Below are 57,671 nucleotides of genomic sequence, written 5' to 3' on the forward strand. Positions count from 1 at the left end.
TGCTACACCCCTGGGTAGACCAGGCGACCGATACCGTCATCGAAATCGAGCCCGCCATCGTCACCGGCATCCGACTCGTCGACAAGGCCACGTAACGCCGCGCCCGGCCGAACCGGCATGCCGAACCTCGACTTGGAGCGGCCAAGGGACTTTGGTCACTCGCGGTGGGACAGGCGGTCCGCTGCGACGACTACTCGATGCTCTATTTCCGTGATCCGGGTCTGAAGTGGAATGGACGGTACCCAGTAGTTCGTTCCACGAGGAGGAATCATGAGCCGACTTCCCGTGCATCGCACGTCTCTGCTGCCGGATCTCAACGATCTCTGGAACGCCTTTACCCCGCCCGGGCTGGCACTGTTCGGTACTCACCTGCTGCGTGTGGAGGACACCGTCGAGGACGGCCACTACATCGTGCGCGCGGAGATCCCCGGCATCGATCCGGCGAAAGATGTCGAGGTGTCCGTACAGGAGCGGCAGCTGACGATCAAGGCGGAACGCTCCGAAAAGCATGTGGAGAAGGGCCGTTCGGAGTTCAACTACGGTTCGTTCTACCGCACGGTGACGCTGCCGCCCGGCGCCGAAGGCGAAGGCATCGAGGCCACCTACGCCAAGGGCATCCTCACGATCAGCATTCCGATGGGCCAGACCAAGGAGAGCGCCAAGCGGATCGAAGTGAAACCGGGCGAGTAGCCGAAGCCGACGAATCCCGGGAGGGCCGGGCGATGATCGCGGGCCTGGTGGCTGGTTTGCTGTACGCGGCACTGGTGGTGCTGGTGTCCTGGTGGCTGGACGTGCTCGGCCGCACCGAATCGTGCGGTTGGCACACCCGATCGCCCGGACGGTCGGTCATCGCCGCTGATGCGCCACCGCAGACTGATGCTCCGCCGCGGTCGCAAGCACCGCCGACAACCGAATGGGCCGATCCGGCCCAGGTGTGGGTCGCCCTGGACGCCGAGAACGTGCTGCTCGCCGCCCTGCTGAGCGGACGGATCGGCCGCGATGAGTACCGCGCCCGCCTATTCGCGCTTGCCCGCGGCTGCGAACCGGCCTCCGAGGGACCCGCGGTGAACGGCGATCCGATATGAAACCGGCCGTATCCCGAATGCAGCACGTTTAGGAGAAAAACTATGAGCCACCCCGCTGATCTGAGCCCGGCGCAACGCCAACTCCGGGCCCGGCGTGCCGTGGACGAACTCGGTCCAGACCGCGACGAGCACACCGTGGTACGTGTGCGCTGCGGTCGAAGTCACCATGTCGCAACCGTTTTCGACACGCCTTTGGGTGCGGTCTACGTGTCGTCGGTCGGCCCACACGCGCACGGTCACCGGGACTTCGTCGACGAGCCACACCACGCGAGCACGCACGGCACCGCCTACACCGACCTGCTCGATGGCGATCCGCTCACCGAGGACACGGTCCCCGCCTACTGCGAGTGCGGCATGCACGAATTGTCCAGAGCTGAGCTGCGACGCGCCGTCGACGCGCATCAGCGCACGATCCAACTGACCTGATCGGTCGATGACCTGTCAGGAGGTGAACGATGGTATTTCTCGATCGAGCCGACGCCGGCCGACAACTCGCGGCGCGCCTGCGACAGTTGCAGGCTGCCGACCCTGTGGTACTCGGTTTGCCGCGCGGCGGCGTTCCGGTCGCATTCGAAGTCGCGCGCACGCTGGGCGCTCCGCTCGATGTGATCGTGGTGCGCAAGCTCGGGGTTCCATATCAGCCGGAGTGGGCGTTCGGCGCCATCGGCGAGGCCGGTGTCCGTGTGCTCAACGAATCCGTCGTCAAGGGGACTGGGCTCACCGACGCGGAGATGTCGGCTGTGGAAAGCCGTGAGCGCGAAGAACTTCTACGTCGGGTCGAACGGTACCGGGATGAAAACGCGCGAATTCCCCTCGCGGGACGGACCGCGATCATCGTCGACGATGGTGTCGCTACCGGCGCCACCGCCCGCGCCGCCTGTCAGGTGGTGCGAGCAGCGGGCGCGGCCCGGATCGTGCTCGCCGTCCCCGTCGGCGCGCGGGACACGCTGGCCGAGCTGTCGAAGGAGGCCGACGAGGTGATCTGCCTCGAGCAGCCGTCCTGGTTCCACGCGGTCGGGCAGTGGTATTACCGCTTCGGTCAGACCTCCGACCGGAAGGTCACCGACCTGCTGCGCCGCGCGGCCCAGAATGCCCCCGGTCCGCTGTCGGCTCCGGCGGACGACCCACCGCTGCGCGACGACGAGGTGCGGGTCATCGCCGGAAAGGTCGAACTCGTCGGACATCTCACCATTCCCGAGCAGCCGATAGGAATGGTTGTCTTCGCACACGGCAGTGGCAGCAGCAGGCACAGTCCCCGCAATCGTTATGTGGCGAGCGTGCTCAACCAGGCGGGACTGGGCACATTTCTGTTCGACCTGCTCACTCTGGAGGAGGAGGTCGACCGGGCCCGGGTCTTCGATATCGATCTGCTGGCGCGACGGCTGGTCGAGGTCACCACATGGCTGACGCGCCAGCAATACGTCGCCGGTTTGCGGATCGGTTACTTCGGGGCCAGCACCGGGGCGGGTGCGGCACTGTCGGCGGCGGCCGATGCGCAGGTCGAGATCGACGCGGTGGTGTCCCGTGGTGGCCGACCAGACCTGGCGGGTGACCGGCTGGCCGATGTCCAGGCACCCACACTGCTGATCGTCGGCGGCCACGACACCGTCGTGCTGGAACTCAATCAGCTTGCGCAAGCGGCGATGTCGTGCGAAGCCGCACTCGCCGTCGTACCCGGCGCCACCCACCTGTTCGCCGAACCAGGCGCCTTGGAGAAAGTCGCCGAACTGGCCCGCGACTGGTTCGTAGCCCAACTGGGCCCCATCGCCGCCGAGCACCGGTCCGGAGCCGAAACGCCGTAGACGCGCGCTATCACGCTGCCAGCGGTCTGGTCGTTGTGCGGTAGCACCCGGGCAGTTTGTCCGGGTTGTCGCAAGCCAACTGAGGCTGCTCCGTCGCGCGCCGCGCACGGTATCGGCCCGCGAATTAGCGCACGGCGCGAGAAAGGTGCGCGGTGCCCGGGTTTGATTCAGAACTCCCTCAACGGGATTGCCCATCTTCGGGTGTTAGACCATACCGCCCATCATGGGGCAGCCGCCCATCAGGCTGCACATCCAGCGACACAGCATCTGCATGAGGTTCATATCTCAGCGATTCCTTTCCTTCGAGCCCGGCGGTCGGTCCGCGGTCATCCGTATTGCAATGGAGTCGATTCTGCGATACCCGTGTTCGTAGCAGTAGGGACCTTTGACGGTCGAAGGGAGGCCATTCGGAGCCGTTCCGGACAACCTCTTCCCGTTTCAGCCGCTGGTGCGAGAGCGGAGAGTCGAGGTTGGTCCGAGAGAAAGGCCGATCCCGTGCACAGTCGGTATCTTCCGTGGTACGCAGTCGTATTGGCCGTGGTGACCGTCGGTCTCGCCATCTCGCTGGTTGCAGCACGCGTATTGCCCGGTGCTGGCTGTACATCCCGACTAGGTGGCAACGATGTCGAACTCCGCTGACCCATTCGCTCCTGCCGTGCAGACCGCGCATGTATGGCTGCGCCGCATTGCCGAGGATCTGGCGACCGAGGACCGCGCCTTCGCCTGTCGAGTAACTCGCGCCTGGCTGCACACCGTGCGCGACCGGCTCGAGATACCTGGTGCCGCGCATCTGAGCGCACAACTGCCCGAACTGCTGCGTGGAATCTTCTTCGAGGGCTGGATACCCACCAAAGTGCCAGTCTCACACCGTGTCTCGGAGTTCATCGAGCAGTTCGCCGCGGAAGCGGGCGTAACCGAGGACGAAGCCGCTGGTCTGGCCTGGCTCGTCACCGACGCACTGCGCGACCTCTGTTCACCCGGCCAGTTGGATCACGTCGCGGCCGTCTTCCCAGCCGACCTGCGCAACCTGCTGTTCGGCGTGAATACCGGCCCCTTCGACGAGGACACGGTCGATGAGATGTGAACGCCGTCGTCCTAGAGCCGAGAAATATTGTGATGCGAGGGATTTCCCTGCAAGGTGGCGCGAAGGATGTCGTACCGTGCCATGGCAGGCCAGCACCGACCCAGCTGCCTGCAAGCGCCGATGAACTTTTTCGTGGAAGCGGCGGGTCTCGGTTGTGTGACTATGCGCCGGCGGCAGTGTGGTTGGGTTGGTTCGTGTGCCGCAGCAGCCATCTGCGCAGTTCGTCGGCAGCCCAGACGATGATCGGATAGGGGGCGGTGAAGGCGAGCATGCCGGGGGTGAGGGCGGCGGTGCCGAGTGCGGTTTGTAGGGGTGGCAGGTAGATGATGGCAGCGGTGAGCGTGAGTTCGAAGACGATGCCCCACAGCAGCAGGGGGTTGGAGAAGACGCCGATCGAGCGGAGGGAGGCGTGCTCGGTGCGGGCGGCGAAGGCGGTGCCGATCTGGCCTGCGACCATGCCGAGGAAGGTCATGGTGGTGGCCTGCTGGTAGGCGTGGTGTAGCGGTTGTCCGGGGCCGGTGGTGTCGCCGGGATGCCATCCTGCCCCCAGGAGCACGTAGAAGAATCCGGCCATTGCCAGTGCCGCGCAGATGACGCCGAGGAACAGCCAGGCGCGGAGCAGCATGGGGGCACGGATAACCGGTTCGGTGCGGGGGCGGGGTGGTTTGCGCATGACGCCGGGTTCGGCGGGTTCGCGGCCGAGCGCGAGGGCGGGCAGGGTTTCAGTGCCGACATCGAAGGCGAGCAGTTGCAGCACGGTCAGCGGCAGCGGGACGGCGCCGCCGGTGAGCGCGAACACCATGAACGGGGTGATCTCGGGAGTGGCGTGGGCGAAGATGTAGAAGATGAATTTGCGGATGTTGTCGTAGACGCGGCGTCCGGCCTGCACGGCGGCGGTGATGGTGGCGAAGTTGTCATCGGTGAGCACCATGGTGGCGGCTTCCCGCGCGACGTCGGTGCCGGCGCGGCCCATGGCAATGCCGATATCGGCGCGCCGCAAGGCCGGGGCGTCGTTGACGCCGTCGCCGGTCATCGCCACGACGTGCCCGGTGTCGCGCAAGGCGTCGGCGATGCGGAGTTTCGCTTCCGGTGAGGAGCGGGCGAAGATCAGCTCGGCGTCGCTGTCGAGAAGCTTGTCGAGGTCGACCTCGCTCATCCGGTCCAGTTGTGCACCGGTCACGACGACGGGCTGACCGCGGGTAATGCCGACCTGTGCGGCCACAGCGGATGCGGTGAGGCCGTGGTCGCCGGTGATGACGATGATGCGGATGCCGGCGGAGTGGCAGGCGGCGACAGCATCGGTGACCTCCCGACGCGGCGGGTCAACCATGGCCACCAGCCCGAGCAGGGTCATATCCCGCTCGGCTTGCTCGCTGCTCTGTGGCAATGGTGTGGCGGGGTCGATGCCGCGTTCGGCGACGGCCAGCACGCGCAAGCCTCGGCGGGCCAGACCGTCGACTTGTTGAGCCAGCATGCGCCGGCGCCCCGGGGTGAGCGGTTGCAGGTCGGCATAGGGCCCGAGTTCAGTGGTACACAATGGCAGCATCGTTTCCGGGGCGCCTTTGGCGTGCACCCACAGACGGCCGGTGTCGTCCTGGTCGAGGGTGGACATGCGTTTGCGGCCCGGATCGAAGTGGAACTGCCGGCGCCGCCGCCGCTGCCGCAGATCCGGATCCAGCTGGATACCGAGTGCTGCGGCGGCGTCGAGCATCGCGATCTCGGTGGGGTCACCGGCAGCGGTTTGCCCGGCAGCGGCGCTGCGCGCGTTGTTGCAGGCGCTCATCGCAGCGGCCAGGCGAGCGACGGTCACATCCGCGGACGACAGCATGGTCGCGGTCAGGTCGTGGGCTCCGGTCGCAGTGCGGGCCAGGGTGGCTCGGATCCTGTTCTCGGTGAGCGTGCCGGTCTTGTCGGTGCAGATCACGTCGGTGGAGCCGAGGGTCTCCACCGCGCTGAGCCGTTTCATGACCGCGCCGCGACCCGCCAGGTCACGCACCCCGATCGCCAGCGCCAACGTGATTACCGGCAACAACCCCTCGGGCACGTTACCGACCAGCAAGCCGACAGCGAAGACGACCGCGTTGAGGAACGACAGCCCCGCCGCCAGGGTCGCGACCGGGATGAACGCCGCGCCGAGCAGCACCGACACCCCTGCGATCAGCCAGGCCACTCGCCGCACTTGGTGCTCGAGGGGGCTCTCCTCACGTTCTACCCGTTCCGATAGGGCCGCGATGCGGCCAAGCTCGGTGTGCATGCCGGTGGCGTAGACGGCCGCGCGGGCTTCGCCCTCGGTACAGGTAGTGCCGCTGAACACCAGATCCCGCGCCTGCAGCAACGGGACATGAGTGTCGACCAGCTCAGCCGCGCGGAACACCGGTATCGATTCCCCGGTCAGCGCCGACACATCCACCTCGATACCGCCGTCGAGCAGGCGTGCATCCGCCGAGATCCGGTCGCCTTCGCTGATGACAAGCACGTCGCCGGGCACCAACTGCGTGGCCTCGATGTCGCCGACGGCCCCGTCCCGCACTACCGTCGCCCGCATCGGCAAATACGCGGCGAGCGCCTCTACCGCCTTCTCGGCCTGTTGTTCCTGCACGAACGCGAACGCGGCGTTGATCACGATCACCGCCACGATCGCGATCGCCACCGGCACGATGCCCACCGCCCACGCCAACCCGGCCGCCGCCCACAGCAACAGCGCCAGGGGATGGGTGAACTGCCGCAACAGCTCCCGCGGCCATCTCCGGCCACCCCGCCGTTGCAGCCGGTTCGGTCCGACGTGGATCAACCGCCGTTCGGCTTCACGAGCAGTCAACCCCGACCGGGAACTACGCAGATCACGCAACAGCAGATCCACCCGTTCGGTCGGATCCAACCGAATACCCGGCTCGACCTCGACACCGCCGTTGGTGGCGCCGCCGTCGTCGCCAACATCGTCCGACATCGACCACCCCACTATCGTCGCTACCAGCTCCCGCCACCCAGTCTGCGCGAGCACATGATCTGTCTGCGATAGCCGCTTGCCCTCGGATCCAGGGACCACCGGCCCTCACCACGGTCCCACCGACAGCATGAGGTGTAGATCAGCCAGAACGACCCTGGTCGGGCATCCTGGCTATCGTCATCACGCCCGTCACGGTGTTCGTCACCGGCCCAACCGAGACAGCGGTACTCATATCCACCGTCCGTTCTCGGTCGATCACCGCATCGGCGTGCGGCGACCGACGGTGCGGCTACTGGGCGGCCTGCGTGATTGGCGCGCCCGAATATGGTTGCGCCGCAGGCTCTTTCACGCGGCTTCGTATTGTTGACCAGTACGACCAGCAACAATGCGCAGACCGGCACGGGTCTGCTTCGGTCGTTCTAACGCGTGGCGCAGCAACTCGCGCAACGGTTGGTTGCGGTGCGGTCCCTGCATACGACCCGCCGGGGGTGATCCGGTCATGACAGGCACCTATCGCGGCAGCCGCCGATCGGGCTGTGGTGGGCGTTCGTCACGAGTCCTGTCCGACCGGGCGGCTCATTCCGCGCCATTCCCGTTCCAACGCCGCGCAGTGGCACACCCGCAGTAACCGGCCGGTTCCGTAGCCCAAAAGGATTGCGCCACTCCAGATTGCGCCGAGCACCGTCATACCGATGCCGATGCCACTGTCGGCGGCGTTGATAGTGCGCACCGGCGGGGTGGTCACCTTGCCACTGCCGTCCAGCCACACTCGTACCAAATCGCCCGGCGTGGACTTGTCGGGTACCTCGGTGGTCGTCGTACCGGTGCGGCCATTCTGATCCCAACGCACGGTCGCGTCAAATCGTTCGGTGGTCGTTCCGTAGGCGTCGACGGTGACGATCGGTTCGGGCTTCGTCGTGATCGTCGCGGGCACAGCGACTTTCGCCGCGTTCTCGACCCGGATCCGGCTCGCGGCAGCGGTGTAGCCCGCGGTACCCGCCGCACCCGCGACCGGCACCGCGACGAGCATGACAATGATCGCGAACAGCCACACCAGTACCTCGACTCGGTCGGATACCCGCATCAGCGAACTGGTGCGCCACGGTCGTCGCCGCCACAAGCGCGTCGGCAAGGACGGATACTCCGACATCTCGATCACCTCCTACCCTGTGTCGTGGTGTCGAGCTCGGACGTCGATTCCGCTGAGATGGCCGGATGCGGGAGCTCACGCCGCAGTGCCGTGAAGCGGGCCGCGGCGCGCTGCTCCCGCTCGCGCAGCTGCGCACTGCTCAGCACATAGGCGTCGGGACCGGGGAAGGTCAGTGCTCGATGCCCGGTATCGGACCAATGCACCAAATAGGGCGGCGAACCATCGCGTGAATGCACCTCCTCGATGAGGCCGCGCCGAGTCGGGCCGCGATTGGCACCGCCCTCGACGATCAGCCAGTCTCCTGGTTGTGCGTGCATGACCGGACCACCGAACATATGTCAATCATCACGCCGTCGCACGAGGCGGCGACAGGACCGAATGGCACCGACTCCACAGCCGTTGGCCCCTGAGAATCGCGACAGCTGGTGCGGCTGCTCCGCGGCGGACCACCACCCCGGCGACCGGCCGAGGTCTCCAACCTGGCGTGTTCGGGGGTTCCGGTAGTAGTCGCCGAAAATCCAATGAAGTTCTCGTAGCGCCTGGTCAGCTGCGGTGCGGCGAGGCTACGGGGTTGGCTTGTCGAGTGCCGGTAGATGGTGGGTCGGGTGACGCCGAACTCGGCGGCGATCTGGCCGACGGTGTAGCGGCGCTTGCCGTGTTCGTCGAGTTCGTCGTACATCTGCCGGGCCAGTTCGACCTGCCGTGGTCCGAGTTTGGGTTTCTGGCCGCCGGTGCGTCCGCGGGCGCGGGTGTCGATGCCCTGATCGAGGACCACCAGGTCCACACCGCGGTCCTGCAAGGTCTTGGACAGCTCGATCAGGTGCTCGAGAGAGCGGCCGAGCCGGTCGAGTTTGGTCACCACCAGTTGGTCTTCTGGTCGGTTGGCGACCAGTAGCGCCTTGCTGAGCTCGGGGCGGGAGGCGAGTTTGCCGGAGGCCTTGTCGAGGAAGATCTGTTGGCATCCGGCGGCGGTGAGTGCGCCGTGTTGGGCTTCGGGGCGTTGGTCGCGGGTGGAGACGCGTCCGTAGCCGATTCGCATGGCCCGGAAGTGTATTGCGAACCCCCGACAGGTTGACGTTGCCGCGTACACGGCAACCTTTACAAACCTGGCCTGCGGAAACCTGCTGCGGCCGAGTATGTCTCGTGAATGAACGTTTTTGATCCACCCCACAATGCGGTGTGTACGACATTTGCGGTGTACAGCAGGATCCGACGACACCGTTGTCCTGCGGTCTGATCGGTATCTGAAACTGGAGTCGACTCTGGGTACTGTGGCGGTGTGCCGCGAGAGACATTGACCAAGGAGCAGGTCGTGCGGGCCGCAGTGGAGGTGCTCGATGCCGAGGGAGTGGCCGGGCTGAACGTGCGACGTCTCGGCACCCAGCTGGGCGTGGCATCGACGGCCATGTACTACTACGTCAAGAACAAGAACGAGCTGGTTACATTGGCCGCGGACTTGGTGTGGCACGAGATCGAGTTGACGGATCCTGCGACCACCGATTGGCGTTCGGCGGCAGCGACCTTGGCGCGCGAGGTGCACGAGATGATCGGCCGCCATTTCTGGTTGCTGGCGGCCATGAGCACCCATGTGATCTACGGGCCGGGCAAAGCGCGTTTCGACGAATGCGGTTTGGAGGTATTCGAGGGCGCGGGTTTCGTCGGTGCCGACGCGGACCGCGCCGCAGCGACCCTGCTGATGTTTGTGATCGGCGCGGCGCAGGGCTCGGCCGCCGAGCGGGCGTGGGAGGCGCGGGTGCGGCGCGACGGTGGCGACGCAGGTTCGCGCCAACCCGATGCGCTCGCCTACGTCACCGAAGCCGCTGCGCAGTTCCCCCGGCTACGGGCCCGTCTCGACTCGTCGGCACCGGACGCGGTCGAAACCCTGCCCGGCAGCACCGGTTTCGAATTCGGCCTGCTCACCGTGCTCGATGGACTGCAATCCCGTCTGGCCGCCGCTCAGGAGAAGTAACCGGCAGCGGCAGGTAGCGTGAGCGCGCCGATCACGAACAATGAACCCGCTGTCGCGAGCAGCCACCGCAGCACCGTCGCCGGTCGATACCAGGACGGCAACGCGGCGGCCGCGGCTCGCAGCACGGCACGAATATCGAGGCCCCGCGCTCGCGGATCGTCGAGCTTGGCGAACGCGGACACGGTCTTCGGAATGGCGAACACCTGGATCGTGGTCACGTAACCGACGCCGAGGAACACCAGCGGCTGCACCACCCAGGTCGATACCCGCCCGATCTCGCTACCGGTCAGATTGAGTGCAGCCAGCACCGTGAGCACGGCGGCGATCGCATAGCCCACGACGAACCCCCACCGGCCTTCTTCCAACCGGACCCCGTGCTCGCCGAGCACCTGCGGGTCTACACCTTGCCGCGCCGCCTCGGCGTCCACGGCCCGCTGAGCGCGAGGCCCAGCGGGCCGGTAGGCGACAAGCATGACCACGAACATCCCGGCCAACAGCAACTGCAACAGGCCGGCGAGAGCCACGGGGATCGGCACAGCGTCTCCTCACATAGATTTGAACTAAGATAAAATCCAGCCTAACTGGGTTTTTATCTTTGTTCAACACAAACATCCACCCACCAGCAATCGGAGATCGCCCTCCTCCGTCGGCACTGACCGTCCAGTAGTCGGCATCCTGGATGTTCGAGGATGACGCCAACCCAGATGTAGGCGTGATCAGAAGAGGGTGTCGCGGACTCGCAACGGCCGGTAACCGGTCGGTCCGAGTTGGGCGAGTTCGGCGTCGATGTCGACCTCGATCGCGCCGAAAAGTTGATGTTCTCGCTGTGCGCGGGCGAGACGTGCGCGAGTACCTCGTCGTCGATGCGCCGCCCTTCACGGCGCATCTGTTCCACCGCCAGCCCGTAATATTCTGTGGTCCAGGCGATCACGGCGTTGGTGGCCAAGGTCAAACACCATGCCTGTTCGGTTTGGGACTCCAGATGCCGGGCGCGGATCATGCCTTCGTGGGCGTAAAGGAGGTCGCGGCGCAGGGCGTGCAGGGACTCACCCTTGTTGAGCTGGCGCGAGATCTTGCGCCGATAGTCTGGATCCGACAGGTACTTCGCGGCATAGATCGTTATGCGCAGCGCTCCGCATTCTTTCAGCGCCGCGGCCAAGGCGTTCTGCCGCCCGGACGCGGACAGCTTGCCGACCAGCAGCGACGCGGTGGCGTGCCCGAACTTCAGCGATCCGGCCAGCCGGAGCAGGTCGTCGTAGTGCTCGGCGATCAGATCCAGATTCAGCTTCCGTGTCAGCAGTGGCCCGGGTGTGAGGGAATCGGGATTCTGCATCGGCAGCGCGGCGCCGGCCGGTACAAGGTGATACGGCCCAGGTCTCGGATACGCGGGGAGAGCTGCATCCCGAGTAGATCGAATAGCCCGAAGTTGACCAGCGTGACGCCGTGGGTGTCGGTCGCATGTTCGGTGATCGGCAGATCGGTTGCGTTGCCGAGGATTTCGTCGAGCACGTAGTGGGCTTCGCGCCTGGTGGCGACGATGACCTTGGTGCCGTAGGTGGCGTGCTGGTCGGTGACGTGGGTGTAGGTGCTGAGCCCTTCGTTGGCGAAGTAGCGGCTCAGGGCCCTGGCGGTGATCGACTTGCCGCGAGTGGGGAACCTTTGACCATCGCTGGAGGACAGCGTTCCCGCCCCGAAAATCGCTGTGAGCGGCAGGCTTTGGTGGTAGCCGATGAGCGCCGTATTCGCCGCGCGCAGCGTCTCCTCCCGCACATACCACTCGGAGGTCCAGGCGAGGATGTCGTAGGAGATCCCGGAGGCCTCGGCCATCCTGGTCAGACCGAGGTTGGTGGAGTAGGCCAGAAGGACCGCGATCAGGTTGCGTTTCAGCTCGGGACCGCTGGATTGCTTGCCGGAGGCGTGGGTGAAGCAGTCCAGGTAGCCGGTGCGCTTATCCAACTCGATCAGCAGCGACACGATCGGCGCGAACGGCAGCATCTCGGTCAGTTCCGCCTTGAGCGCCTTCGCCTCCTCCGGGACGTCTTCGGCGGTCAACGGTGAGATCACCAGATCGCCGTCCTCGTCGAGATGGACAGGGCCGTCGCCCTCGGCCAGGACTTTCTCCAGCTCACCCAGAGCCTCGTACAGTTCGTCGGTGGCACTGGCCAGCGCGTGGGCCGGATCGGCGGATTTGCCGACCAGGCGGCAGAATTCGGCGCGTTGGGGCTCCCACTGCTCGGGCGTGAGCAGGTAGGCGGCCGGGTCGGCGTAGCGGCGCGAGCCTGGCACGTACACATCGCCGCTGCGCAAGCCGTCCCGCAGGCCGAGGAGTACGCACAGCTCCCAATAGTGCCGGTAGGCGGTCGCGCTGCCCGACTTTCGGGCTTCGTCGAGGTAGCCGCGCCATTTGGTGGGTACGAACCCGGTCGGTGCATCGTCGAAGACCTTCCGGCCGCCGGTGGCGTTGAGCTCGCGCAGCATATTGACCGCGATCAGCAGCTCGGTGGCCGCGGTGCCGCCGGCGAACCGCACCGTTGACAACACCGCCGGGGTGGACTGCCGCAGCATCCCGAACTTCGTTGTATTTTCGGCGACTACTACCGGAACCCCGTTCGGCGAGGCGGTCGCGCACCTTCTGGTCGACCGGCCGCGCAGGTTCGCAAGATAACTCAAATATTGCTCGGCCGTCGGACAGCGCCGAGTTATCGCCATAGCGCTTGGTCGACCCCGCGGTTCGGATGGTCGGTGACATGCCGGCTGTTCCGTCGGGATATCGCCTACAGCGGTCGCACCACGTCATCCAGCGGGCGTCGCGGGGTGAGTGGCACCGCTGGGGCGCTTGTCGCGGCCCAGCCGATTCGAACGATAAGTTGTGGAAAACCGCTGTCGGAGAGGACATCCGCGCGCACCAAGTCGCGAGTGCCCGGCAGTTCGAGCGGCTCGGTGAGCGGGCACGTGGCCAACCCGAATGTGGTGGCGGCCAACAGCACCGCACTGGTGGCCTCGCCCGCGCGCAACCGGGACAGCGGATCGTCGGCGGCGGTGTGCACCAACAGGAGCACGCCACGTTCATCGAGATCGCGGAGCACCGCTTCGGTCAGCTCGGGACTACGGAACTCGCGGGTCAGTGGATCCGTTGCGGTGACAGCGCTACCGGCGGGTACGCCCTCCGGAGTGACATGCCGCCCGCTCCACAGCGCGAGTTCGGTCTGATATCTGGCGTCCTCGCGATGCAGGCGGGCGGCCTCCCGAAAGGCCTGTACCAGCCGCGTCCGAGTGGCGCCGCCCGCGATCTCATGGACCAGCGCACCCTCGGCGGCCCCCGCCTCGATGATGTGCGCGGTATGCGTCGGCGGGACCTCCCATGAGGTGACGTGCCGCCGATCGGTGCGGCGATGGGTAATCGCTCTGGCCACCGCGATGACGTCGGCGGTCGGCGTGGTCGCGGTGAATTCGATGGACGCGAGGTGTTGCGGCTCGGCCGGATTCGGGAGCCGGTGCACCACCGTGTGCCAACCGAACGACCGTGCTGCGGCGCGGAAGTGATGCAGCGCCGCTCCACAGCTGAGCAGCAGATCTCGCCGATCCGGGTCGGCCAGCGGCAACTGCCGAGTCTCGTCGGCGTACAGGTGCATCGTGCGGTCGCCGACGCGCCATTGCCATGGCTGGGTGTTGTGAACCGATGGTGCGCGCACGGCCAGTGTCAGCGCAGATCGCAGGGTATCGGGATCGGGATGCGCTTGCGCCATTGCCTCTTCCTTATCTCGTGGCTATGACTTCTTGGCTTACAGATACGTGGTCACGATGACCATCAACGCCATGACTATGGCGACAGCTCCTTCGATCGACAGGTGGTGATCCCACTTTCTGTCGCGTACCTGGTCGCCGAATAGGGGAATTTGGTCCCGCGACCAGGTCTTTCGACCTTATGATCGGTGCCTATCGCCTTTTAGTGGTGGCGATTTTCAGATATCGATGTCGCCCCAGCAGTGACGCGACTTTCCCAAGGAGCAAGAACGCGCCCGGCTCAATCGGAAACCAGATGGATGCGGCGGGTCGGTTCGGGGAACCGGACGATGACGGTGCGCCGGCCCGCGGCGACGACAGACAGTCACTCGCCGGGACTTCCGGCCCTTGATCAGGGGGATGGATCGCCCCAGGCTGAACTGGTGAGAGCAAGCGGACAGCCTGCGCCAGTGATCGATGCACGCCTACACGACGCGGTGATCTTCGATATGGACGGGGTGGTCACCGACACCGCGTCGATACATGCCGCCGCGTGGACCGAACTGTTCGACGCGTTTCTCGCCGAACGCGTCGCCGGGCCGGGCCAGGACCGCTCACCGTTCACCGAGGCGGATTACCAGCGTTTCGTGGACGGTAAACCCCACTACAGCGGTGTGGCAGATTTCCTTGCGGCGCGCGGAATTTCGCTGCCCTGGGGCGACCCGTCCGATCCGGAGAACGCTGCCACCGTCTGCGGTCTCGGCAATAGTAAGGATCATCTGTTCCAGGATCGGCTGGCCCGCAGAGGAGTCCTGGTTTTCGAGTCGACGGTCGCGCTGGTGCGTGAGTTGCGTGACGCAGGGTTCGCTACGGCGATCTTCTCGGCCAGCTCTCATTGTGCCCAAGTGCTCGAGGCGGCCGGTATCGGCGATCTGTTCGCGGTGCGCATCGACGGGATCGTCGCCGAGGATCTGCGGCTGGCCGGAAAGCCCGACCCGGCGATGCTGGTCGAGGCCGCGCGGCGGCTGGGTACGGATCCGAGCCGGACCGTCGTCGTCGAAGACGCCGAAGCCGGAGTCACCGCCGGCCGGCGGGGCGGGTTCGCGCTGGTCATCGGCATCGACCGGACCGGGCACGCCGACCAGTTGCGTTTCCATGGCGCCGATGTGGTGGTCACCGATCTGGCCGAGGTCCGCGTGCGTGCAGGATTCCGGTGTATGTCGGAGGTTCCGGGTGCGCTGGAGTCCTGGCCCCGGATCTCCGCTCTGCTCGATACCGAGAACGCGGCCGTACTGATGGATTTCGACGGTACGGTCGCCGAGATCGTTTCGGACCCGGATACCGCCACCCTGGTCGACGGAGCAGCGGCGGCGATTACCGAACTCGTCGGTCTATGCCCGGTCGCGATCATCAGCGGTCGCGACCTGACTGATCTGCGGAATCGGGTGGGGCTGGCGGGCGTCTGGTACGCGGGAAGCCACGGCTTCGAGCTGGTCGCTCCGGACGGCAGCTATCACGTACATGATGCGGCACCGGCCGCCGAACAGGCGATTGCCGCCGCGGCCGAAGAACTCGGCCGCCGGCTCGGCGATATTCCCGGAGTTCGGGTGGAGCACAAGCGATTCGCCGTCGCGATGCACTATCGCAACGCCACTCCCGACGTCGTCGGCCGGGCGATCGGTGCGGTGCACGCGGTCGCGCAGCAGGGCGGACTGCGAGTGACCAACGGCCGCAAGGTCACCGAGTTACGCCCGGATGTGGACTGGGACAAAGGCCAGGCCCTGAACTGGATCCTGGATCATCTGCCCGGCCCGGAACTGCCGATCTATTTCGGCGACGATCTCACCGATGAGGATGCCTTCGATGCCGTCGCATCGCACGGCATCGGAATCGTGGTGCGTCACACCGAGGACGGGGACCGGCGCACGGCGGCGCGATTTGCGGTAGACAGTCCCGGTCGCGTCCGCGACATCCTCGACCGGATGGCGGGGCCCCTCAGCCGCGAATCCGATTCGGAGGCGGCCGATGCCTGGACACTCGTCTTCGACGGGTACGACCCGCACACCGAGAAACTGCGCGAAGCACTGTGCACGGTGGGCAACGGCTACTTCGCCACTCGCGGCGCCGCACCCGAATCGCGGGCAGGCGAGTACCACTATCCCGGCACCTACGTCGCCGGAATCTACGACCGTCGCAGCGACAAGCTCTCGGGGCGCATGGTGGACAACGAGAGCCTGGTGAACCTGCCGAACTGGCTGCCGGTGTCGTTCCGGATCGAGGACGGTGAATGGTTCGATGTCGACACCGCCGAATTGCTGGCCTACCGACAGGAACTCGATCTGCGCCGAGCGGTGCTCACCCGCCGGTTCCGATTCCGCGACACCGCGGGCCGGATCACGGAGGTCACACAGCGGCGGTTCGCCGCCATGCACCGGCCGCACGTATGCGCTCTGGAGACGACGATCGTCGCCGAGAACTGGTCGGGACTTCTGTTGATCCGCTCGGCGCTCGACAGCAATGTACGGAACTCGTTGGTGGAACGCTATCGAGCCCTGTCCGGTGACCATCTCACTCCCTTGCGCGCTACGAAACTGTCTACGGATTCGGTATTGCTAGCCGTACAGACCAGTCGATCCCGGATTCCGGTGGCGTTGGCGGCCCGCAGCAGAATTCTCCGGGACGGGAAAGCGACCACCGGCACAGGACAACTCGTCGACCAGGACGGCATGATCGGACACGACATCGACGTTCCGATGACCGCCGGGGCAGCGGTGACCCTGGAGAAAGTCGTCACCGTCTTCACCGGGCGCGACCACGCGACCTCCATTCCGGAGGAGGAGGCCGTCCGCTGGCTGAGCTGCCAGCCCGGGTTCACGGATCTGTTGGAGGGGCACGTAGCGGCGTGGGAACACCTGTGGGACAGGTTGCGTATCGATCTCGAAGACCGCGAGAACGCGGTGCGCATACTGCGTCTGCACGTGCTGCATCTGTTGCAGACGCTGTCACCCAACACGGCCGACCTCGACGTGGGTGTCCCGGCGCGAGGTCTGCATGGGGAGGCCTATCGCGGACATGTGTTCTGGGATGAGTTGTTCGTATTCCCGGTGTTGAATCTGCGCTTTCCTGCCCTGACTCGATCGCTGTTGCGGTACCGCTACCGGCGTCTGGCGGAAGCACGCCGCGCCGCAAGTGAAAACGGTTGTGCAGGTGCGATGTTCCCGTGGCAGTCCGGCAGCGACGGTCGCGAGGAAAGCCAGCAGATGCATCTCAACCCCCGGTCCGGACGTTGGAACCCCGATCCAAGTTATCGGGCGAGGCACATCGGCATCGCGATCGCGTACAACGTTTGGCATTACTATCAGGCGACCGGCGACCGCGAATTCCTCACCGAATACGGCACCGAAATGCTGGTGGAGATCGCCCGGTTCTGGGCGAGCACAGCTACCTACGACGCCGACCGCGACCGCTACCGGATTCGTGGCGTGATCGGCCCGGACGAATTCCATTCCGGCTATCCGGCAACTCCGCACGAAGGCATCGATGACAATGCCTACACCAACGTCATGGCGGTCTGGGTGATTCTGCGGGCGCTCGACGCGCTGGAGCTGCTCGCGCCGCGCGATCGTGCCGAACTGATGGAGACCCTTGGTGTCGCACCGTCGGAGCCGGCGCACTGGGCGGCGGTCAGCCGCCGCATGTATGTGCCGTTCCACGACGGCGTCATCAGCCAATTCGAAGGCTACGGCCAACTGGCCGAACTGGATTGGGAGCGCTACCGGGAGCGCTACGCTGACATCCAGCGGCTGGACCGGATCCTCGATGCCGAGGGCGACGACATCAACCGGTATCAGGCGGCGAAGCAGGCCGACGTGCTGATGCTGTTCTATCTGCTGTCCTCGGACGAACTCCGGGAACTGCTGGAACGGCTGGGATACGACCTGCCGGGGGAGATGATCCCGCGGACCATCGACTATTACCTTGCCCGCACCTCACACGGGTCGACCTTGAGCAGTGTCGTACACAGCTGGGTCCTGGCCCGCGCCAACCGTGACCGCGCCATGGAGTTCTTCGACAGTGTCCTGGAGTCCGATATCGGGGACATCCAGGGCGGAACGACCGCGGAAGGTATCCACTTGGGTGCGATGGCGGGCAGCATCGATCTGGTGCAGCGCTGTTTGACGGGGCTGGAGACCCGCGGCGGGCGGTTGATATTCACGCCGCACTGGCCGCAATCCCTGGGTTCGCTCGAGTTCCCGATCAGCTACCGTGGTCACCGGCTGACCATCCGGATCAGCGGTGAGGGCGTGGAAGTGCGGTCCGAGCCGGGCGAACTGCCGCCGATCGAGATCGAATGCCGAGGCTATGTCGAGCAACTCGCGCCCGGCTGGACCTTTCAGGTGGAGCGGAAGTCGGCACGGCCTCGCATCTACAACAGCGATAGCCGATAGCCCTGGAAGCGCACGAATGCCGGCTGCGGATGCGCATCCGGAGGGCATGCCTGGTGTTCGACAACCGCCATATCGGAGACAACGATGGCACCCCTGACCACCTGCTCTCGACACGTCGCCAGTGCGCCGACACGCCGTCGAGGAGCCTCACCTGTCGGAGTCTGTATCTGATCGAAACCGGCAGCCTTCCTTATCGGGCCGAGTGACCCGGCCGGGATCGGAGGGCAATACGTTCCGGATCTTCGCGCCCGACCCATAGGGGTGCTTCGGGGTGTCTACCGGACAGAGGTACGGAAATAAGATCGGAACACGGGCGTCATGACGCTGGAGAGGGGCGGATCCTGCTGCGGGTACAGCGTATCGCCGATCAAACCGTCAGCACTGAACTCGCTGTCGAGCCAGCGATAAGATCCCTGCATATAGCCATTCCCCGTGCGCGCCGTTTCCGGCTCACCCATAGGCAGAAACAGGGATTTCGTGGCGTAAAATTCAGCGACTCCTGAACACGTGGACACTCCGAGGCCAACAGGGGCTGTCAGCGGCCAAAAGCCCACCCCCGTTAACCGCGAGCATACCTCTGATCGAGGAATCGCCTCGGCGAGCTGGGGGCGTTGGATCTCCGCAGGATTCGACGCCTACCTGATGCTAGAGTATTAGAAACAGGTAGCGCAGTTGTTTGCGATTTCGAGACCGGCCATGGAGCGATGGAACTGTCAGTAGCCTAACTCGACCACCCACGGTGCACGTTAGCTCAATCGTTGCTGTCTATCGACACGAACCGCCACTCCACACTCGCATAACCTTAAATACCACGTTATCGTCATATCCATGGCACAACAAGAGCCTGCGGCACATTTGCCGTCAACCGTCGGGTGGTACCCGACCCTGGCAACTTCAGCCCCTGGGCCCTGCCCTACGAGCGACCCGAAGATGGACAGATGACTGAGGAGTCCGACCGACCAGAACGCCACGCATGCATCGACGAAATCAGGTGTCGATCGCCATGACTGCGTCTCAGAACATGCTATCTGATTGTCGTCACCATGTTGCAAAATTCGAACAAACTGATATCTGCAACTTTACGGCAAAATAACTGAGCTCTTGATATGAGAGAGGTCAGCGGAGGTCGATATGGACCAATCGAAGAGTGGCATCGATCGCAGTCCGTACTGGTCGAAATCGTCGCAAACCGGCTCATTCGGTCTTTCCGAAAACCCGGATTCAGGTAACGGTTCCGGTGTGCGCTACACCCGTAGTGGATCCGTGCGACTGCCGTCATACGACATTCTTCCATTGACTGCAGCCCAGCGGGGAATCTGGTTTGCCCAGCATCTCGCGGAATCGTCGCCGATATCTGTGGCCCAGTATGTCGAGATCGTCGGCGAGTTGGACATGGAATTGCTTGTCGAGGCTTGTAAAACTGCCGGCCGCGAGTTCGGATCCGGAAATATGCGCCTGATCGAGGTCGACGGAGAGCCATGTCAGTTCGTCGACGAGGAATGTCAAGCTCAGGTTTCGATCATGGACTTGCGCCGGCACATCGACCCGGTTGCGACTGCGCACCGAATTATGGTTCAGGATTATTCCGCTCCACTGGACCTGCTGAACGACGACCTCATGACAAGCGTTGTTTTCCAGGTCGGCGAGGACCATTTTCTGTGGTATCAGCGCGCGCACCATATCGCGCTCGACGGATTTGCCGCGGTAACCATGCTGCACCGGATAACCGAGTTGTACAACGCTTGGATGAAATTCGAGGAAGCGGCGCCGTGCGCGGCACAGGACCTGGGGGCCGTCGTCGAGCAGGATCTGGCGTACCGAGGTTCGGCGCGTTTCGACAACGACCGCAGATACTGGCTGGAGCATCTGGCAGGCGCACCTCCCGTCGTCAGCCTGGCCGGTCGCTTTGGCAAGCCCACCATTCATCCGGCGCTGGTCAGCGCAGAGTTGCCAGACGCCACCGCCCGGCTGCTGGAAAGCGTCGCGCTCGCGCACGGCCCGAGCGTGACTCCGACCATCGTCGCGGCGTTCGCCGCTTATCTCGCGCGGATGACCGGAAGCGATGAAGTATTGCTGAGCCTGCCGGTTTCGGGTCGGCACTCTGCCGTGCTGCGCCGTTCCGGGGGGATGGTGGCAAATGTGGTCCCATTGCGACTGTGGGTCGCCGGCCGGAGCGTCGGTGAACTGATCGCCGCCACGCAAAGCGAATTGACGAGTGCCCTTCGTCGGCAACGCTACCGCCAAGAGGACATATTTCATGATATGGGGATTGCGCGCGACGAGGCCGCATCCTTCGGGCCGGCCGTTAACCTCATGATGATCGATAACGAGGTTGTTCTCGGCAATACGACAGGCCGCTTGAATGTCCTCACCTCCGGCCCTACCTCCGACCTTTTCATCAATATCTACCCAGGTGCGGGCAAGGACAGTACACATATCGACTTCCAGGGGAATCCGAATTCCTACAGCTCTGACGAGCTCGCTGGCCACCACCGACGGTTCCGCATATTTCTGCACGAATTCCTCGCCGGCGGAGACGAATGTCCGGTCAGCAGACTGCCGCTGCTCGAAGTACAGGAACGGTCTGCGCTCTTGCCGGTAAGGGGGCCCAGCGGGGTCGAAACACGGCTACTTCCGGAGATTCTGACCGACAGCGCGCGCCGAAATCCCAGTGCGTGCGCGATCGCCGCGGCCGGGCAGACGATGACGTACGGCGAACTGGATACCAGATCCTCCCAGCTGGCCCGACAGCTGATAGCTCTGGGTTGTGGGCCGGAAACGGCGGTGGCGATCATGCTGCGACGCTCGGTCGAATCGGTCGTGGCGACGTGGGCGGTCGCGAAGTGCGGGGCCGCGTTTGTCCAATTGGCCCCCGAGTACCCGTCGAAGCGGATAGAACATATCGTCGCCGACAGCGGTGCAACTGTGGCGATCACGGTCGACGCCCTGTGCGGGCAGCTCCCGCAGCCCATACGCCATATTGTTCTCGACGACCCCGCGACCTCGAGGGACTTCGACGCTGCGGGCGGGCCGATTTCCGATGATGACCGTATCCGCCCAGTACGGCCGTCCAACGTTGCCTACGTGACCTATACCTCGGGATCCACCGGAGCGCCGAAAGGTGTCCAGGTCACCCACACCGGCCTCGCGAATCTGGTTGCCGACCGTGCCGCCACGTACGGCATCGACGCGAACTCCCGCGTGTCCTATGCCCTCTCGCCCAGTTTCGACGCCTCCCTGGAACAGTTTCTGACCTGCTTCGCGAACGGATCCACGCTGGTGATCGTGCCGCCCGAGGTGACCGGAGGTGAACCGCTCACACAACTGCTGGCCGACGAGCACGTGACCCACCTGACGCTGACGCCCACGATGCTGGCAACCGTGGACCCGCATCCGGCAACCGACCTACGAGTGGTCGTGGTCGGTGGCGATGTATGTCCGCCGCATGTCATCGAGCGGTGGACACCGTACTTGTCCATGTACAACGAATACGGTCCCACCGAAACCACGGTGACCGCCGTCGGCGCTATGCTGAGCCCCGGCCGCGCTCACACCGTCGGTGGCCCCATCAGTGGCTTCTCGGCGATGGTGCTGGACCGAACGCTGCAACCGGTGCCCAAGGGCACCGCGGGCGAGTTGTATCTCGCCGGGCCGGGCTTGGCCCGTGGCTACAGCCATCGGTTCGTCGAAACCGCCGCACGGTTCGTCGCCGATCCGTACGGCGGCGCCGGCGAGCGGATGTACCGCACCGGCGATATCGCGCGCTGGACCGGCGACAACGCCGAGGTGACGCTGGAGTTGATGGGGCGCAGCGACTTCCAGGTCAAGATCCGCGGATACCGGATCGAACCGGGTGAAATCGACGCCGCGCTCACCACACATGAGGACGTGGATCTTTCCGTCACGGTGCCGGTGCGAAACAACGTCGGCACGACCGTGCTGGCGTCCTATGTCGTCCCGGTCGACGGCCACCGGGTCGATCCGCTCGAACTGCAGGGCTTCGCTCGCGATTCGCTACCGCCGCACATGGTTCCGGCGGTGATCCTCTCGATGGACAGCCTCCCGGTGAACGCCTTCGGCAAGCTCGATCGCAGCGCTTTGCCGAAGCCCGAATTCGGGACCGCGCCGGTCGGGCGGGCGCCGGCCACAGCCCGAGAAAAGGCGGTCGCAAGGCTGTTCACCGAAGTGCTCGGCGTGCCTCGAGTCGGGGCGGACGACAGCTTCTTCGCCCTCGGCGGCGACAGTATTCTGTCGATCCGGCTGGTGGCGCGAGCCAAGGCCGAGGGCCTGAGTTTCTCCACCCAGGATGTGTTCGTGCACAAGACCGTCGCGGGCCTAGCGGCAACGGCGACGGAAGCCGGCGATACCCCCGAGTTGGCCGAGTTGCCCGGTGGCGGGGTAGGGCCAATGCCGTTGTCACCGATCATGCACGCAATGCTTGATCGGGGTCATTACGACCGATTCGCCCAAGCCGCGCTCGTGCAGCTGCCCGAGCGGGTCGATCGAGCGGGTCTCGTCCGCGCATTGGGATCCTTGCTGGACCGTCACGATATGCTGCGCGCGGTACTGCGCGACGGCGATTCGGTTGATCGGTACGTCGAGGTGCTCGATCGGGGAGCGGTCGATCCGGATGCCGTGCTCGTCGAGGTCCGGCTCGATCGACGTGACGCCGCCGAAGTCGACCGGCACCTGCACAATGCCTCGGATCGATTGGACCCGGGCAACGGTGTGCTCGTTCAGGCCGTCTGGCTGCGGGATCGCAACGACTCGGCACCCGACCTGATGTGGCTGGTGATCCACCACCTCGCCGTCGACGCGGTGTCGTGGCGCATCATCCTCGCCGACCTCGCGCAGGCCTGGTCGCAGGTTTCCGACGGCGGCGAGCCGCATTTCGGCCCGGTCACCACCTCGTTCCGGCGGTGGGTGCATGGCTTGGTCGAGCAGGCGCCGGGTCGACGGTCGGCGGAGCTCGACCTGTGGAAAGACGTACTCGAGCGCGGCGATCAGCTACTCGGAGCCCGCCGTCTGGATCCGGATCGTGACGTCGGGGCCACGGCGGGCCGAGTACATCAGCGCATCCCGGCAGCCGTTACCGAGGCGGTTCTCACCACCATTCCGGACCGCTTCCATTGCGGCGCCAACGATCCGCTGCTGGCGGCCCTGGTACTGGCACTCGGCGAGTGGCGGCGCAGGCACGGTACGGCGGCGGCCGCCGGAGAGTTGATCGCATTGGAGGGACACGGCCGCGAGGAGCGGACCGTACCCGGCGCCGATCTCAGCGCCACCGTTGGCTGGTTCACCAGCCGCTTCCCGGTCCGGATCGAATGCAAGAATGTCGACCTCGATGATGCGCTGGCCGGCGGTATGGCTGCGGGACTGGCGCTAAAGCAGGTAAAGGAGCAGCTGCGCGCGGTGCCCGGCAACGGCATCGGCTATCAGATGCTGCGTCATCTCGATTCCCGGGGCAGCGCCGAGCTCGCAAACCTGCCCGAACCGCAGATCAGTTTCAACTACCTCGGTCGGGTGGGTGTCGGTGAACGCTCGGGCCCCTGGGCGCCCACCACCGAATTCACCGCACTGACCGCGACGAGCGATCCGGGGATGGCACTGTCGGCGGTGCTCGATATCAATGCGATCGCCGAGGAAGGTCGCAACGGGCTTGAACTCGACGTGACCTGGGAGTTCGCCTCGCAGGTGTTGGGCGATGCGGAGGTCGACGAACTCGCTGGTCTGTGGGCTCGAGCCCTGGAGGCGCTTGCTGAGCACGTCCGATCCGAAACCGCATACGGTTTCACTCCATCCGACTTCCCACTCATCGCGGTATCGCAGGACGATGTCGACCACTGGCTGCGGGAGTACCCGTCGATGACCGATGTGTGGCCGCTCACCGCCCTGCAGTCCGGGCTGCTGTTTCACACGGTCTACGACCGGGACGGCGTCGACGGCTACATCGTGCAGGCGGCGCTGACGTTTGCCGGGCGGGTGGATGGGGATCGGATGCGCCGGGCCGCGCAGGTGCTCATCGATCGCCACGACAGCCTGCGGACCGCGTTCGTCGAGCGTGCCGATGGGCCACGTCAGATCGTATTGCGCGACACCAGGGTCGATTGGGGCGAGTCGAATATCACCGACATCAGCGATGTCGGTGAGCAGGCAGCAGCACTTCGGCGACTCGCGATGGTGGCTGCGGCTCCGTTCGACCCGGCCCGCCCGCCGCTGCTGCGGTTCCACCTCGTGCGCACCGGCGTCGATAAGTTCCAGCTGCTGGTCACCAACCACCACCTCATGCTGGACGGCTGGTCGATGCCCGTGCTGATCCACGAGTTGCTCTCGTTGTACATATCCGATTGCGATACCGCCGCGCTCGCGCCCCCTCGTTCGTACCGAGAGTATCTGCAGTGGCTACAGGCTCAGGATCGCGACGCCGCCACCGCCGCGTGGCGGGAGATGCTCGCCGGAATCGACGCTCCGACGCGGGTCACGACTGGGTCGGATCTAACCGTCACCGCGGACGCCGGTGAAGTCGGCCTGAACCTGGACGCCGCGACCACCGCGGCGATCCTCGATCTGGGCCGCTCGCACGGCGTCACTGCCAACACGGCCCTGCAGGTGGCGTGGGCATTGCTGGTGGCCGTCCTGACCGGACGGTCAGATGTGGTGTTCGGCAATACGATGTCGCAGCGCCCGCCGCAGCTTCCGGATGTCGAGCGCATGGTCGGACTCCTGGTCAACACGCTGCCCGTCCGCGTCCGGCTCGAACCCAACGAAACCGTCGGCGACCTGCTCGTCCGCGTGCAATCAGAACAGGCAGCAATGCTCGATCACCAGCACATCGGCTTGGCGGAGTTGCAACGGGCCACCGGTATCACCGATATGTTCGACACCGCGACGGTGCTCGAATCGTATCCGCTCGACCGGGAACTGTTGGCACGCAACCTCTCCGACGCCGGATTGCGGCTCGTCGAGATCGACGCACACGATGCCACGCCGTATCCGCTGAGTTTGCAAGTGACCCCGCCGCGGTCGAGTCGCGACGGACGACCGGACGCCGAGGAGACCGACACCTATACGGTGACGCTGAAATTCGCCACCGACCGATTCGATTCCGACGATGCCCGCACGCTGCTCGAACGATTCGAGCTGCTGCTCACGCAGATCGTCATCGATCCCGCCCGGAAGGTCGCCGCGATCTCCTCGTGCTGGGATTCCGAACGCGCGGAACTGCTTTCGGTCGGTCGCGCGAAGCCAGCCGCGGGGCTCGTGCTGCGCGACATCCTATGGGGGACCGCACGGCGGTATCCGGATGCCGTGGCTGTCCGCTCCGGTGATATCGCGTTGACCTATCGTGAACTGGAGCGGCGCGCCGACGGGTTCGCTCGCCTGCTGGCCGGCCACGGTGCTCGCGCCGAATCGATCGTCGCGTTGGCCGTGCCCCGTTCGGCCGAACTGGTCGTTGCGATCTGGGCGGTGGCGAAAACAGGTGCCGCCTTCCTGCCGTTGGATCCCGGCAATCCGGCCACGCGGATCGGGGAGTTGTTATCCGACTCGCGGACCAGTCTGGGCGTGACGACCAGCGCTGTCGCACCGCAGCTTCCGGATACCGTCGACTGGTTGATGCTGGACACTTCGGCTTCGGACGATCGCGCGGATCTATCTCATCCGTCCGGTGTCCCGGCCGGGGCCGACCGGCTGTCGGCCGACAATGCGGCATACGTGATATATACGTCCGGATCGACCGGCAAACCGAAGGCGGTCCACCTCAGCCATCGAGGTCTGGCCGATTTTGTCGCGGCGCAAGTCGATGCCTTCGGTGTGGGTACGGATTCGGCGGTGTTGCAGGTGGCGTCGCCGGGATTCGACGCCTATTTGGCGGAGTTGCTGCTGGCGCACCGCAGTGGCGCCTGTCTCGTGGTGGCGCCACCAGAGGTGTACGCCGGGACCGACCTCGAGGAATTGCTTCGGTCACAGCAGGTTTCGCACGCGATCATCACCCCGTCCGTGCTGAACACCATGGATCCGTCCCGGACGCCGTCGTTGACATCGGTCGCGGTGGTCGGCGAAGCGACCGGGCCGGACACCGTGAACCGCTGGGGCACTGGGCGACGGCTGATGAATCATTACGGACCGACCGAGTGCACGATCTGGGCGACGGCGTCGGATGCGCTCGACCCCGGCGAGCCGGTGACAATCGGCGGCCCGATCCTGGGCGCGTCCGCGGTGGTCCTCGACACGTGGCTGCGACCGGTGCCGGTCGGGGTCGCGGGCGAACTCTATATCGGTGGGCCCGGACTTGCCCGCGGGTACGTCGATCAACCGGGTGTGACCGCGTCGCGCTTCGTCGCGGATCCGCGATCCACCCGCGGCGAGCGGATCTATCGCACCGGTGATTCCGTGCGCTGGGTGCGTGGACGCACCGGACCGGCACTGGAATATCTGGGCCGCTGCGATCAGCAGGTCAAGATTCACGGCCTGCGGATCGAGCCGGGGGAGATAGATGCCCAGGTGGCCAGGCACCCGGACGTAGCGAGCGTCGCCACCGTTGCGGTGACCGGACCTGCCGGGGAACCGGTTCTGGTCTCCTATGTCGTCCCCGCGCCGGGCGCCGCCCTGGATGTGGCGGCACTCGACGACGAACTCGCGGGCAGGCTACCTCGCTATATGAACCCCGCGGCGATCGTGCAGCTCGACGAGATGCCGCGCACGCCTGCGGGAAAGATCGATCGGAAAGCATTGCAGCAGCGCGCCTTCGATTCCGACACCGCCGCGGGCGGTAGGCCGCCGTCTACGCATGCAGAGCAGGTCATGGCGAAACTCTTCGCCGATGTGCTCCATCTCGACACGGTGTCCGCCGATAGCAACTTCTTCGCGCTCGGCGGGGACAGCATCGTTTCGATGCGGCTGGTGGCGCTGGCGAGATCCGCTGGGCTCACACTCACGCCACGAGATGTCTTCGAAGGCAAGACAGTTGCCGCGCTCGCCGCCATGGCGGGCGACGATGCGGCTGCCGTGACGATCGAGGAACCCCGTCGACTCCCGATGGCGGATCGGACCTCGGGTTTTCCGCTCGTCGCGCTCACCCAACCCGATATCGATCGGCTCGAGCGGCAGTACCGCGGGCTATCGGATGTATGGCCGTTGTCGCCCACGCAATCCGGGATGCACTTCCACTCCACGTTCGACCCGGATGCCGGGGACAACTACACCGTCCAGACGATAATCGGGTTTTCCGGCGCGGTCGACGCCGAGCGCCTGCGACGTGCCGCTCAGGCCGTGGTCGACCGGCACGATATTCTGCGGGCTGCCTTTGTGGAGACGGCGGCCGGGCCGTGCCAGATCGTGCTGGACCGCGCCGAGATCGGGTTCCGCGAGATCGATCTCGCCGGTGGTGGCGATGCGGAATCCCCGGCCGACCCGGAATCTATTGCCGCAGCGGACGCGGCGGCGGGATTCGACCTGTCGGCTCCTCCGCTGCTGCGCTTGACGCTGATCCGCCTCGATGCGAAGTCCTTCCGGCTGCTCGTCACGAATCACCATATGGTCCTGGATGGCTGGTCGATGCCGCTGCTGATGCGAGAACTGCTCGACTACTACGGATCTCCCGCACATATCAACTCCGCCGGACCCGCGCCCGCCTACCGCGACTATCTGGCTTGGCTGCGTCAGCAGGACAGCACCGCCTCCAAAGCGGCATGGGCGCAAGCCTTTTCGGATGTCGACGCACCCACCCGGGTGTCCCGCGACGCCGGTGCCGCGAGCGGCGTATCCGTCGCTGAGGTCGAGGACGAGCTGACGGCGGATCGTTTCGGAGACCTCCGTCGAGCGGCGGCGGAGGCGGCCGTCACCATCAATACGGTCGTCGCCGCGGCCTGGGCCCTGAATCTACGTGTACTGACCGGTGAGACCGATGTGATCTTCGGTTCCTCGGTGTCGGGCCGGCCCCCGGAGTTGCCGCTGGTCGATCAGACGCTCGGCATGTTTCTGAACACGATTCCGGTGCGAGTCCCGCTCGAACCAACAATGACAGTCCACGAGTTGCTGACCGGCATTCAGGCATGGCACGCCCGCATGCTGGATCATCACCATATCGGCCTGCCCGAGATTCACCGCAGCGTCGGACTGCCCGAACTCTTCGACACCGCCATCGCCTTCCAGTCGTTCCCCATCGACCGGACGGCACTGCAGCAACTCGTCGATTCGGCGGGCCTGCAGGTGAACGAACTCAGCGGTATGGACGCGACGCCGTACCCGTTGAGCCTGGTCGTGGAACCGAGGCAGTCCGAGCACGGCGAGGCACAGGGACTGCGGATCACCCTCCGATTCCACGACCGTGCCTTCGACACCGCGTCGGCGCGCCGCATTCTCGACCGCTTCGTCGAGTTGCTGTGCCGGATCGCCGCACACGCTGACGTGCGGCTGGGCGAGCTGCCGCTCGACGAGGAACCAGGGCCGTCGTGGCCCGTTTCGATTGCGGAACCGGCGATCCCGGAGACGTTGGATCGGATACTCGCCGCTTCCGCTGCCGCCGAACCCGCCGCGATCGCCGTGCGGTGCGACACGGCCGCCATGACCTACCGGCAGCTCGACGAGCGATCCGCACGTCTGGCCCGGGTCCTGCTGCGGCACGGCGCGCGGCGGGGACAGATCGTCGCCTCCCTGCTTCCACGCTCCCTGGCGGCGACGATCACCCTGTGGGCCGTGGCGAAGACCGGTGCCGCGTTCCTGCCGATCGATCCGACCCTGCCGGCAGAGCGGATCGGATTCCTGCTGTCCGACTCGAAAGCCGTGCTCGGGCTGACCAACACGTCTGCCAGGAAGCGGCTTCCCGACGGCGTCGACTGGCTGATCCTCGACGAGGAGCAGACGCTCGGTGCCATGGACTCGGTTCCCGCCACGCCGATCACCGATGCCGAACGCGGCGGGCCGATTCGGCGGGATCAGACCGTGTACGTGAGCTACACATCGGGGTCGACCGGTACGCCCAAGGGCGTACTCGTCAGCCATCGCGGCCTAGCCGACATTGTCGCTGCACAGCGGCGAATACTCGGTGTCGACCCGATGTCGGTGGTACTGCAGGTCGCCTCGCCCAGCTTCGACGCCTCGGTATTCGAGTTGTTGCTGGCGCACGGCTCGGGCGGCCGATTGGTCGTCTCGCCAGCCGATGTCTATGCCGGCCCCGAGCTGGCGGGTCTGATCGGGCGCGAACATATTTCGCATGCCGTAGTGACTCCCTCGGCCCTGGCGACAGTCCCGTCCGACGGTCTCGACGGACTGCGCGTGCTGGCCATAGCCGGTGAGCCGGTCAGGCCGGAACTGGTCGATCGGTGGGCGCCGCAACGCACCGTTGTCAATCTGTATGGGCCGAGCGAAAGCACGATCTGGGCTACCGCCAGCGATGCGCTGGTGCCCGGTGCCGCGGTCACGATCGGCGGGCCGGTCGGTCCCGTCGCGGCCGTGGTCCTGGATACCTGGTTACGACCCGTGCCACACGGTGTCGCGGGCGAACTTTACCTGTTCGGCACCGGCCTGGCCGAGGGGTACGTCGCCAGGACGGGGTTGACCGCGGCACGGTTCGTCGCATGCCCGTTCGGGGAACCGGGTCAGCGCATGTACCGCACCGGTGACGTGGTACGCCGCAGTGCCGATGGCGCGATGGAGTTCTTGGGGCGCAACGATTTTCAGGTGAAGGTGCGCGGCACCAGGATCGAGCTGGGGGAAATCGACGCGGTACTGGGTGCGCGTGCGGATGTGGCATATGCGGTGACCATCCCGCGCAGCGATGACGGGCGACCAGTGCTGCTGGTGTCCTATGTCGTGCCTGCAACCGGGGCGGAGGTATCGGGCGTGGAGTTGCGTGCGGCGCTGGCCGAGGCGTTGCCCCGGTTCATGGTGCCGTCCGTGGTGATCGTGCTGGATGAGGTGCCGCTGACCGCCAACGGGAAGCTGGATCGTGAGCGGTTGCCCGAGCCGGTTGCCGTCGCGCGCGAATTCCGAGCGCCGGCACCAGGGGTGGAAGAGTTGGTCGCGCGAACATTCGAGCAGGTGCTCGACGTGGACCAGGTGGGCGTCGACGACGACTTCTTCACCCTTGGCGGCGATTCGCTCAGCGCCTCGCTGGTGGCGGCGCGCATCGGCGCGGCCCTGGACGTGCGCGTGCCGGTGCGGTCGGTGTTCGAGGCGCCGACTGTCGGCGGATTGGCCGCGCGCGCCGCGTCACTCGGCGGTGGAGGTCGGTTGCCCCTGCTGTCCGGAATACACCCCGACCCGGTGCCGCTGTCGCTGGCACAGCAGCGGATGTGGCTGCTGAACCGGTTCGAGCCCGAATCTGCGGCCTACAACATTCCGGTGATGCTGCGGTTGTCGGGACGGCTGGACACCGAAGCGCTTACGGCCGCTCTCGCGGATGTGGTCGCACGTCACGAAGTATTGCGGACGATATATCCGGAAATCTCCGGGGAGCCGCGCCAGGTCGTTCTCGACGAGCCCGCGGTGCTGGTGGAACGGGTGCACGTATCGGCGGAGTCGGTCTCAGATGTGGTGGGCGAGTTCGTGCGGCGCGGATTCGATGTGACCGCACGAGTGCCGATGCGAGTGGGATTGTTCGAGCTCGACGCCGAGTCCGACGGTGACACCAGAGAATTCCTGCTGGCGTTGGTGGTCCATCACATCGCAGGCGATGGTCAGTCGATGGGGCCACTGGCTCGTGACGTCATGGTGGCGTATACCGCGCGGCTGGCCGGGCACGCGCCGGAATGGGAACCGCTCGCCGTGCAATACGTGGACTTCGCGTGGTGGCAACGGCAAATGCTGGGGGCCGCGGATGATCCGGCGTCGTTGATGTCGGCGCAGCTGGAGTTCTGGCGCTCGACGCTCGCGGGCGCACCGGACCGGCTGGAACTACCGGCGGACCGACCACGCCGGGCCGTCGCATCCCTGTCGGGATCCCGGGTACCGGTGCAGATCGGTGCGCGGTTGCACGAGCGGCTGCTCACGCTGGCACGGTCGCGGGGGGCGTCGCTGTTCATGGTGATGCATGCAGCGCTGGCAACGGTACTGGGGCGGCTCAGTGGCAGCGACGACGTTGTGATCGGCACCCCGGTCGCGGGGCGAGGCGAACCCGGTCTGGACGATCTGGTGGGGATGTTCGTGAACACCCTCGCCTTGCGGACCCGGGTGGATACCGGCGAGCCCTTCGCCGAGTTGCTGATGCGCACCCGGGAGACGGACCTGCTGGCATTTGACCACGCGGACGTGCCGTTCGAGCGGGTCGTGGAGGAGTTGAACCCGGAGCGATCGGCGGCGCGGCATCCATTGTTCCAGGTGGCCCTGGCATTCCAGAACGTATCGACGGTCGATGTGGCGCTGCCCGACGTCCGGGTTGCCCGAGCGGATGTGGATACCGGGGCGAGCCAGTTCGACCTGCAACTGGTGCTGGCCGATTCACCCGGAAATGCCGGTGTGGCGCAAGGCATCTCGGGAATGATGACCTATGCGCGGGATCTGTTCGACGAGGCGACCGCGGCCGCGATCGTCCGGCGGCTGGTGCGGGTGTTGGAAGCCGTCGCAGACGATCCGTCCGTAGTGATCGGGGATATCGACTGGCTAGAAGCCGACGAGCGCTCGGCGCTCACGTCGCGAGTGGGGGCACACGCCGTAGCGGCGCTGGAGCCATCCGGACTGCTACCGGAGGTGTTCGCCTCGGCCGTCCGGGACAACGGCGACGGTATCGCTGTCGTTTCGGGGGATGCCACCTTGTCGTATGCGCAGCTGGACGAACAGTCCAGTCGGCTGGCGAGGTTACTGATCGGCCGCGGCGCTGGACCGGAGCATCCGGTGCTGGTGGCGGCCGCGCGGTCGACGGAGTCCGTCGTCGCGTGGTGGGCGGTGGTCAAGACGGGTGCGGCATACATACCCATGGACCCTGGCTATCCTGCGGGCCGGATCGCGCAGATGGTGTCGGATTCCGGTGCGACGCTGGGGGTTACGGTGTCGTCGGTGCGTGCCCAGATGCCCGATTCGGTGGACTGGATCATGCTCGACGACCCGGCCACCACCGCGCGGATCGCGGCGTCGGCGAGCGGCCCGATCGGCGATGACGAGCGGACGCGGCCGCTGCGGGCCTCGGATGTCGCCTACGTGGTCTTCACCTCCGGATCCACCGGGGTGCCGAAGGGCGTCGCCATCACCCATTTCGGCATTGCCGACTTCGTCTCGGGGTGGCGCGCCGATCGCGAGCTCCGGCACACGTCCAGGGTGTTGCATTTCGCATCGCCGTCGTTCGACGCCGCACTGATGGAAATCCTGATCGCGGTCAGCGGGGCCGGAGCACTGGTCGTGGCTCCGACAGGGATCTACGGCGGCGGTGAGCTGGCCGAACTCCTGCGTGTGCAGCGGGTCACGCACGCCTTCATCACCCCGGCCGCGCTCGCGTCGGTGGATCCGGCCGGGTTGGACGACCTGCGGCTGGTGATGTCCGGTGGTGACGTGGTCCCGGCGGATCTGGTGAGCCGATGGGCGGGCACCGACCTCGCCGGCGCCCGGAAGTTCCAGGTGCTGTACGGGCCGACCGAGGCCACGATAGTCGCCACGGCGACGGGTGCGCTGCGACCGGATGACCGGCCGACGATCGGTGCCCCGTGGCCGGGAACACAGGCGCTGGTGCTGGATACCCGGTTGCGGCCGGTGCCGGTCGGGGTGGCCGGAGAGCTGTATCTCGCGGGCCCCGCGCTGGCACGCGGGTACCTGAACAGGGCGGCGACGAGTGCGGCGCAATTCGTGGCGCATCCGTTCGGTGAGCCGGGACGTCGCATGTACCGCACCGGTGATGTAGTGCGCTGGAATACCGATGGCGCCTTGGAGTTCCTGGGGCGCAACGATTTCCAGGTCAAGATCCGCGGTTACCGGGTCGAGCTGGGCGAGATCGACGCGGTGCTGCGGACACAGGCGAATGTGACATACACGGTCACCGTGGCGCGACAGGACGGCACCGGTCCCGTGACGCTGGTGTCCTATGTGGTGCCCGACACCGGGGCGAGTCTGTCGGGCGAACAGTTGCGGGCGGCGTTGGCCGAAGTGCTGCCGTCGTACCTGGTGCCCGCCGCGGTGATGATCCTCGACAAGATCCCCCTCTCGCCGAACGGAAAGCTCGACCGCGCGGCCCTTCCCGCTCCCATCGTCCAGGCCAAGCGATTCCGGGCCCCGGCGTCACCGGTGGAGGAAATAGTGGCCGGCGTATTCGCCGACATCCTCGGCATCGACGGTCCGGTTGGCGCCGATGACGACTTCTTCGAACTGGGTGGCAACAGCCTGGTGGCCACCCGCGTAGCCGCGCGGATCGGTGCCGCGCTCGACGCGACCATCCCGGCGTCGATGATTTTCGAGGCGCCGACGGTCGCGAGGTTGGCCGCGCGCGCCGAATCGCGGGCCGACACCGGTCGGGTGGCGCTGACCGCACAGCCGCGGCCGCAGCGAATTCCGCTGTCGTACGCACAGCAGCGGATGTGGTTCCTGAACCGGCTCGTGCCCGGCTCGGCTGCCTACAGCATTCCGATCGTGCTGCGGCTGTCGGGACCACTGAATCTCGACGCGCTGCGCGCGGCCGTCGGGGATGTGCTGAACCGGCACGAGGTACTGCGGACCGTATACCCGTATGCCGAGGGCGAGCCGGTGCAGATTGTCCTGCCCGCCGCCGAGGCGATCACGCCGATTACCGTGACCTCGGTCGCGGAACCGGAACTGGCCGAATCGCTGTCGGCGTTCATCTCGACAGTGTTCGATGTGACGGTCGAGGCCCCGGTGCGGATACGGTTGTTCGAGCTCGGGCAGAACGAGCGGGTCCTAGCGGTGGTAGCGCACCACATTTGCTGCGACGGGGCGTCACTGGGCCCGCTGGCACGGGACATGATGACCGCGTACACAGCACACACACACGGGGAGATACCGAGCTGGCCGCCGCTGCCGGTGCAGTACGCCGACTACGCGATCTGGCAGCGGACGGTGTTGGGGAGCGAAGACGATCCCGAATCGCTCCTACGCGCCCAGATCGACTACTGGACACTCGAATTGGCGGAGCTTCCGGTTTTGCTGGAGCTGCCGACCGACCGACCGCGTCCGCCCATGCAGACCTACGCGGGCGCGAGCGTACCGATCACTGTCGGCGCCGATCTGCACGCGGGATTGCAGCAGATCGCGCGAGCACACAACACGACGCTGTTCATGGTCTTCCACGCCGCGTTGGCGGCCACGCTGGCCCGGCTGGCCGATACGGACGACATCGCGATCGGCACTCCGTATGCCGGACGCGGCGAGCCCGAACTCGACGATCTGGTCGGAATGTTCGTCAACACCCTGGTGCTGCGCACCCGGTTGACCCCGGGGATGACGTTCACCCAGCTGCTCGAGCATGTGCGCGGGACCGATCTGGCCGCCTTCGGACACGCCGATGTTCCGTTCGAGCGGCTGGTGCAGGAGCTGAACCCGGTGCGGTCGCATGCCCACCATCCACTGTTCCAGGTGATGCTGGCATTCCAGAACCTCGCCAGAGCCGAGTTCGAACTTCCGGGGCTGTCGGCGTCGGCCATGACGGCCGACATCGACACCGCACTGTTCGATCTGCAGATCACGGTGTCGGATTCCTACGACTGCACCGACGGCACCCCCGCCGGCATCAGCGGTGCGGTGACCTACGCGACCGACCTCTTCGACTCGACGACCGTCACCGCGATCGTCGATCGCCTGCTGCGATTGCTCGGCGCACTGGCGGCCGATCCCGCACAACCAGTGCACGATGTGGATCTGCTCGGCGCAGAGGAACGGGAAGCCGTTCTGGCGCAGTGGAATTCGACCGATGTCAGGCTCCCTTCGGATGAAACGCTCGCCTCGGTCTTCACCAACTCGGTGCAGGCGCACGCGGACCGGCCCGCGGTCATGTTCGGCGAACAGTCACTGACCTATGCGGAATTCGCGTCGCGCGTCTACCGGTTGGCGCGGTGGTTGATCTCCCAGGGAGTTGGGCCGGAGTCGGTGGTGGCGCTGCGGATGCGGCGTTCCCTGGACCAGGTCACCGCCATGTACGCGGTGCATGCCGCCGGCGGTGGGTACGTGCCGGTCGATCCGGATCTTCCGGCAGAACGCATCGCGTACATGCTGTCGATCGCCGCACCGGTGCTGGAGCTGTCGTCCCTCGATGGGCTGGAGCTGTCCGGATTCGATGACACGCCGGTCACCGACACCGATCGGCTCGCACCGCTGCGACCGCACAACATCGCATACCTGCTCTTTACTTCGGGGTCGACCGGTCGGCCGAAAGGTGTTGCGGTACCGCATTGTTCGGTGATAAACCAGGTGCGGTGGGTCAACGCGACCTACGCACTGACGCCGAATGACGTGGTGTTGCAGAAGTCCCCGGCCACGTTCGACATGTCGGTGTGGGAGCTGTTTGCGACGCTGGCGATGGGGGCGCGGCTGGTGATCACGCGAGCCGACGGGCATCTCGACCCGGCGTATCTCGCCGAAACCATTGCAACCCAGCGGGTCACGATCTCCGCGTTCGTGCCGTCGATGCTGGCGGTATTTGCGGACGCGGTGCCTGCGGAGTCCCTGGAGTCGGTGCATACGTTCCTGGTGGGCGGTGAGGCATTCGGTTCCGAAGTGGTGGCCGCGGTGCGGCGAATAGTGCCCGGGGTCGAGTTGCACAATCTGTACGGGCCGACCGAGTTCACCGTGTGCGCGGCCGCGCATCGGGTGACCGAAGCCGACAGCGGGAGCATGCCGATGGGCACACCGGTATGGAACGCGCGGGCATACGTACTCGACAACCGGTTACATCCGGTACCGCCCGGCGTTGCCGGGGAGCTGTACTTGGCGGGCACCCAGCTCGCACGCGGCTATCAGGCACGTCCGGGCCTCACCGCGGAACGGTTCGTGCCCGACCCGTACGGTGACGGCGGGCGCCTGTACCGCACCGGCGACTTGGTGCGCTGGCACCGTGCCGGCGAATTGGAATACCTGGGCCGCACCGATTTCCAGGTGAAGCTGCGCGGCCTACGTATCGAACTCGGTGAAATCGAGGCAGTACTCGCCGAGCACCCCAGCGTCGCCCGGGCGATCGCTGTGGTGCGCTCCACCGGTGCGGTGGACCACTTCGTCGGCTATCTGGTGCCCGCCGCGGGGGCCACGGTCGACACCGCGGCGGTCTTGGCGCACGCGGCAACCGAACTGCCCGACTACATGGTGCCCACCACGGTGATGGTGCTCGACACGGTGCCCCTCACCGCGTCGGGGAAGCTGGACCGCACGCGGCTACCGGAGCCGGTGCTCGCGGTAGCGGAGTTCAGGGAGCCCTCGTCGTGGCTGGAAGGGGAGATCGCGCGGACCTTCGGAAGCGTACTGGGCGTGGATCGGGTGGGCGTCGAAGACGACTTCTACGCGTTGGGTGGCAACTCGCTGAAGTCGGTGCAAGTAGTGAGCGAGTTGCGCAAAGAACTCGACTACGAGGTCCCGATCAGCTGGATGTTATCGCATCCCTGTCCGGCCGACCTGGCGAAGCGAATCGAATCCGGAATGCGCTCCGGTTTCACGGTCGACCGGACCGATATCGGCTTCGATGTGTTGCTACCGATCCGGACCGGTGGTGAGCGACCACCACTGTTCTGTATCCACCCGGCCTTGGGCCTGTCGTGGAGCTACCGCACATTCGACCGGTACCTGTCCAAGGGCCGACCGATCTATGGCATTCAGGCGCCACAAATCGGCGGCGAGGTCCCCGGTCCGACGTCGATCGAAGAAATGGCCGAACGCTACTTCGACGAGATTCGCACGGTTCAGCCACACGGCCCCTACCATCTCCTCGGCTGGTCGCTGGGTGGTGCGCTCGCCCATGCCATTGCCGTCGAGATGCGCGCCGCCGGTGAACAAGTCGCCCTATTGGCGCTGTTGGACGCCGAGGTGGATGGTGTCGACGAGTCGATGGTCTCCGCCGTCTCGACCGGAGAACTGCTCAGCAACCTCGGTCCGGTCATGGGCGTCGATTTCGTGCGCCCCGATGCGACCGCCGACGAGGCCGCCGACCTGATCGAACAGCACCTGGGGGACGGCCTCGGTATCGACGCCGCAAGGATCGAGCGCCTGACCGACGCCTACAACTTGGGGATCCGGGCGGCCAGTGTGTGGCGGCCCGCGGTGTTGGACAGCGACATGTTGTACTTCACCGCAACACGGGAAAGGCGATCCGATGCAGTGGGTCACAAGGGATGGGCGTCGGTGGTCCGCGGGCAGATTACGAATTTCGACATCGATGCGACCCACCTCGCAATGACCGAACCGAGTGCGGTTGCCCAGGTCGCTCGGATTCTCAATACACGATTGGATCGATGACCGCGTTTATGTCGGCGGGGTGATGGGCGCGCGGAATCCATCCAGCGAGAGGGGAGGGGTGGTGCCCACTATCGTCCCGAGCGACGCCCCGAGCGCCCCACCGAGCAGGGCGGCAGGTCCGGCAACGACGGCGACGCCGACCGCTGCGCCGAGGAGCGGGCCGATAACCAAGCCGGTCGGCATGAATGGGATACCGACGACGAACCCGGCGGCCGCGCCGACCATTCCGGCGGCTATCGCGACGGGCGCGGACACTCCCGCGCCGATACCTGCGCCGATTACCGCACCGACACCCGCATCGACGGCGGTGGCGGAGCATATCTGCGGATCTACGGGGACTTGCTCGCAGAACGCCTGGATCGGCCGCTGATCCGCGGCCGCAGGTGCGTCCACCGTTCGGACTCTGGTCCAACGGTCGGCGGCGAGCCGATTCATAGGGCCGACAGCTCGATCGCCACGGCGGATGTCGACCAAGGGCCCGATGTCCCCCGGCGGTGCGATGTAGGCCAGCGACTGGCCGAGTGCGGCGAACATGGCAGGTGCCTGCGCGGTGTCATCCGGGGATGCGCCTGTTACTCCAGTTCCAAGGACAAGCGCAATTGGCAACATGCTAGCAATCAATATCGGACGTGATCGCCACCGACCGGCTTCCGGCATTCCGCACCTCCTGGACGTCTACCTCTTAGCGCTTATCGACCTCGAGTATTTGTCGCACGTTGCGGCGCGGCTAGTCTAAGCGGCCGACACGGCCAGATCGGGGAGGACCGTCCAATCTTCTCGTGTGTCTCTGGCAAATCCGTGGCTGCACCCAGACGGCGCGCGATACGTCCTGCTACCTCGATGCGCCGGACCGCTATCACCCCTGCTTGCCAGTCATTAACCGGTGGGTCTGTGAGTGACCTACCCGCCGAGCTTTTCTCATGGCCGGCGTCGCGAGTGTTGAGAAGAGTCCCTGGGCGGCGCTAATCGCCCCAGACGGGTGGGCGCTTCGCCAGGAAGGCCGCCATCCCTTCGCGGGCGCCGGGAAGTTGGGCGGCGGCGGCCATGACTTCCAGGGCGAGGGCGTAGGCATCTGCTTCCGGTCGGTCGAGTTGGCGGTAGAGAGTGTGTTTGCCGAGTGCCTTGCTGGCCCGGCTACCCCGGGTAGCGCGGGCGAGCAACTCGTTCACCGCGGTGTCCAGTTCTTCGTCTGGCACTGCGCGGTTGATCAGGCCCCATTGTTCGGCGGTGCGGGCATCGATCGGATCTCCGGTGAGGGCGAGTTCCATCAGCCGTTTACGGCCGACAGCGCGGGCCACCGGCACCGCGGGTGTGTGGCAGAACCAGCCGCCCTTGCCGCCGGGGAGTGCGAAGCCGGCCGATTCGCCGGCGACGGCTAGATCACAGGAGGCCACCAGCTGGCAGCCCGCGGCCGTGGCCAGACCGTGCACGCGGGCGATCACCACCTGGGGCACCGACTGGATGGTCGACATGAGCTCGGTGCACAGTGTGAGCAGTTCCCGGACGCCGAGCAGATCGCGCGCGGCAACGTCGGCGAAATCATGTCCGGCGGAGAACACCGGACCGTGCGCCCCGAGCACTATCCCCGTGGCGTCGGTCTCGCCTGCGGCCCGGAACGAGGCGAGCAGTTCGGCCAAATGCTCGCCCGACAGCGCATTGCGCCGCTCCGGCCGGTTCATGGTGATGCGCACCGTGTCGCCATCCCGCGCAACCAACACATGCTGATACTCCAAGGCGGTCATACCTCCACCGTAGATCTCTACCGGCACCGACACGACACCTCCGAGGTGATCGCGACCCCTGATCGCTCTCAGCCGCTGCCGCACCGCCGAATCCATCGACAGGTGCCCGCGCCGTGAAGCCTCATGGCGGCTGGTACCGGTCGAATCAGCGCGGGAGTTTGCGCTGTCCAGTCATACCTGTGTTACGTCATTGCCTGCGAAGCCATTTCGAGGAATTCATGCCTGAAGTGCAGACCCGCCTGTCCGGGACGACCGACATGCGACCATGTCCAGCTGGAAGACCGGCCCTCGAAAGAGCCTGTGCTGCGCGGCGCCAAGTCCCGAGCTACGCCCCGACGGGCTGGGCGGGATCACGAAATCCTCATTGTTGCGCGGGGAGCGAACGGTGCCGGCGCAGTCCAGGCGGCGGCTCTGTCCACCTATTCGGTATCGTCGTCTCGGTCGAGATCGAGGTCGCGCGCTCGTAGCCGATGCAGGCGGTCCATCGATCCTTCAGGCGAGGATGAAGGTGTGACGCCGCACAGTGCGGGTACAACCGAGGTGGCGATGGCGGACCGCATCCGGGTTGTGCGAGTGGGTGAGTGATCATGAAGACGAGATCGCCGGAGATGGTGAAATGCCGGGGATGTCGGTGCTGGTGGCCATTGAGCGCGCACAATGTGTGCCATTGTTCCCAGTGCCATCAGACGTTCACGGGTGACAAGGCCGCGACTCTGCATTTGGTTGTGGATTACCGCCATAAACCGCACGTCATCTGTCGAACACCGCAGAGCGTCGGCCTTGTCGATGCCGACCGCGATTACCCGTGCTGGGGCTTGCCGCGGAATTGAGTCCATCCGGCGGTGGGGTGGCTTTCAGCGGGATTTCCTTGACGGAGTAGGGATTTGGTGTGCAGGTGGCAGGGCTGCTTGATAGCCGATCTCGCCGCAACCAGTACCCACGCCGGTCGGGAACCTGAGCGGCTCTCCAGACCTTCCTGTGGAATAGGCCACGCGATGGCAGGCGAAAGCCATTCATCTGCAATGGCTTTCAATGCTATAGCATTCGATGAATGCAGGTCGCGACCGTTCCGTTCCGATCTGCGTGCGCGTTCCGGTGCGGCGGGTGCTATTGGACGGTACGCGCAGACGACAAGCCCTGATTCCCGGATTTCGTCGAACCCGATCCCAGCTACCAGGGCGTGGTGTACGCGGCCTCGAGCGCGCTCTACCTTCGCGCTCGAAGCCCGGGTGTAGCTACCGCACGACCTCGGTTCGTCGATCTCACCGCTCAACACGTTCCTGATCGGCGAGGGGTTGGAGACGCTGAGCCTGCGTATCGAACGGCACGTGCAGAACGCAAAGACGGTCGACGACGGGTTTTGCAGACCGCCGATGACCGTCTTACGAGAACCCGGATCGATCGAGGAACGGTATCGGTTGTGCGACGGATCGGTGGAGATACTGGTCGTCCGTGTCTCGGCCGGCGCGTAGCTGTCGCATGCTGACGGACAGAGGTCGGTCCAGCTACCCGGGAGAAGGGAGATACACGGTGGCATTCGGACGTCGTCGGCTGCTGATCGGCTTCGCCGGTGCGGGTGGCCTCGCTCTGACCGGATGCGGGTGGGCGCGAGAACCCGCGCCAGGCAAACCTGCCACAATCCGATTCGACCCCCCACCCGGCACCCACAATGTCGATGCGCGCAGCCCTGGCACGATCACTGTCACCGACGGGACGCTGCAGTCGGTCGAATGGATCGATGAAACGGGCAGATCACTGCCGGGCGCATCGGCACCCGATCATCGAACCTGGACCAGTGCCGAACCACTCGGCTACGGACACAGCTACATCGCGAAAGCCGTGGCTCACGGCGAAACCGGCGATGTCACCGCGACGACAACTTGCGCCACGGTGCGACCGCAACAGCTCATCGACGTCTCCCTGCGCTCTGCCAATCTCGTCGAGCTGGCCGAAAACGACACCTACGGAGTAGGTTTCGTGCTCGTCGCCCATTTCGACGAACCCGTCGATCGGGCAGCCGTGGAACGCCACCTGAAGGTCACCACCGAGCCGGCCGTCACCGGTGCCTGGTACTGGCTCGACGATCAGAACGCACACTGGCGGCCCGAGAACTATCACGCACCGGGCACCAGGATCACGATCGCGGCTGAACTCTTCGGCCTCTCGCTCGGCGAAGGCCGCTACGGCCTGCGCGACCGCCAGGTGTCGGTGAACATCGGGCCCGCGCACATCGCGATCGCCGACGACAACACCAAACAGATCGAGGTCTTCGACAACGGAAACCTGGTGCGTACCATGCCCACGTCGATGGGCATGGGCGGCACCGCATCCGTCGGTGGCAGAGTTATGTCGTTCTGGACCCGCCCAGGCATCTACACCGTGCTGGACCGAAAAGACCCGGTGATCATGGACTCCGCCAGCTACGGCCTGCCCACCGACTCCGGGCTCGGCTACCGCACGAGCATCAACCATGCGGTCCGCATCAGCCACGACGGAATCTTCGTGCACGAATTGGCCGCAACCATGTGGGCCCAAGGCAACACCAACGTCTCACACGGCTGCCTGAACATCTCCCCCAACGATGCCGGATGGTTCTACGACTTCGTTATCCCCGGCGACGTAGTCGAGGTCCGCAACACCGGCGGCGACCCCCTCGACATCTGGCAGAACGGCGATTGGAGCATCCCCTGGTCCGACTGGCTTCGCGGCGGCGCCCACACATGACACAACGGGGTAAGGGGCTGACCTGATTCACCACTCCGGACCATGCCGTTACGGTATCGGTGGCCATGCCCGCATCAGCGTGCGAAAGGGTTGCGACTAATCATGATGCGGTGGTCATCGCGACCCGGTGACGAACACGAGCGGCCCGCCGGCTTCCGGCCTCAGGCCGTTGTCGGCACGTAGGGGATATTCAGGGAGCCATCGAGATCAACGATCCCGCGCTGGCCGAGCAGTGGATGCGGAACAAGCTGGCGCACAAGCAGAAGGTCATGGGCTTCGGCCACCGGGTCTACAAGAACGGCGACTCCCGGGTGCCGACCATGAAGCAGGCCTTCCTCGACATCGCTGGCGCGCCCGATGGTCAGAAGTGGGTGCGCATGTACGAGATTCTCGAGCGCACCATGAACGAAGCCACCGGTATCGAACCCAACCTCGATTTCCCCGCCGGCCCGGCCTATTACCTGCTCGGTTTCGATATCGAGGTGTTCACGCCGATCTTCGTGATGAGCCGCATCACCGGCTGGACCGCCCACATCATCGAACAGAGCGAATCCAATGCGCTGATCCGGCCGCTGAGCGAATACGTCGGCGTCCCACAACGTTCCGTCGTCGGCTGAGGCCGCCGGCACGACATTCCCCCGGACGGCCCGCCCTCACTGGTGCGGGCCGTCCTTCCGAGGAGTAACGCACACGCCACAATCCGCGGCTGGCGTAGGCCGGCACCCTGCGCTGCACACCGCCCGGCTCGGTGAAACCCACATCCGCGATCGCCGACTCCGGCATGCGGAAGGATTCACCGTCCCCAGCGTGATCTCGACGACCTCGTGCTGAGCAACAGACACCCGGTTCATCGCTGTCCTCGATCCGTGGGGGAAAGCCGTTCCTCGCGCAGAAGGACGGTGTCGCAACGGATCTGCGTGTCGGCCCCGCCGCCGTAGTGTTCGGCGACAGCGGCGAACGCCGTTTTGGGTTCCCAGGGCATGTCCGGGTAGGTGTCACCGTGGCGGCCTTCCAGGACCTTGACGATGCCGAGGCTGGCGAGGTCGAGGTCGTCTCGCGGGTCGCCGTCGGGGCGGTGTGGGTGGCTGTGCAGCGCGAACAGGAATACGAAGGCGCTGTCGACGCCTTCGTTGTCGAAGATCTCCAGCAGCTCGGCGAGGTATGCGGCCTGACCGGCCTCGTCCCGGACGTAGTCCCCGTTCAGCCGGATCGGGTCACCGGTAACGGTGTCGTATTCGACGATCTCGTTGCTGCGCGGCGCCACATCGGCCGCGCCGCGCCAGGTGGCCGTGCCGAACCCGGTGATTGCCAGCGGCTTTCCCTGTGCGACCAGTTCGCGCACGCCCGCACGGAACTGATCGGCCACCTCAGCGGAGCGGATCAGCTCGACCGACACGAAGTCGAACGGTGTCCAGTCGATCCGCTCGAACGGTATGGCGCAGTAGGTGAGCTTGCCGCGGAAATGCTCACGGATCACGGCCACGGCCTCGGTGAGAAACTCGTCGAGCCGAGCGCTCACCTCGCCGACCCGGTCGTTGCGGCGGTCGGGGTCGGCGAACAGGAACTCGACGCGATCCCAGACGCCGTCGCCAGGCAGGAATCCCCGGTTCATCAGCGTCAGTTCGACGCCAGTGACGAACACGATCTCGGCTCCGGCGCTGCGCAGCCGCTCGGCGCGCTGTGCGCACTCGGCGAACAGCGACAGGATCTCCGCGGCCTCGAGTTCCAGCGGATACGGCGAGAACCAGACCTCGAGCCCGAGCTCGACGGCGCATTGAGCGGCCAGCTCGAGGCGCTGCAGGTCACCCCCGGTGATCTGGACGGCATTGCAGTGCAGATCGTCACGGATGATGGCCAGCTCCCGCTCGACCACCGCGGGGTCGAAGTCCGCCGGCGACATCCTGCCGTTCCGGACGAACCCGGTGTCATAGGTCATTCCCTTGCCTCGCATGTGCGTGATCCCGTCTGTCGATCGGATGTGGTCCGTCGACAGACTAGATAACAAACTTGCGTGCACGCAATATTGCGCGAACGCAGAGTGTGGCACAATGGGGCCGTGACGACGAGACCGGTGGGGTTGCGTGAGCGCAAGAAGGAGGCCACCCGGATAGCGCTGCGGGAAGCGGCACTGCGGCTGGCCCTGGAACAGGGACCCGACAACGTGCGGGTCGAGGACATCGCCGAGGCGGCCGGTGTCTCGCCGAGGACCTACAACAACTATTTCTCCAGCCGCGAACAGGCGATCGTCGCCGCCGTCACCGCGGATCGGGACGCACGAGTCGCGGCCATCGTCGCAGCGCGGCCGACCGAAGCTCGGCTCGCCGATGCCGTCACCGAGGCGATCGTGGCGCAATACAGCGACCCAGGTGAACATCATCGCGACACCCTGCTGCTGATCACCACCCGCCCGGCACTGCGCGCGGCGTTCCTGGGCGCCACCGGCACGATCACACCATCGCTCGCCGACGCGATCGCCGGCCACCTCCGCGATACCCGCGGCCCCACCGCCCGAGTGCTCGCCGCCAGTGTGGCCGCCGCAGTCCGCGTCGCGCTCGAACAATGGCTACAGCCGACCACTGGCATCCCCGCCGCCTCGGGCCTCCTCATCACCTCCGGCTCATTGCCGGACCTTCTCCGCGCCGCTCTCGCCCCACTCGAACCAGCATTCGACGCGGCCGAGAAGAGACCACAGTGACAACACAGACATCAGTGCGCAGGATCTTCTACCCCGGATAGTGGATTACCCGGGGTAAGAACGGTGACGGCCCAGCGGCGACCCGGCCGCGCCGTGCACGAAGCGACCCCGTTATCCGGGGCAAGTGAGGTGGGCCGATGGCGGCACCCGTGACCCGGATCGATGCTCGCCTGGCGGGACGGCATCCATGTCGCGTCGCTGGTCATCGCTGCACTCCATCATTGCAATGGTCGGGCATCCCGGCCGACGCCGTCGAGCTGATCCCCGTTATCGAAGACCCGGACGTCCCGAAGCTGCGCCCGATCGTGCACGGGCTGGTCACCGGCATCGACCTTCCATGATCCGGGACCACATCGGTATCGACGGACACTACGCCTTCCACCTGCCCGATCTGGGCGGAAATCATCGGCCGCTGCGTGACCCCGACAGCGCCGACGACGACTGACCCATCGGGCCAACCGTCCGGGCGGCCGCAGGATCGTCATGGCCTTCCCGCCGTCGATCGTGCTGGTTTACCGGTCGACGTCATCGACCGTGCTCTGTGCGACCGGCTTGTCATTCGTAATCCGCACGTCGTCCTCGACGGACACCCGGTAGTGCGCCCTATTCTGGTGCCTGGAAGCCGCCGATCTTCTGCTCGAGCAGTTCGGCCAGCCGCAGCGGGGTGCGGTCCTCGAACATCGGACCGATGAGCTGCACTCCCACCGGCAGGCCCTCGGGGGACCGGCCCGCGGGTATGGCGGTGGCAGGCAGGCCGGGCATGGTGGCCACACCGGCCCAGACGAGCTGGTCGAAGTACGGGTACTCGACGCCGTCGATGTCGATGTGCCGGTCCTCCAGACCTCCGTTGTGGTCGTGCGGGTAGGCGGGAGTGGGCGTGATGGGGCACGCCACGGCATCGAACTCGGCGAAGAGCTCCCGCCAGCCGTGGCGGTGGCGTTCGCGACGGTTGTTCGCCTCGACCCAGTCGCGGTGGCTGAGCACCATGCCGCGCAGCCGCGCCGCATCGAGACTCCGGTCGTCCGCACCCAGGGCGGCGGCGCGGGTCTGCAGTTGTTCGTACACGTCGACGGAAAGGCTCGTGGCGGCGTTCGACAGCATCAGCAGCATGTAGAGCGTCGCCGCTTCGGTCGGATCGGGCAGCAGCCGACTGCGCCGTTCGACGCGGGCGCCCTCGTCGACGAGCGCCTCGGCGACCCGGTTCACGCCCGCCCGCACCGCCGATCCGGTCGGAATGAGTGGATGGTCCTCGATGATCAGGACACGGAAGTCCGACAGCCGCTCGTGGCGCGCGGGCGGCAGTGCGAGGTCGTAGGCGACGCCGTGGGTCAGCGGGTCCGGTCCGGCCATCACGTCGAGCAGCAGCGTGAGATCGCGGGCGGTGCGCGCCATCGGGCCGACGACGGCGAGGTCGAGGTCGATCGGCAAGGCCGGCGCGGGCGGCGCGACCATGCCGCGGGTCGGCACCAGCCCGAGTGTCGGCTTGTGCGCGTAGACACCGCAGAAATGCGCGGGGGTGCGCAGCGAACCGGCGAGGTCGGAGCCGATGGACAGCGCGCCGAATCCGGCCGCCAGGGCCGCCGCCGAACCGCCGGACGACCCACCCGACGTGCGGCCGTGATCCCACGGATTGTTGGTGGTGCCGTAGATCTCGTTGAAGCTCTGGATATCTCGCAGCATCAACGGCACATTGGTCTTACCGAGCAGCACCGCGCCGGCCGCCTTCAACCGCGACACCTGTACCGCGTCCTCGGCCGGCACATAGTTCCTCTGCAGTGGCATGCCCCAGGTCGTGGGCAGCCCGGCCATGTTGTAGGACTCCTTGACCGTCACCGGAATGCCGAGCAGCGGCCGATCCTCGCCGCGGGCGCGCGCCTGGTCGGCGCGGCGCGCATCGGCCCGCGCGCGGTCGAAATCCGGTACACAGATCGCGTTGATCACCTTGTCGTCCCGCTCGATACGCGCGATCGCCTCATCGGTCAGTTCCACCGATGTCACTTCACCAACATGCAAGGCAGCCGCGAGTTCTTCCGCCGACCGAAAATTCCAATCCATGAAATCGAGGCTATTGGCCTGCCGGAGAGGACATAAAGTGCCGCTTCGCGCAACGGAAAGTCGAACGGACCACGTGCACCGGTGAAGTCACACGCTCGTTCTGCCATCGCAGGTCGTCCCACCCCAGGTCACAGCGTCGGCAGCGGGCCAACTTCATGAGCACAGGGCATAAGAATGCCGCGCCGTGCAACGGGATAGATGTCTCAATACTCATCCACGTTCCTCCCTCGGCCACAGACTGTTCGCCCGACCATTGGCTACCGCGCGGCGGGATCTGTGTCGGCCTGGAAGTTCAGGAGACCTTCATCGGACACCCGCGCATACTTCGCGAGGCTGCGAACCGACGTATGCCCAGACAGCTTCATCAGCACCGGCGTGGACGCGCCCTTTTGCGCAGCGTGGGTCAACCGCGAGTGCCGCAGCTGGTGCAAGGTATAGGGGCCTTCGTCGTAATGGCTGGTGTGAGCCTCGAACAACTCGACCGCGCGCCGGTATAACAGCCGCGCGCGTTCGGTCGACGGGTCGACACCATTCTTCGCCACCGACGGGCGGGTCTTGCGGTCGGTAAGGAACACCGGCCCGGACTTTCAGCGGCGTGCCCTCGCTCCGGCTACTGGGTCCATCATGAGTTGCGACGGTGCGGACACGTGATGTCGAACTCAATGCATGGCGTCGCCGCGATGTGGGCGTTCGAGTGTGTTCCGCGCGCGTTCCAGTACCTGTCGTGGTTCGAAGTGGTCGGCCTCCCACGAGTCGGTGCCGATGCCCACCTTGCCGCGCCAGGCCCGCACGATCTTGGCGTGCACCGGCCATCGCACGAATCGGCGCATGTCCTCTTCCGATTCCCACACCGTGATGGATCCACCGCGCCGCGCGGTGGGCCTGCCCCACAGCCACAGGCCCACCGCACCCTGCATGACTGGCCAGGTGTTCCCCAGCTCGTACCCGATCTCGTAGATGCTGCGGACTTCCTCGTCGGACCGGGCCAGGAAGTCGGTCACGCTGACGAATACACGCCCGGAAACGTCCTGGCGCGGACCGGGTTTCCACGGCATGAGCACGATGCCCTCCGCGAACGGCTGTTCGGGAATCTCAATAGTACGCACATGAATATCGTACGCATGCGCGTACTATCATGGGAAGAGTGTGATTCGAACTCAGCCGATCCGCGCAGAAGAGTGGGATCAAGGCAGCGGCAGATCCGTCGCGGGATGCCGGTTCGGTCGGCCCGGGGACTGATGATTGCCCTGACGGGTCCGATTTGGTGACCGGCCCCAGTCCTCAGACGGTCAATGGTTCGGGATGAGGGTGTACTTCGTGGAGAGAAATTCGTGGATGCCCTCGAAGCCGCCTTCACGACCGACGCCCGACTGTTTGACACCGCCGAATGGCGCTGCGGCGTTGGAGACGATGCCGGAGTTGAGGCCCATCATGCCCGTTTCGAGTTGGTCGATCATGCGGTGGCCGCGGGCGAGATCGCGGGTGTAGACATAGGAGACGAGGCCGTATTCGGTGTTGTTCGCGAGGTGGACCGCCGCTTCCTCGGTGGAGAACGTGGCGATCGCGAGGACCGGGCCGAAGATCTCCTCCCGGAGAATGTCGCTGCCGTCGGCGACCTCGGTGAGGACCGTCGGCTGATAGAAGCTGCCGGGCCCGTCGACCTTCGCGCCACCAGTCAGAACCACCGCGCCGCGCGCCGTCGCATCCGCCACGAGTTCGGCCGCCTTGTCCACCGCGTCGTCGTCGATGAGGGGGCCGATGGTCACCTCTTCCTCCGTGCCGCGGCCGATCTTCATCTCCTCGACCCGCTCGGTGATCCGTTTGGCGAACTCGTCGGCGACATCCTCATGCACGATGAACCGGTTCGCGGCCGTGCACGCCTGGCCGATGTTACGGAATTTCGCCGTGAGCGCGCCCTCGACGGCCTTGTCGAGATCGGCGTCCTCGAACACCACGAAGGGCGCGTTGCCGCCGAGCTCCATCGACACACGCAAGACGTTGTCGGCGGCCTGGGCGATCAGCTGGCGGCCGACCTCGGTGGACCCGGTGAACGACAGCTTCCGCAGCCGGGGATCGGCGATGATCGGTGCCGAGACACGGCGCGACGACGCGGAGGTGACGACGTTGACGACACCGGCGGGCAAGCCTGCCTCCACGAGCAATTGTGTGAAGAACAGCGTGGTCAGCGGCGTCAGCTGCGGGGGCTTGATCACCACCGTGCACCCGGCGGCCAGCGCGGGGGCGATCTTGCGGGTCGCCATGGCGAACGGGAAGTTCCACGGCGTGATGAAGAACGACGGTCCCACCGGCCGCTGGGAGACGATCATCTGTCCCGTGCCTTCGGGATTGAGCCCGTATCTGCCGTGGATGCGCACGGCCTCCTCGCTGAACCAGCGCAGGAACTCGCCACCGTAGGCGACTTCGCCGCGCGCCTCGGCGATGGGCTTGCCCATCTCCACTGTCATCAGCAAGGCGAGGTCGTCACTGTGCTGTTGCACGAGTTCCCAAGCGGCACGCAGGATGTCGCTGCGGGTGCGGGGCGCGGTGGCCGCCCACGAATCCTGTGCGGCGACGGCGGCGTCCAGCGCGCGGATCGCGTCATCGGCGGTGGCGTCGGCCACCTCGCGCACAACCCGGCCGGTAGCGGGGTCGCGTACCGGGAAGGTGCCGCCGCCGGCGGCATCGATCCACTCGCCCCCGATGAACAATTGGTGGGGGGCGGAAGAAAGCAGTACGGTCTCGCGTTCGGTCATGACGTCACTCCTGAGGCGATTGTCTCGGACACGGCTCGCGGTACGCCACTGCGCGCGGACGCTGCCGTGCGGGTCCTTTCAGTACGAGGCACGGGGAACCTTATCCGTGCTCGCGATGTAGGTCTCGGCCAGCTTCTCGGAGGCGCGTGCGAGCAGCGCCACGTCGGCTCCGACGAGGATGAAGCGGGCTCCCGCTTCGGCATAGTCGCGTGCGGCGACCGGATCGAAAGCGTTGACCCCGATGGGTTTTCCGGCCGCGGCTATGCCGGCGAAGGCCCGCTTCACCGCGGCGACGACATCCGGATGCGTCTGCTGCCCGAGCAGGCCCATCGAGGCGGCTAGGTCACTCGGGCCGACGAAAACACCGTCGACGCCGGGGGTTTCGGCGATCGCACGGGCGTTCGCCACGCCCTCGACGGTCTCGATCTGCACGAACACGGAGATGTGAGCGGCGTCGTTCTGCAGGTATCCGTCCACGCGGTTCCATCGCGCCGATCGCGCGAGCGCGCTGCCCACGCCGCGTACCCCCACGGGCGGGTACCGGGTCATCGCGGCGACTGCTTTCGCCTCCTCCGGGGTCGAGATCATCGGCACGAGGATGTTCTGCGCGCCGAGGTCGAGCACCTGCTTGACGATCACCGTGTCGCCCGCTGGGACGCGCACGACCGGCGTCGACGCATAGCCGGAGACGGCGTAGAGCTGTGCCAGCGTCGACTCCAGGCCGTTGGGCGCATGCTCCATGTCGATGAGCAGCCAGTCGAGACCCGCGCCGGCCATGATCTCCGCGGCGACCGGCGAACCCGAGCAGATCCATCCGCCGTAGAGCGTCCGGTCGGAGCGGGTCAGCTGGTCCCGGAACGTCGGATTCAGACGAAGCGACATGAGACCGTTCCCAACGATCCGTAGTCGGCGAGCACGGTATCGCCGCGTTCGACCCACATCGGGCGGGTGAAGGAGCCGGCAAGGACGATCTCTCCGGCCTCCAGCCGGTCACCGTGCTGGGCGAGCTTGTTCGCCAGCCATGCCACACCGGTGGCGGGGTGGTTCAGCACTGCCGCAGCGACGCCCGACTCCTCGATCGTCTCGTTGCGGTACAGCAGTGCCGATACCCAGCGCAGGTCGACGGTCCCCGCGGGCGGCACTGGGTTGCCGCCGTACACCAGACCGCCGAACGCCGCGTTATCGCTGATGGTGTCGACGATCGTGCGGCCGGCCAGCTCGATTCGCGAAGACAGGATCTCCAGTGCCGGGACGACGTACTCAGTGGCGCGCAGCACGTCGAAGACGGTTACATCGGGGCCGGCCAGCGGCGCGGCGAGCACGAACGCGAGCTCGACCTCGATGCGGACGTTGGAGAATTGTCCATGGTCGATGACTGCGCCGTTGTCGAAGACCGCGTCGGCGAAGATTGCACCGTAGTCGGGTTCGGTGATGCCGGTCGCTGCCTGCATCACCTTGCTCGTCAGCCCGATCTTGCGACCCACCGGCCGGCGCCCGGCGGCGATGCCGCGGCGGCGCCACTCGTTCTGCACGGCATAGGAATCCTCGATCGTCATGCCCGGGTGCCGGGCGGTCAGCAGCGGGACCATAGTGCGATCGCGCTCCGCGGCGGCGAGTTCGTCCGCGATCGTGATGATGGTGTCGGCATCCAGCGCCATCCGATGTCCTTTCCTGGTCGGGAGGCTTCTCGCGCGCTAGAGCTGGTGGCCCAGCTTGTACTCGCCCTTCTTCCAGTCGGGCAGGTCGTCGTGGCCGCGTTCGCGGGTGTAGGAGAAGCCGTCGGCGCCGATGGTGACCTCGAGTTCGCTCGATTCGACGCGCGGCAGCACCGGCTGGGGGTTGCCGTCGAGGTCGAGCACGAGCGAGGCTTCGGTGTACCACGACGGCACCACGGGAGTGCCCCACCAGTCGCGCCGCTGGTTGTCATGCACGTCCCAGGTCACCACCGGGTTGTCCGGGTCGCCCGTGTAGTAGTCCTGAGTGTAGATCTCGATGCGGTGGCCGTCCGGATCACGCAGGTACAGGTAGAAAGCGTTCGAGACGCCGTGGCGGCCGGGGCCGCGCTCGATGCGGTCGGACAGGCGAAGGGCGCCGAGCTTGTCGCAGATCGCCAGGATGTTGTGCTTCTCGTGCGTGGCGAACGCGACGTGGTGCAGGCGCGGGCCGTCGCCGCCGGTGGCTGCGGTGTCGTGCACGGTCGGCTTGCGGCGCATCCACGCGGCGTAGGTGGTGCCGGCCTCGTCCTGGATGTCCTCGGTGACGCGGAAGCCGAGGTCCTGATAGTGCTTGACGGCGCGCGGCACGTCCGGGGTGACCTGGTTGAAATGGTCGAGCCGGACCAGCGCGCCGGGGGTGTAGAGGTCGTAGCGCCAGGCGAGCCGTTCGACGTGCTCGGTGTCGTGGAAGAACTCGTACGGGAAGCCGAGCGGGTCGACGACCCGGACGGAATCGCCGATGCCCTTGGTGAAGCCCTCCTTGCGCCGCTCCACCTGGCAGCCGATCTCCGTGTAGAAGGCCTCGGCACGATCGAGGTCCTCCGGAGTGCGCACCCGGTAGGACAGCGCGGCGAGCGCCGCGACCGGGCCGCGGCGGATCACCAGATTGTGGTGGATGAACTCCTCTAGCGTGCGCAGGTAGATCGCGTTGTCGTCTTCCTCGGTGACGACCAGGCCGAGCACGTCCACGTAGAACTCGCGGGAGGCGGCCAGATCGGTCACGACGAGTTCGGCGTAGGCGACGCGGATGATGTCCGGCGGCGGCGAGGACGGGGTCGGTACCGGATCGGCTGCCACGATGGGCGCTTCCTGGGTGACGAAGAAGCCGGAGGAGGTGGGAATACGTTCGGTCATGTTTATTGCCTTGCTGCGCTGAGGGATCGGGGAAGGGCGCTCACTTGCCGAAGGTCGGGTTGTGCACCTTGCCGAGGGTGATGTGCACCGCCTGCTGGTCGGTGTAGAAGTCGATGGAGCGGTAACCGCCTTCGTGACCGAGGCCCGAGGCCTTCACGCCGCCGAACGGGGTGCGCAGGTCGCGCACATTGTTCGAGTTGAGCCAAACCATGCCCGCCTCGACCGCCTGCGAGAAGTTGTGCGCGCGCTGTAGGTCTTTGGTCCAGATGTAGGCCGCCAGACCATATTTCACGCCATTGGCGAGTTCGAGCGCCTCGTCCTCGGTGTCGAACGGGGTGATCGCCACGACCGGGCCGAAGATCTCCTCCTGGAAAATCCGCGCGTCCGGCTTCACGTCGGCGAAAACGGTCGGTCGCACGAAGTTGCCGGTCGGGAATTCGGCGGGGCGATCGCCACCGGCCACCAGGCGCGCCTCACCCTTGCCGATCTCGACGTAGCTCATGACCTTTTCGTAGTGCTCGGGGTGCACGAGCGCGCCGACCTCGGTGTCCGGGTCGTGCGGGTAGCCGACCCGCACGCGTTCGGCCTGAGCGGCGTAGCGTTCGACGAATTCGTCGTACACCTCGCGCTGTACGAGGATGCGGCTGCCCGCGGTGCAGCGCTCGCCGTTGAGGGAGAAGACGCCGAAGATGGTCGCATCGATCGCGGCGTCGAGGTCGGCGTCGGCGAAGACGACGGCCGGGGACTTGCCGCCGAGTTCCATCGACAGGCCCTTCAGGTACGGCGCGGCGTTGCCGAAGATGATCTGGCCGGTGCGGCTCTCACCAGTGAACGAGATGAGCGGGACGTCGGGGTGCTTCACCAGCGCGTCGCCCGCGTCCTCGCCCATTCCGTTGACGAGGTTGAACACCCCACGGGGCAGCCCGGCCTCCTCGAAAATGCCCGCCCACAGCGAGGCCGACAGCGGCGTGAATTCCGCGGGCTTGAGCACCACGGTGTTGCCGGTGGCCAGCGCGGGAGCGAGCTTCCAGCTCTCCAGCATGAACGGCGTGTTCCACGGCGTGATCAGACCCGCGACGCCGATCGGCTTGCGGTTGACGTAGTTGATCTGGCGGCCGGGCACCTTGTAGGTGTCGTCGGCCTGGGCAACGATCAGATCGGCGAAGAACCGGAAATTCTCCGCGGCGCGGCGCGCCTGGCCCAGCGCCTGGGTGATGGGCAGACCCGAGTCGAAGCTCTCCAGCTCGGCGAGGCGGGCGTCGCGCGACTCGACCAGGTCGGCGATGCGGTGCAGCACCCGCGAACGTTCGCGGGGAAGCATTTTGGGCCACGGGCCTTCGGTGAATGCCGTGCGCGCCGCGCGCACGGCGCGGTCGATGTCGGCCTTCTTGCCCGCGGCGGCACGTACATACGTCTCGTTCGTGACCGGATCGAGCACCTCGAAGGTGTCGTCGTCGACGGAGTCGACGAACTGTCCATCGATGTAATGCTGGATGCGGTCGGGCAGGTCGGCAGGGATGTGGCGGCTGCGCAGTGCGCTGTCGGCCATGGTTCCTCCTCCTTGAGGTCGGGAAGGGGTGCGGATTTCGATCAAGCGGTGAGGCCGGCGCGGCGACCCGGATCACGTTGGGCGAGATAGGTATTCATCGTTCGCCAGCGATGCTCGCGGGCGGCCAGCTCGATCTCGAGCGGATCGGCCCGTCGGCGGATGAGGTCAATGATGTGGTCGTGCTCGTCGACGGACTCGTGGGCGCGCTCGGGCACGAAGGCGAAGGTGGAGTCGCGCACGCCCGACATCCGCGTCCACCCCCGGCGCACCAGGTCGAGTATGTGCGGGTTCGGGCACGGCTCGAACAGCACAGTGTGGAATTGCTCGTTCATCACCGTGAACAGATGGGGGTCGAAGTCGTCGAGCAACTGCCGCAACCGGCTGTTGACACCAGCGGCCCGGTCGAGTTCGGCGTCGGTGAGATGCGGGACCGCGAGCGCCGTGGCAATGCCTTCGACGACTCCGAGCGTCTGCATCGTGTAGACGTACTCGGCCGGGTCGATCAGGGCGACCCGAGCGCCCACGTTGCGCTCGAACTCGACGAGTCCTTCTGCCTCCAGACGCCGGATGGCCTCACGCACCGGAACGACGCTCATGCCGAGCGTCTCGGCTATCGATCCGAGCACGAGCCGGTAACCCGGCACGAACCTGCGGTCGGTGATGCGCGCGTGGATCCATTCGTACGCGCGCTGCGATTTGCTGGGAGTATCGATCGTCTCGGCCACCACGGAATCATGCCTTCGCATCGCCGTGTGCCTCCGCATAGCGCGCCCGCCACTTGGCATTCATCGGAAACAGGCCGTCGACAGGGTGTCCCGCAGCCACCTGCTCGGCGACCCAGGCGTCCTCGATCTCCTGCGCGAGAGCCGCGTCGGCGACCTCTTCGGCGAGCGCGGCCGGGATGACGATGACGCCGTCGTCGTCCCCGACGATGACGTCGCCGGGAAGCACCGTCGCGCCGCCGCAGGCGATGGCGATGTCGACGTCCCACGGAACGTGCTTGCGTCCCAGTACGGCTGGGTGCCCGCCCCGGCCGAACACCGGGATGCCGATGTCCGCGACTGTGGCGCTGTCGCGCACGCCGCCGTCGGTGACGATACCTGCCGCATCCCGCGCCTTGGCGCGTAGCGCCAGGATGTCGCCGAGGGTTCCCGAGCCGCGTTCGCCGCGGGCTTCGATGACGATCACCTGGCCGGGGGCGACGGCGTCGAAGGCGCGCTTCTGCGCGTTGTAGCCGCCGCCGTGGCTACGGAAGAGGTCCTCGCGGTTCGGCACGAACCGCAGGGTTTTCGCTGTGCCGACCAACTTCGTCCCCGGACGCAGCGGGTGCACTCCGTCGATCGAGACGTTGTTCAAGCCGCGTTTGCGCAGCGCCTGCGACAGTCCCGCCACCGGGGCCTCCAGCAGTTTCGCCCGGAGGGCGGGGGAAAGCGCCGAAGACGGCGGCTCGGCGGCGGAAAGTCCCGCGGCAGCTCGCGATCCCCACGCTTCCTCGCGCTGCTGGTCATCGACCGAGGGCAGCGACCCGAGCGCGGGGTCGAAGACGGCGGAGCCCTCGACGACCCTCGTCACGAGGCGTCCGCTGGTGGGTGCGCTCGCCGCGCCGGGAGCGTCGACCTCGACCTCGATCACGTCGCCCGGCACCGCGACCGACGAGCCTGCCGGGGTGCCGGTGAGAATGATGTCGCCGGTCTCGAGCGTGAAATGCTGCGACAGGTCGGCCACGAACTGCGCGAGCGGGAAGATCAGGGCCGATGTAGTGTCGTCCTGCACGAGCTGTCCGTTGTGCCAGGTGCGTACGCGCAACGCCGCCGGGTCGACGCTGCGCGCGTCGATGAGCCCAGGGCCGAGCGGTGTGTAACCGTCGCGGCCCTTATTGCGGACGTTCGAGCCCTTGTCGTTGCCGCGCAGGTCGTAGAGCCCCCAGTCGTTGGCCGCGGTGACCCACGCGACGTGCGCCCACGCGTCCTCGATCGAGACGTGCCGAGCGGGCGTGCCGATGACAAGGGCGATCTCGCCCTCGAACGCGAGCAGTTCCGTTCCCGCGGGCCGTTCGATTTCGGATCCGGAGGCTGCGACGGAACTGGCGGGCTTGAAGAAGTACGACGGCGCGGCGGGTTTGCGCCCCCGCTGCGCGGCGCGCGACTCGTAGCTGAGGTGTACCGCGACGATCTTGCCGGGTGGGCCGGGCAGGGCCGCGAACCGGGGATCGATCGTCGGCGTGCCGATCGGAACTCCTTTGCCCATTGTCATATCTGAAATCGTATACGATCATATCGTCGTCGCAAAGTCGTTTGTGAGGACGGACTCACGACGACGTCACAAAGGAGTGTCAGATGTCAGCGAATCTTTCAGCCGCCGGTTCGGTCACGCCGCCCGGCGCGCTCGCTTCGGCCGCCGACCGCAGGCGCGTTGCGGTCGCCACCGTGGTCGGCACAGCGGTGGAGTGGTACGACTACTTCGTCTACGCATCCGCCGCCGGGCTGGTGTTCGGCCAGCTGTTCTTCAAGCCGGCCGGTTCCGGTTTCGGAACGATCCTGGCCTTCCTCACCGTCGGGGTCAGTTTTCTCTTCCGCCCGCTCGGCGCATTCCTGGCCGGTCATTTCGGCGACAAGATCGGCCGCCGGCCGGTGCTGGTGACCACCCTCATCCTGATGGGCCTGGCCACGGCGCTGATCGGCCTGTTGCCGACGTATGCCTCCATCGGCATCTGGGCACCGATATTGCTGGTGCTGCTGCGGATATTGCAGGGTGTCTCGGCGGGTGGCGAGTGGGGCGGCGCCGTCCTCATGGCCGTCGAGCATGCGCCGCCGGCCCGCCGCGGACTCTTCGGCGCGATGCCGCAGATCGGCGTTCCGATCGGATTGCTGCTGGCCAGCGCCATGATGGCGACGATGAACGCGCTCTTCCCCGGTGACGCGTTCCTCGATTGGGGATGGCGCATCCCGTTCCTGTTCTCCATCGTATTGATCCTCATCGGCTCCTGGGTCCGCCGCCGAGTCGAGGAAAGCCCCGTGTTCACCGAGATCGCCGAGCGCAAGGAGCAGACCAAGGCGCCCGCCGCCGAGCTGTTCGCCCGCTTCACTCCGCTGGTACTGCTGTCGGCGCTGGTCTTCGCGGGCAACAGCACCGTTGGCTACATGACGACCGGCGGCTACATCCAGGGGTACGCCACCAATCCGAATGGACCGCTCGCGCTCGATCGCGGCGCCGTGTTGTGGGCCGTGACCGCATCCTCGGTGAGCTGGCTGATCGCCACGTTCGTCGCGGGCTGGGCGTCGGACTACCTCGGTCGCCGGGCCACCTACATCATCGGCTGGTGCGTGCAGGGTGTTTTCGTGCTCACCCTGTTCCCGCTGGTGAACACCGGTGATGTGCGCTTGCTCGGCGTTGGACTGGTGTTGCTCACGCTGGGACTCGGCTTCACCTACGGCGCTCAATCGGTCTGGTACACCGAGCTTTTCCCTGCGTCGGTCCGGTTCTCCGGAGTGTCGATTTCCTACGCGCTCGGTTCGATCCTGGGCGGCGCGTTCGCCCCGACGATCGCGCAGTGGATCCAGCAGACGACGGGTTCGTCGGCGAATGTCGCCTACTACCTGCTCGGCATGACCGTGCTCGGCCTGGTCGGCACCTTGCTGCTACGCGACCGCAAGGGCATCGACCTGCGCCCGTCCAACGAAGCCGAACAGCAGGTGGGCATCTACGCCTGGGAGAAGTGATCCGCG

General features: G+C 66.1%; 32 protein-coding genes and 2 pseudogenes. 14 read left to right on the top strand and 20 right to left on the bottom strand.

The features are described 5' to 3' along the window. The first annotated feature begins 270 nt into the window (after positions 1-270). The 5 genes from AB0L63_RS23910 (at position 271) to AB0L63_RS23930 (ending at position 3,971) form a co-directional block, all read left to right on the top strand. Entirely contained in the window at positions 271-690 is a 420-nt protein-coding gene (locus tag AB0L63_RS23910; protein ID WP_364504805.1) for an Hsp20/alpha crystallin family protein, read from the top strand. Positions 691-722: 32 nt separating this feature from the next. Further along, positions 723-1,085, top strand: coding sequence for a hypothetical protein (locus tag AB0L63_RS23915; RefSeq protein WP_364504807.1), 363 nt, complete (start codon positions 723-725; stop codon positions 1,083-1,085). Between the two features lie 42 nt (positions 1,086-1,127). Then, positions 1,128-1,511 (top strand): hypothetical protein, encoded by a 384-nt coding sequence (locus AB0L63_RS23920; RefSeq protein WP_364504809.1) that lies wholly within the window; start codon positions 1,128-1,130, stop codon positions 1,509-1,511. Between the two features lie 29 nt (positions 1,512-1,540). Next, on the top strand, positions 1,541-2,887 hold the full coding sequence (locus AB0L63_RS23925) for an alpha/beta family hydrolase (RefSeq protein WP_364504811.1): 1,347 nt from the start codon (positions 1,541-1,543) through the stop codon (positions 2,885-2,887). Between the two features lie 622 nt (positions 2,888-3,509). Continuing rightward, positions 3,510-3,971, top strand: coding sequence for a DUF2267 domain-containing protein (locus AB0L63_RS23930; protein WP_364504813.1), 462 nt, complete (start codon positions 3,510-3,512; stop codon positions 3,969-3,971). Between the two features lie 160 nt (positions 3,972-4,131). Here the strand turns inward: AB0L63_RS23930 and AB0L63_RS23935 are convergent, their stop codons facing one another. From AB0L63_RS23935 to AB0L63_RS23950, 4 genes are all read right to left on the bottom strand, one after another. After that, the gene (locus AB0L63_RS23935; RefSeq protein ID WP_364504815.1) at positions 4,132-6,918 is read right to left on the bottom strand and encodes a cation-transporting P-type ATPase; all 2,787 of its coding nucleotides are present in this window, start codon (positions 6,916-6,918) and stop codon (positions 4,132-4,134) included. Positions 6,919-7,468: 550 nt separating this feature from the next. Then, positions 7,469-8,068: a hypothetical protein gene (locus AB0L63_RS23940; protein WP_364504818.1), complete on the bottom strand. Its 600-nt coding sequence runs from the start codon at positions 8,066-8,068 to the stop codon at positions 7,469-7,471. A gap of 5 nt (positions 8,069-8,073) precedes the next feature. Further along, the gene (locus AB0L63_RS23945) at positions 8,074-8,403 is read right to left on the bottom strand and encodes a DUF1918 domain-containing protein (protein ID WP_364504820.1); all 330 of its coding nucleotides are present in this window, start codon (positions 8,401-8,403) and stop codon (positions 8,074-8,076) included. After that, positions 8,358-9,107: a recombinase family protein gene (locus AB0L63_RS23950; protein ID WP_364504822.1), complete on the bottom strand. Its 750-nt coding sequence runs from the start codon at positions 9,105-9,107 to the stop codon at positions 8,358-8,360. The genes AB0L63_RS23945 and AB0L63_RS23950 overlap by 46 nt, the downstream gene beginning before the upstream one ends. Before the next feature lie 240 nt (positions 9,108-9,347). Between AB0L63_RS23950 and AB0L63_RS23955 the strand changes: the two genes are divergently transcribed. Beyond that, positions 9,348-10,037 carry a TetR/AcrR family transcriptional regulator C-terminal domain-containing protein gene (locus AB0L63_RS23955; protein WP_364504824.1) on the top strand — a complete coding sequence of 230 codons (690 nt, stop codon included), beginning with the start codon at positions 9,348-9,350 and terminating at the stop codon, positions 10,035-10,037. Here the strand turns inward: AB0L63_RS23955 and AB0L63_RS23960 are convergent. The 3 genes and pseudogenes from AB0L63_RS23960 to AB0L63_RS23970 form a co-directional block, all read right to left on the bottom strand. Then, positions 10,025-10,573, bottom strand: coding sequence for a hypothetical protein (locus AB0L63_RS23960; protein WP_364504826.1), 549 nt, complete (start codon positions 10,571-10,573; stop codon positions 10,025-10,027). The genes AB0L63_RS23955 and AB0L63_RS23960 overlap by 13 nt on opposite strands. Positions 10,574-10,753: 180 nt before the next feature. After that, positions 10,754-12,599 (bottom strand): annotated as a pseudogene (locus AB0L63_RS23965) (Tn3 family transposase); the annotation flags it as partial. Positions 12,600-12,811: 212 nt separating this feature from the next. Next, a complete protein-coding gene (locus tag AB0L63_RS23970) occupies positions 12,812-13,783 on the bottom strand; it encodes a nitroreductase family protein (RefSeq protein ID WP_364504828.1) in 972 nt (323 codons plus the stop codon). A 486-nt stretch (positions 13,784-14,269) separates the two neighbouring features. On the opposite strand from AB0L63_RS23970, the gene otsB reads away from it, so the two are divergent. Continuing rightward, positions 14,270-18,208, top strand: a complete 3,939-nt coding sequence (gene otsB / locus AB0L63_RS23975) for a trehalose-phosphatase (protein WP_364505066.1) — start codon at positions 14,270-14,272, stop codon at positions 18,206-18,208. Positions 18,209-19,339: 1,131 nt separating this feature from the next. Continuing rightward, positions 19,340-37,579, top strand: coding sequence for an amino acid adenylation domain-containing protein (locus tag AB0L63_RS23980; RefSeq protein ID WP_364504830.1), 18,240 nt, complete (start codon positions 19,340-19,342; stop codon positions 37,577-37,579). Between the two features lie 6 nt (positions 37,580-37,585). Here AB0L63_RS23980 and AB0L63_RS23985 read toward each other — a convergent pair whose 3' ends face one another. Beyond that, on the bottom strand, positions 37,586-38,113 hold the full coding sequence (locus AB0L63_RS23985) for a hypothetical protein (protein ID WP_364504832.1): 528 nt from the start codon (positions 38,111-38,113) through the stop codon (positions 37,586-37,588). A gap of 428 nt (positions 38,114-38,541) precedes the next feature. Then, entirely contained in the window at positions 38,542-39,321 is a 780-nt protein-coding gene (locus AB0L63_RS23990) for an enoyl-CoA hydratase-related protein (protein ID WP_364504834.1), read from the bottom strand. Positions 39,322-40,604: 1,283 nt separating this feature from the next. Between AB0L63_RS23990 and AB0L63_RS23995 the strand changes: the two genes are divergently transcribed. From AB0L63_RS23995 to AB0L63_RS24005, 3 genes and pseudogenes are all read left to right on the top strand, one after another. Further along, entirely contained in the window at positions 40,605-40,793 is a 189-nt protein-coding gene (locus AB0L63_RS23995) for a hypothetical protein (protein ID WP_364505068.1), read from the top strand. Positions 40,794-40,851: 58 nt separating this feature from the next. Beyond that, positions 40,852-42,045 carry an Ig-like domain-containing protein gene (locus AB0L63_RS24000; RefSeq protein WP_364504836.1) on the top strand — a complete coding sequence of 398 codons (1,194 nt, stop codon included), beginning with the start codon at positions 40,852-40,854 and terminating at the stop codon, positions 42,043-42,045. Positions 42,046-42,245: 200 nt separating this feature from the next. Continuing rightward, positions 42,246-42,662 (top strand): annotated as a pseudogene (locus tag AB0L63_RS24005) (citrate/2-methylcitrate synthase); the annotation flags it as partial. 230 nt (positions 42,663-42,892) lie between these two features. Here AB0L63_RS24005 and AB0L63_RS24010 read toward each other — a convergent pair. Beyond that, entirely contained in the window at positions 42,893-43,981 is a 1,089-nt protein-coding gene (locus AB0L63_RS24010; protein WP_364504838.1) for a hypothetical protein, read from the bottom strand. 120 nt (positions 43,982-44,101) lie between these two features. On the opposite strand from AB0L63_RS24010, the gene AB0L63_RS24015 reads away from it, so the two are divergent. Together AB0L63_RS24015 and AB0L63_RS24020 are read left to right on the top strand one after the other, a co-directional pair. Next, positions 44,102-44,740 carry a helix-turn-helix domain-containing protein gene (locus AB0L63_RS24015; RefSeq protein ID WP_364504840.1) on the top strand — a complete coding sequence of 213 codons (639 nt, stop codon included), beginning with the start codon at positions 44,102-44,104 and terminating at the stop codon, positions 44,738-44,740. Between the two features lie 137 nt (positions 44,741-44,877). Then, on the top strand, positions 44,878-45,081 hold the full coding sequence (locus tag AB0L63_RS24020; RefSeq protein WP_364504842.1) for a hypothetical protein: 204 nt from the start codon (positions 44,878-44,880) through the stop codon (positions 45,079-45,081). Between the two features lie 262 nt (positions 45,082-45,343). On the opposite strand, the gene AB0L63_RS24025 is transcribed toward AB0L63_RS24020, so the two are convergent. The 10 genes from AB0L63_RS24025 to AB0L63_RS24070 all read right to left on the bottom strand — a co-directional run bounded on the left by AB0L63_RS24025 (position 45,344) and on the right by AB0L63_RS24070 (position 56,193). Next, positions 45,344-46,795, bottom strand: coding sequence for an amidase (locus AB0L63_RS24025; protein ID WP_364504844.1), 1,452 nt, complete (start codon positions 46,793-46,795; stop codon positions 45,344-45,346). A 257-nt stretch (positions 46,796-47,052) separates the two neighbouring features. After that, the gene (locus AB0L63_RS24030) at positions 47,053-47,370 is read right to left on the bottom strand and encodes a tyrosine-type recombinase/integrase (RefSeq protein WP_364504846.1); all 318 of its coding nucleotides are present in this window, start codon (positions 47,368-47,370) and stop codon (positions 47,053-47,055) included. 84 nt (positions 47,371-47,454) lie between these two features. Further along, entirely contained in the window at positions 47,455-47,901 is a 447-nt protein-coding gene (locus AB0L63_RS24035; protein ID WP_364504848.1) for a hypothetical protein, read from the bottom strand. 183 nt (positions 47,902-48,084) lie between these two features. Further along, complete coding sequence (locus AB0L63_RS24040) at positions 48,085-49,548, bottom strand: NAD-dependent succinate-semialdehyde dehydrogenase (protein ID WP_364504850.1); 1,464 nt, start codon at positions 49,546-49,548, stop codon at positions 48,085-48,087. A 78-nt stretch (positions 49,549-49,626) separates the two neighbouring features. Next, positions 49,627-50,430 carry an HpcH/HpaI aldolase/citrate lyase family protein gene (locus tag AB0L63_RS24045; RefSeq protein WP_364504852.1) on the bottom strand — a complete coding sequence of 268 codons (804 nt, stop codon included), beginning with the start codon at positions 50,428-50,430 and terminating at the stop codon, positions 49,627-49,629. Continuing rightward, a complete protein-coding gene (locus AB0L63_RS24050; RefSeq protein ID WP_364504854.1) occupies positions 50,415-51,206 on the bottom strand; it encodes a fumarylacetoacetate hydrolase family protein in 792 nt (263 codons plus the stop codon). Before AB0L63_RS24050 ends, AB0L63_RS24045 begins: the two co-directional genes overlap by 16 nt. Before the next feature lie 36 nt (positions 51,207-51,242). Continuing rightward, positions 51,243-52,397 (bottom strand): 3,4-dihydroxyphenylacetate 2,3-dioxygenase, encoded by a 1,155-nt coding sequence (gene hpaD / locus AB0L63_RS24055; protein ID WP_364504856.1) that lies wholly within the window; start codon positions 52,395-52,397, stop codon positions 51,243-51,245. A gap of 40 nt (positions 52,398-52,437) precedes the next feature. Next, the gene (hpaE, locus tag AB0L63_RS24060) at positions 52,438-53,946 is read right to left on the bottom strand and encodes a 5-carboxymethyl-2-hydroxymuconate semialdehyde dehydrogenase (protein WP_364504858.1); all 1,509 of its coding nucleotides are present in this window, start codon (positions 53,944-53,946) and stop codon (positions 52,438-52,440) included. A 41-nt stretch (positions 53,947-53,987) separates the two neighbouring features. Continuing rightward, the gene (locus tag AB0L63_RS24065; RefSeq protein ID WP_364504860.1) at positions 53,988-54,671 is read right to left on the bottom strand and encodes a GntR family transcriptional regulator; all 684 of its coding nucleotides are present in this window, start codon (positions 54,669-54,671) and stop codon (positions 53,988-53,990) included. A 7-nt stretch (positions 54,672-54,678) separates the two neighbouring features. After that, a complete protein-coding gene (locus AB0L63_RS24070; RefSeq protein ID WP_364505070.1) occupies positions 54,679-56,193 on the bottom strand; it encodes a fumarylacetoacetate hydrolase family protein in 1,515 nt (504 codons plus the stop codon). A gap of 89 nt (positions 56,194-56,282) precedes the next feature. Between AB0L63_RS24070 and AB0L63_RS24075 the strand changes: the two genes are divergently transcribed. Beyond that, a complete protein-coding gene (locus AB0L63_RS24075; protein ID WP_364504862.1) occupies positions 56,283-57,665 on the top strand; it encodes an MFS transporter in 1,383 nt (460 codons plus the stop codon). The last annotated feature ends 6 nt before the right edge of the window (positions 57,666-57,671 follow it).

This window comes from Nocardia sp. NPDC051990 (assembly GCF_040680755.1).
GTDB lineage: Bacteria > Actinomycetota > Actinomycetes > Mycobacteriales > Mycobacteriaceae > Nocardia.

What these genes read in the sequence shown, in the direction of transcription:
- AB0L63_RS23925 (WP_364504811.1), top strand. Translation starts at nt 1,541, where the DNA reads ATGGTATTTCTCGATCGAGCCGACGCCGGCCGACAACTCGCGGCGCGC.
- AB0L63_RS23950 (WP_364504822.1), bottom strand. Translation starts at nt 9,107, where the DNA reads ATGCGAATCGGCTACGGACGCGTCTCCACCCGCGACCAACGCCCCGAA.
- AB0L63_RS24010 (WP_364504838.1), bottom strand. Translation starts at nt 43,981, where the DNA reads ATGACCTATGACACCGGGTTCGTCCGGAACGGCAGGATGTCGCCGGCG.
- otsB (WP_364505066.1), top strand. Translation starts at nt 14,270, where the DNA reads ATGGACGGGGTGGTCACCGACACCGCGTCGATACATGCCGCCGCGTGG.
- AB0L63_RS23940 (WP_364504818.1), bottom strand. Translation starts at nt 8,068, where the DNA reads ATGTCGGAGTATCCGTCCTTGCCGACGCGCTTGTGGCGGCGACGACCG.
- AB0L63_RS23970 (WP_364504828.1), bottom strand. Translation starts at nt 13,783, where the DNA reads ATGGCGCAAGCGCATCCCGATCCCGATACCCTGCGATCTGCGCTGACA.
- AB0L63_RS23935 (WP_364504815.1), bottom strand. Translation starts at nt 6,918, where the DNA reads ATGTCGGACGATGTTGGCGACGACGGCGGCGCCACCAACGGCGGTGTC.
- AB0L63_RS23910 (WP_364504805.1), top strand. Translation starts at nt 271, where the DNA reads ATGAGCCGACTTCCCGTGCATCGCACGTCTCTGCTGCCGGATCTCAAC.
- AB0L63_RS24040 (WP_364504850.1), bottom strand. Translation starts at nt 49,548, where the DNA reads ATGACCGAACGCGAGACCGTACTGCTTTCTTCCGCCCCCCACCAATTG.
- AB0L63_RS23945 (WP_364504820.1), bottom strand. Translation starts at nt 8,403, where the DNA reads ATGTTCGGTGGTCCGGTCATGCACGCACAACCAGGAGACTGGCTGATC.
- AB0L63_RS23930 (WP_364504813.1), top strand. Translation starts at nt 3,510, where the DNA reads ATGTCGAACTCCGCTGACCCATTCGCTCCTGCCGTGCAGACCGCGCAT.
- AB0L63_RS24025 (WP_364504844.1), bottom strand. Translation starts at nt 46,795, where the DNA reads ATGGATTGGAATTTTCGGTCGGCGGAAGAACTCGCGGCTGCCTTGCAT.
- hpaE (WP_364504858.1), bottom strand. Translation starts at nt 53,946, where the DNA reads ATGGCCGACAGCGCACTGCGCAGCCGCCACATCCCTGCCGACCTGCCC.
- AB0L63_RS23990 (WP_364504834.1), bottom strand. Translation starts at nt 39,321, where the DNA reads ATGACCGCCTTGGAGTATCAGCATGTGTTGGTTGCGCGGGATGGCGAC.
- AB0L63_RS24020 (WP_364504842.1), top strand. Translation starts at nt 44,878, where the DNA reads ATGGCGGCACCCGTGACCCGGATCGATGCTCGCCTGGCGGGACGGCAT.
- AB0L63_RS23920 (WP_364504809.1), top strand. Translation starts at nt 1,128, where the DNA reads ATGAGCCACCCCGCTGATCTGAGCCCGGCGCAACGCCAACTCCGGGCC.
- AB0L63_RS24050 (WP_364504854.1), bottom strand. Translation starts at nt 51,206, where the DNA reads ATGGCGCTGGATGCCGACACCATCATCACGATCGCGGACGAACTCGCC.
- AB0L63_RS24070 (WP_364505070.1), bottom strand. Translation starts at nt 56,193, where the DNA reads ATGGGCAAAGGAGTTCCGATCGGCACGCCGACGATCGATCCCCGGTTC.
- AB0L63_RS24075 (WP_364504862.1), top strand. Translation starts at nt 56,283, where the DNA reads ATGTCAGCGAATCTTTCAGCCGCCGGTTCGGTCACGCCGCCCGGCGCG.
- AB0L63_RS23915 (WP_364504807.1), top strand. Translation starts at nt 723, where the DNA reads ATGATCGCGGGCCTGGTGGCTGGTTTGCTGTACGCGGCACTGGTGGTG.
- AB0L63_RS24045 (WP_364504852.1), bottom strand. Translation starts at nt 50,430, where the DNA reads ATGTCGCTTCGTCTGAATCCGACGTTCCGGGACCAGCTGACCCGCTCC.
- AB0L63_RS23985 (WP_364504832.1), bottom strand. Translation starts at nt 38,113, where the DNA reads ATGTTCGCCGCACTCGGCCAGTCGCTGGCCTACATCGCACCGCCGGGG.
- hpaD (WP_364504856.1), bottom strand. Translation starts at nt 52,397, where the DNA reads ATGACCGAACGTATTCCCACCTCCTCCGGCTTCTTCGTCACCCAGGAA.
- AB0L63_RS23980 (WP_364504830.1), top strand. Translation starts at nt 19,340, where the DNA reads ATGGACCAATCGAAGAGTGGCATCGATCGCAGTCCGTACTGGTCGAAA.